Source organism: Streptomyces sp. CNT360, from assembly GCF_000424785.1.
The window spans coordinates 403,701-461,371 of record NZ_AUKO01000004.1 but is presented as its reverse complement, the minus strand read 5'-3'; the positions used below and the strand labels follow the sequence as shown (position 1 = coordinate 461,371).

The window sequence follows — 57,671 nt, the reverse complement described above, 5'->3', positions numbered from 1 at the left end:
AGCGCCGTCAACTGGCGGGACCGCAACAGCCCCAAGCCGCCCGGAACGATGCGGCTGTGGAGTTGGCAGGCCGTGGCCCAGGGCGCCGATGCGGTGCTGTACTTCCAGTGGCGCCAGTCCCTGGGCGGCGCCGAGAAGTTCCACTCCGCGATCGTGCCGCACGCCGGCCCGGACACCCGGATCTTCCGCGAGGTCGCCGCGCTGGGCCGGGAGCTGGCCGCCGCCGGGCAGCTCGCGGGCAGCCGCTCCGCGCCCGAGGTGGCGCTGCTGGTGGACTGGAACAGCTGGTGGGCCATGGAGCAGGGCTCGCACCCCTCCTCGGCACTCGGCCACCGCGAGACGCTGCTGCACCACTACGCACCGTTCTTCGACGCCGCCGTGCCCTGCGACATCGTGCCGCCGGACCGCGACCTGGGCGCCTACAAGCTGGTGGTCGTGCCCAACCTGTACCTGATGAGCCGGGAGACGGCCGAGCGGCTCACCGCGTACGTCCATGAGGGCGGCCACCTGTTCGTCTCGTACTTCACCGGGATCGCCGACGAGAACGACCGCGTCCACCCGGGCGGCTACCCGGCGCCGCTGCGGCAGGTGCTCGGCGTGCGAGTGGAGGAGTTCTGGCCGCTGGAGGAGAACGCGGGCGTCACCCTGCGCGGCGAACTGAGCGGGCAGGCGGACCTGTGGTCGGAGGCCGTCGACCTGGAAGGCGCCCGTGCCGTCGCCGAGTTCGCCGACGGGGAGCTGGCCGGCCGCCCCGCCGTCACCCGGCACGGCTTCGGCAACGGCCTCGCCTGGTACGCGGGCACCCGGCCCGCGCCGGCGGTGATGCGCGCGCTGCTGGACCGGGTGCGCGGCGAGGCCGGGGTCGCGCCCGTGCTGGCGGGGCTGCCCGCCGGAGTGCAGGCCACTGTCCGGGAGGGGGCGGGCGGCCGTTTCCTCTTCCTGCTCAACCACGGCCGTGCGTCCGCCGCCGTCACGCTGCCGCGCCCGGCGCGCGACCTGCTGACCCCCGACGCCGGGCCCACCACGGGCCTCACCCTGCCCGCCCGCGGGGTGGCGGTGCTCCGGGAGGCGGACTGACCCGCACCAGCGTCACCCCCGTGCTCTGACAAGGAGGTCAGATGCCCACCCGACGCACACTCCTGGCGGGCGCGGCGGCCGCAGCGGCCGCACCCGCCCTCGCCGCCTGCGGTGAACAGGCGGGCGCCGCCCGGATGACCCAGCAGGCGCCGCGCACCTCCGGGCACCGCATCGAACTGGTCCTGTGGACCTGGGTGCCGCTCCAGAAAGCCGTCGCCCTGTGGAACCGGAAGCACCCCGACATCCATGTCACCGTGCAGACGGTGCCCGCCAACACCTCCGGCGGCTACCAGAAGATGCACTCCTCCCTCACGGCGGGCGACCCGCCCGACCTGGCGCAGATCGAGTACTACGCGCTGCCCGAGTTCATGCTGGTCGGCGGCCTGACCGACCTGAGCCGGTACGGGGCCGACAAGCTCCAGGAGCACTACGTCGACTGGCAGTGGCAGCAGGGCGTCTTCGCGGGCCGTACCTACGCCCTGCCCCAGGCCTCGGGCCCGATGGGCTTCTTCTACCGCGAGGACCTGCTGCACAAGTGGGACGTGGAGGTGCCCCGCACCTGGGACGCCTTCCGGCGGGCTGCGCAGCAGGTCCGCAGACGCAGCGGCGGTGACGCCTACCTCGGCGCCTTCCCGCCCGCCAACGCCCAGTGGTTCTCCGCCTTCCCCTGGCAGCGCGGCGCCCACTGGGTGCGCACCGAGGGCGACACCTGGATCGTGGACCTCACCAGCCGCGAGTCGCTCGAAGTCGCGGACTTCTGGGACGGGCTGCTGCGCGACAAGCTCGTCGTCCCCATGCAGGACTCGCAGAGCGCGTTCTTCAAGGCGCTGCAGACCGGCCGGCTCGCGGGGTGGCCCGGCGCCCAGTGGTACGACGCCCTCATCCGCGGCAACGCGCCCGGCACCAGAGGGAAGTGGCGGGTGGCGGAGCTGCCCCGGTGGGAGACGGGCGCGCGCGCCTCGTCCAACTGGGGCGGCTCGGCCACCGCGATCCTCCAGGGCACCCGCCACCCGCACGAGGCCCTCCGGTTCGCGCACTGGCTCAACACCGATCCCGGCAGCATCGAACTGCTCGTCGAGGCCGGGTACGGCTGGCCGGCCGCCGAGATCGACCTCGCCCACTCGCCGCTGGGCACGCCCGACCCCTTCTTCGGCGGTCAGGTCTACAACGAGGTCTTCCAACGCTCCGACCGCAACGTCGACACCAGTTGGCGCTTCGCCCCCACCACCATCCAGTCCTACGCGCACGTCCAGGACAACATCGGCGGCGTCCTCGCCGGTCACGGCACCGTGCGGGAGGCCCTCGCGGACGCCGAGACGAAGTTCGTCGACGACCTGCGGGCCAAGGGCCTCAGAGCGAGGAGCGCGCGATGACGGCACTGCACCGCAACCGGAGCTCCGCCCCCCGCCGCGCCCGGCCCGACCGCAAGGCCTGGCGGTTCCTGGCACCCTTCCTGGCGGTCTACCTCTTCGCGATGATCCTGCCGATCCTCTACGCGCTCTACCAGAGCCTGCTGACCGTGCGCAGATCGGGGCCGCTGGGCCTGGGCCGGCCGTCCGTCGGCTTCGCCGGGCTGGACAACTACGTGCTCGCCCTCCAGCAGTCCGCCTTCCTGGAGGGCTTCGGACGCGTGCTGCTCTTCGGCGCCGTGCAGGTACCGGTGATGCTGGCGCTGGCGTTCGCCCTGGCCCTTCTGCTGGACCAGGTGCCCGACCGCTGGGCCGGAGTGATGCGGGCCGCCTACTTCCTCCCGTACGGCATCCCCGGCGTCATCGCGACGCTGCTGTGGGGCTTCCTCTACGTGCCCGGCATCAGCCCGGTCGTCGATCTGCTGGGCCACCTCGGGCTCCAGCCCGACTTCCTCGGCTACGACAGCGTGCTGTGGTCCATCGCCAACATCGTGGTGTGGGAGTTCGCGGGCTACAACATGCTCGTGATCGTCGCCCAGCTCAAGGCGGTCCCGCAGGAGCTGTACGAGGCGGCCCGGATCGACGGGGCCGGGCCGTGGCAGACAGCGCTGCGGATCAAGCTCCCACTGGTGCGCCCGGCTCTCGTGCTGACCAGCGTCTTCTCCATCATCGGGACCTTGCAGCTCTTCGCGGAGCCGCTGGTGCTCAAGAAGCTGGCGCCCGCCGTCACCACCGACTTCACACCGAACCTGAGTGCCTACTTCGACGCCTTCGCCAACGCCAACGTCCACCTGGCCGCCGCCAAGTCGGTGCTGCTGGCGGTCGTGGCCATGGTCCTCTCGTTCGGATTCCTCAGCCTGGTGAACCGCAAGCGGAAGGGGGAGAGGAGATGACAGCCGCACCGCCACCACGGCCGCCCCGCGGGCTGCGCCCCGGCCGGATCGTGCTCGTCGCCGTCCTCGCGCTGGCCGCGGGCTACTTCCTGCTGCCCGTGTACTGGCTGGCCGTCGCCGCCACCAAGTCCAACGACAGCCTGTACGGCAGCTTCGGCCTGTGGTTCGACGAGCCGCGGCTGTGGCACAACCTGGGCAAGGTCTTCAGCTACAACGGCCACATCTTCCCCCGCTGGATGCTCAACTCCCTGCTGTACGCGGGAGTCGGCGCCGTGACGGCCACGCTGCTGTCGGCCGCCGCCGGGTACGCGCTGGCCAAGTACCGCTTCCGGGGCCGGGAAGCCGTCTTCAAGTGCGTCCTGGCGGGAGTGCTGCTGCCCTCCACGGCACTGGCGCTGCCGCTGTACCTGATGTTCAGCAGAATCGGGCTCAGCAACTCCTACTGGGGCGTCCTCGTCCCCAGCATCGTCAGTCCCTTCGGCGTCTACCTGTGCCGTATCTACGCCGAGTCCGCCGTGCCCGACACCGTGCTGGAGGCCGCCCGGGTGGACGGCGCGGGTGAGGAGCGGATCTTCTGCACGCTGGTGCTGCGCATCATGTCGCCCGCACTGGTCACCGTCTTCCTCTTCCAGTTCGTGCACATCTGGAACAACTACTTCCTGCCGCTGGTGATGCTCTCCGACGACCGGAAGTACCCGATCACCCTGGGGCTGGTCACCTGGGAACAGGCCGCCGACCGGTTCCCCGAACTCACCCAGTACACCGTCGGGGGCGCGTTCGTCTCCGTCCTCCCCCTCGCCGTCGCGATGCTCGTCCTCCAGCGTTTCTGGCGGACCGGGCTGACCGAGGGCAGCGTGAAGGAGTAGCCCGTGAGGATCACCCGCTTCGAGACCTTCGCCGTGCCGCCGCGCTGGCTCTTCTGCCGGATCGAGACCGACGACGGACTCGTCGGCTGGGGCGAGCCGGTGGTCGAGGGCCGCGCCGCAACCGTCCGTACCGCCGTCGAGGAACTGGCCGGGCAGTTCCTCCTCGGCGCCGACCCGCTGCGGATCGAGGACCTGTGGCAGCACATGACCAAGGGCTCCTTCTACCGCGGCGGCCCCGTCCTCTCCTCCGCCGTGGCCGGCCTGGACCAGGCGCTGTGGGACCTCGCGGGCAAGGCGTACGGGGCGCCCGTGCACCAGCTCCTGGGCGGGCCCGTCCGGGAGCGGGCCCGAGCCTACTGCTGGGTGGGCGGTGACGAACCCGCCGCCGTCCGCGACCAGGTGACCGCCCAGGTGGAGGCGGGCTTCACCGCGGTGAAGATGAACGCCTGCGGCCGCACGGACCGGCTGCCCACCCCGGCGGCCCTCGACGCGATGGCTGCCCGCGCCGGCGCGGCCCGCGACGTGCTCGGCCCCGACGGCGACTTCGCCGTCGACTTCCACGGCCGCCTGACCACCGCGGCCGCCCGCAGCGCCCTGGCCGTCCTGGAGCCGTACGGGCCGCTGTTCGCCGAGGAACCCGTACTGCCCGAGTACACCCACCTGCTGCGGCGGGTGACCGACTCCACCACCGTCCCCGTCGCCACCGGCGAGCGGCTCTACTCCCGTACGGACGTGCTGCCCGCGCTGCAGGCCGGGATCGCCGTCCTGCAGCCGGACCTCTCCCATGCAGGCGGCATCTCCGAGGCCCGGCGGATCGCCTCGCTCGCCGAGGTGTGGGACGTGGCCGTGGCGCCGCACTGCCCGCTGGGCCCGCTCGCGCTGGCCGCCAGCCTGCAACTGGCCTTCTGCATCCCGAACTTCCTCATCCAGGAACAGTCCGTCGGCATCCACTACCACGCGGGCGCCGAACTCCTCGACTACGTCGTCGACCCGGAGGTCTTCCGCTTCCACGAGGGGCACCTGCTCCGTCCCACCGGCCCCGGACTGGGCGTCACCGTCGACGAGCGGGCCGTCCGCGCCGCCGACGGCTCGGCCCCGCACTGGCACAACCCCACCTGGCGGCACCCGGACGGCTCGTTCGCCGAGTGGTGACTCACTCGCCAGGGTGGCACCGCCTCTGAGCTGCGGCCGATAACCTTCCAGCATCGCACCCGAGCATCCAGCGGGGTACCTGACAGACGTCAGGACCGATATAGGATGCCCGCGGCCGAAGGGGGAGGCTGAACCATGGACACCGTCATCGTTCAACTGCCGGACCAGCGAGGACGTTCCACCGGCGAGCGGGGCCGGCGGCCGCGGCTGCTGCACCTCGGCCCGGGGGAGAGCGCCGACTTCGGCCGCGGCGAGCCGGACAACCCCGTCCAGGTCGCGCTGCCCGACCCCGGCGTTTCCCGGCACGCGGGAGCGATCACCGCCGCCGAGGACTACTGGCGGCTGTCCAACTACAGCGGGCACGTGACCTACGTGGTGGAGAACATGGAGGGCGCGGGGGAGCACATCAAGGTTCCGCCCGGCAGGCTGGGCGCCCCCGTGCCGTTCGAGTTCTCCCGCGTCGTCCTGCCCTCCCGCGACGGCGAAGTGTGCTTCAAGGTGTTCGCGCCCGAGCACATGTATCTGCACGCGGGCGTCGGCGTCCGGGCCGGCGAGCCGACCCAGAGCCCCTTCGCGCTCGACCAGACCGCCAAGTACTTCCTCGTCCTCCTCGCCCTGTGCGAGCCGCGGCTGCGGGACCCCTCCAGCGGCGCCATCCCCGGGGTCGGCGAGATCCTGGAGACGCTGCGTACGCTGCCGGGCTGCCACGACCTGACCCGCTCGGCCGTCAACTACCACATCGAATACCTCGCCTCGGTCAAACTGCGGCTGCGCAGCGACGACGAACGGTCCGCCGGCAGCGGGCGCAAACGCGCCGAACTCGTCGCCCTCGCCCTCCGTTTCGACCTGGTGCGGGAGGAACATCTGACACTTCTGCGCCCGGACCGCCCGAGCCCCGCCGAAAGCCCCGCGGATGTCTGAGCCCGGCCGCTCCCGCCTCGACCTGCCCGCCGGCTACCGGGTGGGCCCGTGGGTGCTGTCCGACCGGATCGGCACCGGCAGCTGGGGCGTGGTCTACGCCGCCGAGCACGCCGAGGACGGCTCCGAGGCGGCGGTGAAGTTCCTGCCCACCCACCTGCTGCCGCCCGGCCAGCGCGAGGCCATGGAGGAACTCGTACGGCAGGAGGTGCGCTTCAGCCTGGAGACCGACCACCCGCACGTGGTGCGCACCCGTGAGGTGCTGACCGTCCACGACCCCGAGCGCCCCGCCGCCGACGGCGTCACGGCACTGGTCATGGACCGCGCCGCCCACAGCCTCCAGGACCTGCTGGCCGCCCGCACCGACACCGGCGAGGGGCCTGCCCCGCTGCCGGACGCCGCCCGCGTGCTGGCCGGAGTCGCCGCCGGGCTGGCCCACATCCACCGGCGCAACTGGGTGCACGGTGACCTGAAACCCGGCAATGTGCTCCTCGCCCCCGACGGCGAGGTCTGGCTCGGCGACTTCGGCCTCACCGCCGAACTCGACGGCACCCACGCCTACGTGCCGCCCCTCGGCTCCCTCGACCACGTGCCGCCCGAGTGGTGGTCCGACCGGGAGGGCGGCCGCAGCGTGGTGCGCCCCACCGCCGACATCTGGGCCTTCGGCGTGCTGGCGCACCAGGTGCTCACCGGCGGCCTCCACCCCTTTCCCGGCTCCACCGCCCGGGCCCGCGCACTGGGCGCCCAGGCCTGGGCCCGGGGCAGCGCCGAACTGCGGCTCGACAACGCCGTTCCGGAGGGCTGGCGCGAGCTGATCGCCGACTGCCTGCGCCCCGACCACGCCTCCCGCGCCACCCTGGACGCCGCCGAGCTCGCCGCCAGAGCCCGGCAGTTGGCGGACCCCGACGCCGAAGGCGGCCCGCTCGCGCACCGCCGCTCCCGCGCCCCGCGCGGACCGGCCGCCCGCCGGCGCCGCAGCCGTGGCATCGTGGCCGCCGCCGTCACCGTGCCGCTGGTGGCCGTCGCCGCCTCGGCCGTGCTGCTGCTCGTCGACGACGACCGGGCGGGCACCGACGAGGGCAACCCCCTGCCTACCCCGTCGGTCTCCGGCGCCATCCCCGCCGGCTCCGACGTGCCCCGCAACCTGCGCTCCACCATCGAGGACGCCGCCCGGCAGTGCGCCGAGGAGGAGGTCACCCCGGCCTTCCTCGCCGCGATGCTGAAGGCGGAGAGCGGTTTCGACGCGGACGCCCGGCGCCCCGAGACAGGCGAGTACGGCATCGCCATGTGGACCCCTTCGGTCTTCAAGGGCTGGGCCCAGGACGGCGACAAGGACGGCGACAAGAGCTACATGTCGCCGCCCGACGCGATCGCGGCCATGTCCAACTTCGTGTGCTGGCTCGACCAGAAGTACAAGGAGAAGGGCATGCGCAAGGACCTGCCCGCCCTCATGGCCGCGGGCTACCGCACCAGCTCCCGCACCGTCATCGAAGCCGGCGGCGTGCCCGAACGGGTCCGCCCCCATGTGGCACGCGTCGAGCGGTACCTGCGCGAGTACACCCGCTGAGCCACGCTGCCCGCCGCCCGCGGGAGAGAGCACGCCCCTGTGCGGGGTCGCACGGGGGCGGGACGCGCGGGGCATCGCCGTGCGGTCCCGTCCCCGTCCCCCCGTACGGCCCGCCCGCCGGCGGCACGCGTCCGCGGGTCGGCGGCGGACGCGTGCGGGGTGTCCGGCTCGGCGGGGCCGGGCCGGGGCCGCTCGTCAGCGGCCCCGGCCTCGGCGACCACGAGCGTAGAAGGCGGCGTCGGCGACCGGTACCTGACGGATGTCAGGGCAACGGCCTGGCCGCCGGGACGTCGGGGCCCAGCAGCGCCACCGAGCCCCACGTGAGACCGCCGCCGAACGCCGTCGTCAGCACGCGCGCTCCGGGGCGCAGCCGCCCGGCCGCCTGCGCGTCGGCCAGCGCCAGCGGGATGGAGGCAGCACCTGTGTTGCCCACCTCCCGCAGGTGCAGCGCGCACCGTTCGGCGGGGATGCCCAGCCGCTTGCCGACGGCGCTCAGGATCCGCGCGTTCGCCTGGTGCGGGACGAAGTGGTCGACCTGCCCGGCTCGCCACCCGACGCGCTCCAGCACCGCCTCGCACGAGGCGGTCATCCGCTCGATGGCCTGCTGGAAGACGGCGCGGCCCCGCATCCGGAAGTAGCGGTCGCCCGGTTCGTCCGGCCGGTCTCCGGAGCGGGACCGCGCCCCGCCGCCGGGCACGGTGATCAGGTCGTAGCCCTCCCCGTCGCTGCCCAGGTCGAAGCCGAGCAGCGTTCCGGGGGCGTCGCCTCGGCTCCCGCACCCGAGAAGCGCGGCGCCCGCGCCGTCACCGAAGACGACGCCCGTGGACCGGTCGGCGGGATCGAGCCAGTGCGAGTAGATGTCGGCCCCGACCAGCAGGACCCGGTCGAACAGGCCCGCGCCCACCATGCCGTGGCACAGCGCCAGACCGTAGACGAAGCCGCTGCACACGGCGGCGACGTCGAGGGCGGGGACGGTACCCAGCCCCAGCCGGGCCGCCACCGCCGGCGCGGTGGCCGGACACAGGTGGTCGGGGGTGGCGGTGGCCAGTACCAGGGCGTCCACGCGTGGCCACCCCTGCCCGTCGAGCAGGCGCCGGGCTGCGTGCTCGGCCGCGTCGCCTGTCGAGGTGGACCGGTCGGCGAGGTGGCGGCGCTCGATGCCGGTACGGGTGCGTACCCACCTGTCGTCCACACCCCACTGCTGTGGCAGCAGCGCATTGGGCACCACCCGCGGAGGCACCCAGCCGCCGACCGCCTCCAGGACCACCGGCCGCACCGGGGCGGCGCTGCTCACGGCCGCTGCGGTGGACGTGCCGGCGGCCGGGGCCGCGTGCGGGAACGGCCGGCTCAGCACGCGGCGGCCCGAGGTGTGCCGTGGACGACGGACAGGTTCCTGTGGCGCACGAGCACCGAAGCCCCCTGGGACGGTCGGGCCGGACCGGGGGACGCCCCTCCGGCCCGGACCCGGAAGCGGATCTTGGAAGAGGTCTTTCTACCCCAGGCTCCACCGGGTGGGCGCCCCGCCGGACCACGTGACCGACCCGGTGCCGCCCGCCTTCCGCGCCCGTGAGCTGGCCGTTCGACGCGTGCGGCGGCACCCGGGACAGCCCGTGGCCGTCCCCCGGGTGAGGGACGCGACGCGTGCGCCGAACGTATGACGCGCGCGGCCGGGAACCCTGGAGGCGGACGGAGTACGAGGCCGGTAGGGGCCCCGCTGACGCCGCAGGAGGAGACGGGACACTCGATGAGCTTTCCGCACAGGCAGGCACCGCGGGCCGGGGACCTGCACACCCTCGACCGGACGCTGAGTACGTGCCGGGCCTGTCCGCGACTGGTGGAGTGGCGCGAGGAGACCGCCCGCGTCAAACGCCCGGCCTTCCGCGGCCAGGAGTACTGGGCGCGGCCCGTGCCCGGGTTCGGCCCCGCCGACGCCAGGATGCTGCTCGTCGGCCTGGCGCCGGCCGCGCACGGCGGGAACCGCACCGGCCGCATGTTCACCGGTGACCGCGCCGGTGACGTGCTGGTCGCCGCTCTGCACGACCTCGGTCTGGCCTCGCAGCCGACCTCCACCCACAGCGGTGACGGCCTGGAACTGCACGGGGTGCGCTTCACCTCACCTGTGCACTGCGCACCGCCCGCCAACAAACCCACTCCCGGGGAGCGCGACACCTGCCGCCCCTGGCTCGTCCGCGAACTCGAACTGCTGCACCCCACCGTACGGACCGTCGTGGCTCTCGGTGCCTTCGGCTGGCAGACCGTGCTGCCGGTGCTCGCCGAAGGCGGCTGGCGGGTGCCGCGGCCCCGCCCCGCCTTCGGCCACGGCATCCGCGTCGCGCTGCAGCCCGACGAGGGCGATGCCGCGCCGCTGGCCGTGTACGGCTGCTACCACGTCACCCAGCGCAACACCTTCACCGGCAGGCTGACCCCTGCCATGCTCCGCGACGTCCTGCGGGCCGCAGCCGAGGAGGCCGGGCTGTCCCTCTGCGGGTGAGCCCCGCGGAGGGGTTCCAGCAGGGCACCGAGGTCTGCCTCCCGGATCACTCCTCGTCGCCCTCGCCCGGGTCCCAGGCGTAGGCGCCCCCGCCGCGCCAGTCGATCAGGGGCCCGTCCAGGTCGATCGCGTCCGGGTCGAACCCGGCGTCGGCGAGCAGCGACAGGACCTCGTTGACGTCCGCCGCCCGGCCCAGGACGGTCCCGTCGGCCTGTACCCGGCGTGTGCCGTGCGCGTCGGGCGGATGGACGATGATCGGTGCGTCGGCCATACCCCTACCCTGCGCCCGGCTCCGCCTGTCCGCATCCCGATCACGCCGGTCGCCGTCCCATCACCGTCCTCCTCCTGCGGTCCGTACCGCGCCGCCTCTCGTCCGTGCCCGGCGGCGCGCAGCACAACGGCCCGTCAAACACCGGCGGCATCGGGAGAGTTGTCCTGCCTTCTTGCCGACGCGGGGGCAGCGCGTGGGAAGGGGGGCCATGCGAGGACAGGACTCGGTCGGACGACGCATACCGGGGGGGACCGCACCTTTTCGGTACCGAACGCTGTTGTGTGTACACATAGCGTCGCTGGCGGCACTGGAGTTGACCATCGGCACAGCACCGAGGGCAAGCCGTCCCCCGTGCCGCCGCTCACCACCGTGGTGGGTGGTCGCGGTACGGGTAAGACGTCCGCGACGGCGGAGTCGCGGCAGCACTGTCTGCACCGAGTCCCGCTCTTCTCACTGGACTTCGCCTACGAGCCCGGCACCAAGGCCGGAGCCAGCAGCTCACCCCCGCCTGGAGCTGATGCTGCTCACCGTCGTCCGCCGGCGGCCCAGCAGCCTGGACGCCGGTCTCGACGCCGCCGAGGCCCGAGTTGGAGCTCGAACCGCACGGGGACGAGGTGCGCGGGGCTCAGCTCGACCGGCCCCGCTGCCGCTCGGTGGCCTCGGGGCGGCGGTAGGTCTCGCCGGTCATCTCCTCCAGCTCCCGCTGCTTGGTCTCCGGCAGCTTGCCGCGGACGAAGAAGAAGGAGAGCAGGGCGAAGAAGGCGAACGCGCCGTACAGCCAGGTCAGCCCGACCTTCCGGGTCATCGGCTCGAAGGAGAAGGTGACGATGAAGTTGAAGATCCAGTTGGAGGCGGTGCCGATGGCCAGCGCCATGGCCCGCATCCGGTTGGGGAACATCTCCGCCAGCATGACCCACATGATCGGGCCCCAGGACAGGGCGAAGAAGATGACGAAGGCGTTGGCGCCGACCAGCGCCATCGGCCCGTACGGGTCGGGCAGCTTGACGTCTGTGCCGCTGCCTCGCTGGTGCGAGAAGGCGACGGCGGTCAGTGCCAGCGCGCAGAACATGCCGACCGAGCCGATCGACAGCAGCCGGCGGCGGCCGACGCGGTCCACGAACAGCATGGAGACCACGGTCATGACCACGTTGATGCCCGCGGTGATGACGGAGGTCGTGAACGACTGGGACTCGCTGAAGCCGACCGACTTCCACAGCGTCGTCGAGTAGTAGAAGATCGCGTTGATGCCGACCAGTTGCTGGAAGGCGGCCATGATGATGCCCGCCCACACCAGGGGGTGCAGCCCGAAGCGCTCGCCGCGGATGTCGCGGAAGCTGCTCCTGTGCTCCTTGCGCAGCGTCTCGCGGATCTGGGCGACCTTGCCCTGGGGATCGGGTTCACCGGTGATCCGGCCCAGTACGCCGGCCGCCTCGTCGCCCTTGCCCTTGAGCACCAGGTAGCGCGGCGACTCGGGGATCAGCAGAGCCAGGATCCCGTAGACCGCGGCCGGGATGACGCCGACGAGGAACATCCACCGCCAGGCGGGCATGCCGAACCACAGGTCCTGCGAGGCGCCGCCGGCCGCGCCGGCCAGGCCCTTGTTGGAGCTGAGGACGACGAGCTGGCCGATGGTGATGGCGAGTTGCTGGAGGGAGCCGAGGGCGCCGCGGCCGGAGGCGGGGGCCACCTCGGAGATGTAGGCGGGTGCGATCACCGAGGCGATGCCGATGCCCAGTCCGCCGATGACGCGCCACAGCAGCAGGTCCGGGACGGAGAAGGCGAAGGCCGAGCCCGCGGAGCTGATGACGAACATGCCCGAGCCCAGCAGCATCACGTTGCGGCGGCCCCAGCCGTCGGCCAGCCGGCCGGCGTACCAGGCGCCGACCGCACAGCCCAGCAGGGCGATCGAGACGACGAACCCGGACAGGAACGCGCCGAGGTGGAAGTGGCCCGACAGCGCGTCGACCGCGCCGTTGATCACGGAGGAGTCGAAGCCGAAGAGGAACCCGCCGACCGCGGCAGCGATCGAGATGCCGACCGCTTTGCCGTGGCGGCCGGGGGACGGGGAGGCCGACGCGTTGGAGGCCGTCTCAACCATGCGATGTGTCACCCGATTCGTACGTATTCGCACATATTCGTACAGATAGACCCGTATCGTCGCGTACTCCAGCGGGGGAGGCAACATCCGTCAGGCTGGAGTCGGAGATCCGCATACCACTCGTGAGCGGGGTCATTCATCGCAAAAGGGCGAACGGGCCGCCGTGCGCCGGTGAAGAACGCGTCCGCGCCGGTGAAGAAGGCGTTGGCGCCGGTGAAGAACGCGTCCGCGCGGGGGCTAACGGGCCGCCGACGTCAGCGCTTCCAGCACCGGGCTGATCAGCGGATGCTTCTCCGCGCCCCGCCGTACCGCGGCGAAGACCCGGCGGGTGGGGGCGACGCCCTCGACCGGGTGGACCGCGACCCCCGCGCCCCCCTCGGCGTCCGTGCCCAGCAGCGCCGAACTCGGCACCAGGGCGACCCCCGCCCCCGCGGAGGCGAGTGCGACGACCGCGCGGAAGTCGTCGGAGAAGTGCTCCATACGCGGCTCGAACCCGGCGTGTTCGCAGGCCAGGACCACCACGTCGTGGCACGGGTTGCCGGGGAAGGGGCCGATCCAGGTGTCCTCGGCCAGCCGGTCCAGCGGCACCCGCTCCGCCCCGGCCAGCCGGTGCCCCTTCGGCAGCACCGCGTCGAACGGTTCCGCGTACAGCGGCACCCGGGTCAGCCGCGGGTCGTCCGCACCGGGCGCGCCCCGGTACTCCACGGCCACCGCCACATCCGTCTCCCGGTCCAGCAGCATGGGGAGGCTGGCGTCGCCCTCCGCGTCCTTGACCCGCACCCGGATGCCGGGCGCGGTGCGGCCCAGCTCGGCGAGCGCGGGAGCCACCACCAGTCCGATACCGGTGGCGAACGAGGCGAGGTCGACCTGGCCCGCGGCCCCCGACCCGTAGGCGGCCAGCTCTGCCTCGGCCCGCTCCAACTGGGCGAGCACCCGGTGGGTGTGCGCGAGCAGGATCTCCCCGGCCGGGGTGAGCCGCACCCCCCTGGTGCCGCGCTCCACCAGGCGGTGGCCGGTCTCCTGCTCCAGCGCGGTGAGCTGCTGGGAGACGGCGGAGGGGGTGAGGTAGAGCGCGGCGGCAGCGGCGGTCACCGTGCGGTGGTCCGCCACCGCACGGAGGATGTGCAGCCGCCGCGCTTCGATCACGTGACCGATTCTCCCGCAGTCACTTCGCGAGCTGGGCCCGGGATGCGGCAAACGCGTCGACCGCCCGGTTCACGTCCTGTGTCGAGTGCGCCGCCGAGAGCTGCACCCGGATCCGGGCCTGTCCCTGCGGAACCACCGGATAGGAGAACCCGATCACGTACACCCCGCGCTCCAGCAGCAGCTCCGCCATGCGGCCCGCCTCCGCTGCGTCCCCGATCATCACGGGCACGATGGCGTGCTCGCCCGGCAGGACATCGAAGCCGGCCTCGGCCATCCGGCGGCGGAACAGCTCGGTGTTGGCCGCCAGCTTCTTCCGCAGGTCCGCGGCGGTCTCCAGCAGGTCGAGCACCTTCAACGAGGCCGCCGCGATCACCGGCGCCAGGCTGTTGGAGAACAGGTACGGACGCGAGCGCTGCCGCAGCAGGGCGACGATCTCCGCACGGGCGGCCACATAGCCGCCGGACGCCCCGCCCAGCGCCTTGCCGAGGGTGCCGGTGAGGATGTCCACCCGGTCCATGACCCCGTGCAGCTCCGGCGTGCCGCGCCCGCCCTCGCCGACGAAGCCCACCGCGTGCGAGTCGTCGACCATCACCATCGCGCCGTACCGCTCCGCCAGGTCGCAGATCTCGGGCAGCGGTGCCAGGTAGCCGTCCATCGAGAAGACGCCGTCGGTGACGATCAGCCGGCGCCTGGCGTCCTGCGCCTGCTTGAGCTGCTGCTCCAGGTCGGCCATGTCGCGGTTGGCGTAGCGCAGCCTGCGGGCCTTCGACAGCCGGATGCCGTCGATGATCGAGGCGTGGTTGAGGGCGTCGGAGATCACGGCGTCCTGCGCGCCCAGCAGCGTCTCGAACACGCCGCCGTTCGCGTCGAAGCAGGAGGAGTACAAGATCGTGTCCTCCTGGCCGAGGAACGCCGAGAGCCGCCCCTCCAGTTCCTTGTGCACCTCTTGGGTGCCGCAGATGAAGCGGACCGAGGCCATGCCGTAGCCCCAGCGGTCCAGCGCCTGGTGGGCCGCCGCGATCACCTCGGGGTGGTCGGCCAGGCCCAGGTAGTTGTTGGCGCAGAAGTTGAGGACCGGCTGGCCCGGCCCCTGCGGGCGGCCGTCGCCGGTCACCTCCACCGACGCGGACTGCGGGGTGGCGATGATCCGTTCGGGCTTGTGCAGCCCGGCTTCGGCGATCTCGTCCAGGGTGGCGCGCAGCTCGTCGCGTACGGAGTCGAACATCTTGCGGTCTCCAGAGGTCGGCGGGGAGGGGCGGTCAGTGAGTGGGGGGGGAGTGGGGGAGCGGGAGGCTCAGCGGGTCCAGTCGAGGACGACCTTGCCGCCGTGACCGCCTGCCGCGTCGTCGAAGGCGGCCGCGAAGTCGCGGTAGCCGTAGCGGCCGGTGACCACCGGGGCGAGGTCGAGACCGCCCTCCAGCAGTACCGACATCGCGTACCAGGTCTCGAACATTTCCCGCCCGTAGATGCCCTTGAGGGTGATCATCGAGGTGACGATCCGGGCCCAGTCCACGGCGAACTCCTCGGCGGGCAGCCCGAGCATCGCGATCTTCCCGCCGTGTGTCATGTTCGCGAGCATGTCGCGCAGCGCGGCCGGGTTGCCGGACATCTCCAGGCCCACGTCGAAGCCCTCACGGAGCCCCAGCGCCCGCTGTCCGTCGGCGACGGTCGCGCCGGAGACGTCGAGGGCGAGCGAGGCGCCGAGCTTGCGGGCCAGCTCCAGCCGCTCCTCGCTGACGTCGGTGACCACGACGTTGCGGGCACCGGCGTGCTTGGCCACCGCCACCGCCATCAGTCCGATCGGCCCCGCGCCCGTGATCAGCACGTCCTCGCCGACCAGCGGGAAGGACAGCGCGGTGTGCACGGCGTTGCCGAACGGGTCGAAGATCGCCGCGATGTCGGGGTCCACCGGGGTGCGGTGCACCCACACGTTCTCCGCGGGCAGTGCCACGTACTCGGCGAACGCGCCGTCCCGCCCCACGCCCAGCCCCACCGTGGCGCGGCACAGATGGCGCCGGCCGGCCAGGCAGTTGCGGCACTTGCCGCACACCAGATGGCCCTCGCCGCTGACCCGGTCACCCGTGCGGATGTCGGCCACGTCCCGGCCGGTGGCCACCACCTCACCGGTGAACTCGTGCCCCACCACCAAAGGCGCGGCCACCGCCTGCTGCGCCCAGCTGTCCCAGGAGCGGATGTGCAGATCGGTGCCGCAGATGCCCGTGCGCTCGACCTTGATCAGCACATCGCCGTGTCCCATCGCGGGTTCGGGCACGTCGGCCAGCCACAGTCCTGGTTCGGCCTTCTGTTTGACCAGCGCCTTCACGCCACGGCTCCTGTCGTCGTCTCGCGCCACGGCAGGGCGGAGCCGGGCCGCGACGACGCGGCCCGGGGCTTCGGCCCTGTGCGGGGAATGGGAGGCGGCGCCCCGGCAGGGGCCGCCGGCACGAATCTGCCGCACAGCGGCCGCGGGGTCCATCGAGGATTTCTTAACCGCACCTCCAGGTCCCCTTCACACGCTTGCGGCAGCCCCGTATGCGGAGGCGTCGCCCGTCGCTGCGCCCCCGTACGCGCCGCTGCGTCCCGCACAGGGGTGCCCTGCCGCGTCCCACGCCCCAGGGCTCCTGCGCCACCCGCATCCGGGCGCCTGCACGCCGCCGCGGTCGCGGAACCCCGCCCGGGGCGCTATATGTGGCACATGGGCGCGCATGACAAGCGGCTCGTCCCGCCCATCCCCCCGATGACGGCCCGCACGGTCGACGCGACGCCCCGTGCGGCCGGGCTGGCGTACGAGGCGAAGTGGGACGGCTACCGCGTGCTGTTGTACGCGCGCCCCGACGCGCCCCACCTCCAGTCCCGCCGCGGCACCGACCTGTCGCCCGGCTTCCCCGACATCGTGCAGGCCGCCGCCGCACTCGGTGAGGAAGCCGTCTTCGACGGGGAACTGGTCGTCATCGAGGAGGGCGCCGTCAGCTTCAGCCGGCTCCAGTCGCGGGCGCAGCGCGCCGGGGCCCGCGCCCGGGCGGCGGCCGCCGCCCACCCCGCGCACTTCATCGCCTTCGACCTTCTCCAACTCGGCGACGAGGACGCCCGTACGACCATGAACCGCCCCTACCGGGAGCGCCGCGCCCTGCTGGAGGAGGTCTTCACCCGCCGCGACCTCCAGCCGCCGTGGGCGCTCTGCCCCATGACGACCGACCCGGACCGGGCGAACGAGTGGCTCGACCCGGCCTGGGGCGCGGTCGGCATCGAGGGCATGGTCGTCAAGGGGCTCGGCCAGCCCTACCGGCCCGGCGAACGGGGCTGGCGCAAGCTGCGCGCCCGTGCCACGGCGGAGGCCGTCGTCGGAGCCGTCACCGGACCCCTCACGGCCCCCGACGTGCTGCTGCTCGGCCGCTACGACGACGAGGGCGAGCTGCGCATGGTGGCGCAGAGCGCGCCGGTCACCCGCACCCTGCGCCGCGAACTCGGCGCTCTCCTCGTGCCCGCCGGGCCGGAACACACCTGGACCGACGTTCGCTTCCGCTCCGGCTGGGGCAGCCGCGACATCCTGGCGCACCGCTGCGTCGTCCCCGAGCACGTGGTCGAGTTCGAGGCGGATGTCGCCTACGGCGAGGGCTGCTGGCGCCACCCCGTCCAGGCCCGCCGGCTCCGCACGGATCTGCGCCCGGCGCAGGTACCGCACCTCGGGGAGACGGACGAGCCACCAGGTACCCGTGCCGCATGACGCCGCCCCTCACCGCGTCCACGGAAACCGGCGGTACCTGCGTCCACACTCCCGGACAGGACGCCACCCCGCCGGGCCCGGACGCCCACGGCACCGACCGCGTGTGCCGGCCCGCCTGGGCTGACCGGACCGGGACCGGACCCGGAGCCGGCCGACACAGGAAAGCGGCTGCGGTGACGGCTCGCCGACCGGCCCGCCGCCACCGTCGGCCGTCCCCCCGGCCTTCCCGCGTCACCCCGGCCGGACGGCCGCCGCCCGCCGGTGACCTGTCCGGCCCATCACCGCGCGCACCCGGCCGTGACGCGGGGCAACGTGGGAGCAGCGTCCCCACGGGTCGGCAGCCGGCAAAGGCCGCACGCGGCATCCACGCGCCCGCGCATGCCCGTGCGCCACGGCCGGACCCGGCCTACCGACACCATCGACATGAAGACAAGACGACAAGGAGTCCCCATGCGTCGCCTTCCCCGCTCGGCCCGCATCGCCACCGGCATCGCCGCCCTCGCGGTGACCGCGCTCGTCCCGCTCTGCGGCGTCGCCCAGGCAGCCGCCCCGACGCCCACCTCAGCGTCCACCGAGACCTCGGCCCCCACGCCCTCCGGCGAGGACCAGCAGGGGCGTACCCAGAACGACAACCGCCTGGTCAAGCTCGGCGACCGCGAGGGCGCCCTGGGCCTGGGCGTCCTGGGCATCCTCTGACGGACGGCCCCGACGGGCCCGTGGACCGACGGGTTCACGGGCCCGTCGCCGTCCCGGCCCTTCCCTCCCCCTGCGGCCCGGACGCAGGCGAGGCTCAGGAGAGCTGGTCGGCGACGACGGAGGCGGCCTCGGCGACCAGGGCGTCGTCGTAGTCGGCGTCCTCCTTCGCCCGCTTCGACATGACCGTCACGACCAACGGCGCCCTGCCGGGCGGGCGGACGACCGCGATGTCGTTGCGCGTGCCGTACCGGGCCGCGCCGCTCTTGTCGCCGACGCGCCACCTGTCGGGCATCCCCGCCTTGATCAGCGTCGTGCCGAAGGGGTTGTCGCGCAGCCAGTCGCCCAGCAGACTGCGCTCCGGCCGGTCGAGGGCGTCCGCGAGGGCGACGGTGCGCAGGTCCTCGGTGAAGGCACGGGGCGTGGTGGTGTCCCGCGGGTCACCCGGTGCGGCCTCGGTGAGTGCGGTCTCGTAGCGGTTCATCTGCGTGACGTCGTCGCCGAGCCCCGCCAGGTAGGCGTCCAGCTTCTTCGGGCCGCCCAAGTCGCGGACGAGCAGGTTGTCCGCGCCGTTGTCGCTCTGCCGGACGGCTGCCGCGCACAGCTCGCGCAGGGTCATCTTCTCGCCGACGTGCGTGCTGGTGACGGGGGAGTGGCCGACGGGTACGTCCTTGCCGACGGTGATCTGCTTCCCGAGGCCGTTGAGGGAGTACTTGTGCAGCACGGCGGCGGCCGTGAACGCCTTGTGGGTGGAGGCGTAGGCGAACCGCTCGTCCGCGTGGTAGGAGACCTTCCGCCCCGTACCGGTGTCGAGCGCGTACACCCCGAGCCGCGCCCCGTACGTGCTCTCCAGCTTCTTGAACCCGGCCGCGCTCCGGCCACCGGTGCGCTCCGCGCCGTCCGCGCCGTCCGCGCCGTCCGCGCCGTCGGTTCCGGACGCGTGGTGCGAGCCGTTTCCGGGGGAGCCGTGCGTGCCGGGGGAGCCGGTGGCGTACGCGGCCGGGGCGGCGGAGGTGTCCGGGGACTCCTGGCCGCACGCCGCGAGCGGCAGGGTGAGGGCGAGTGCGCCGAGCGCCGCGAGGGCGGTGCGTCCTGCTGTGGTCGTGCCCATGGGTGGCGGTGCCTCCTGGGAGTGCGATGGCTGACGGGGCCCGGCCAGCCTCACCCGGCCGCGGTCATGCCGTCCAAGACGGAACCGCGCCGACCCATGCCGGATCGGTATGGGTCGCGGTGCGCATAGAGTGGCGGACGTGGATCTTGTCGGTGCGTGCCGCGCCTTCGTCCAGGTGGGCGAGCGCGGCAGCTTCACGGCCGGGGCGGCGGCCGCCCGTATGGCGCAGTCGGTCGCCAGCCGCCGGGTGGCCGCGCTGGAGCGGCATGTCGGAGAGCGCCTGTTCGAGCGGGGTTCGCGCAGGGCGCGCCTCACCCCGTTCGGCCGCTCCCTGCTGCCCGCCGCCCGGCGTCTCGTGCTCGCCGCCGAGGAACTGGAGCACGAGGCGGCCACCGCCCGGCACCGGCCCATGTCCCTGGCCGTCCCCGACACCTGCCCCACGCCTGGCCTGGCCCGCCTCGCGGCGGAGGCCCGCCGGTACGGCATCGTCCTCGACCCGCGGACCGCCGCCCCTGCGGAACGCCCCCACCTGGTCCGCTCCCAGCAGGTGCGGGCGGCCCTCGTCGCGGTCCCGCCCGACCAGGCGCGCTGGTCCGTGCCGCTCGGGCTCGCCCAGGCCGCCGAGCCCCCGACGCGGCGCCTGTTCGTGGAGTCCCTCCGCCCCGGGCGCACCGAAAGGAAGCCCCCGCGCCGGGTGTGGCTGCAACCCGAGGACGACGTTCCGCACGTGCGGGACCGCCTCGTCCGCCTGGGGGACGCCGTGGGCCTGCTGCCCGCGCAGGTGTCCGTCGCCGCGAGCCTCACCCAGGCCGCGGCGCACGTGCTCGGCTCCGACGATCTGCTGCTCTGCTCGCCCGTGCAGGCCCGCGAGTTCGCCTTCCACTGGCGGCCCCTGGGCGAGCTCGACCTGGAGCGGACGTTCGGTCTCCTCGCGGCGGAGGAGGGGGACGCCGAGCAGTTGGGCCGCCGTCTCGGCGACGCCCTGGCCCACTGCCTGGGCGCCGGAGCCGATCCCGCGACGGACAGCGCCGCCCCGGGGACAGGATCCGGCACGGGCCGGTCCGCCCCGGGCACGGTCCGCGCCGCCTCCGAGGCGGATCGGGCCCTCGGCGCGTCCGGCGTCTCCGGCGCGTCCGGCGTCGCAGAGGAGTCCGGCGCAGCCGGGGGCGGCGGAGTACGCGGCGGGGGGCCGGAGTTGCCGGGGGCCGAAGGGAGAGCGTCGTCATGACGGCGGACCGACTGCTGCGCACCCTGCGTCAGGACCTGCAAGACGGCGGGCTCTTCGGCTCGTTCCTGGTCCGGGACCTGCACACCGGCGAGGAGGTCGGTATCGAGCCGGACACCGAACTGCCGGTCGCCTCCCTCGTCAAGCTGCCTCTCGCGGTGGCCACCGCCGAACGCGTCCGGCTCGGCGAGCTGGCCGGGGACGAGCCCCTCCTGGTGCAGCCCGGGCGGATCACCCGGCCCGGCCCCACCGGGCTGACCCGGTTCCGGCATCCGGCCCGCATCGCGGTCGACGACCTGCTCTATCTGAGCACCTCGCTGAGCGACAACACCGCCGCCGACGCCCTGTTCGGCCTCACACCGCCGGACCGGGTGGACGTCCTGCTGCGGCGGCTCGGCATCCGGGGCATGGCCGTACGCCACACCATGGACGAGCTGACCGACACCCCCGCCGAGCGGCTCCGCGCCCACGAGGTGCACCTGGCGCAGTCCCTCGCCGTCGACGCGGGCACCGGCGGGCGCGGCCACCGGCTGCCGCAGCTGGACATCAGCCGGGCCAACACCGCGACCGCGCGGGCCTGCACCGATCTGCTCCAGGCCCTGTGGACCCCGTCGGACGTGCACCCCGAGGTGGCCGCGCGGATACGCACCCTGATGGGGGACAACGTGATGCGTCACCGGCTCGCCCCCGACTTCACCTCCGACGCCTCCACCTGGTCGTCCAAGACGGCCACGCTCCTCAACCTCCGCCACGAGGTGGGCGTCGTGCAGCACGCCGACGGGGCCGTCTACGCCGTCGCCGCCCTCACCGAGTCCCGGGTCCCGGCCGCCAACCAGCCGGTGGCCGAGGCCCTCATGGCGCAGGTCGCCCGCGCGCTGCGTGACCACCTCCGCCACGGCTGACTCGGCGCCGCGGCGGTCGGCCCACCGGCGCCCGGCAGGACCACCCGAGGGCGGTCACCGTGCGGCGTCCGTCCGCGGTGCGCCGACGACCGGCAGCAGGTGTCGCGGCCGGGGTCAGCCGGCCCGCCACTGGTCGTAGGCGAGCTTGCCGACGAGGCCGGCGACCGTGACCAGCAGCACGCCACGGACGAAGCCGCTGCCGCGCTTGAGCGCCATGTGGGCGCCCGCGAACGCCCCGGCCATGTTGCACACGGCCAGCACCGGAGCGAGGGCCCACAGCACGGTGCCGTGCCAGGTGAACATGGCCAGGGCGCCCAGGTTGGTGCAGACGTTGACGACCTTGGTGGTGGCCGAGGCGGTGACCATGTCCATGTGGAGGAGCGCCACCAGGGCGATGACCAGGAAGGTGCCGGTGCCGGGCCCCAGCAGCCCGTCGTAGAACCCGATGCCGACCCCGGCGACCCCGCACGCCGCCAGCACCCGCCCGCGGCCGGCGGCACCGCCCGGCGCGTGCCCGAACTGCGGGCGCAGCAGCACCAATGCGGCAACCACCAGCAGCAGCACGATGATCAGCGGGCGGAGCACCCCGCTGTCGACACCGGCGGCGAAGAAGGCCCCGCCCAGCGAGGCCAGCGCCGCGATCACGCCGAGCCGGCAGGCCAGCCGCACGTCCAGCGGGGTCTTGCGGGCATACGTGACCGCGGCAGCCGAGGTGCCCACGATGGCTGCCGCCTTGTTGGTGCCCAGCACGTAGGCGGGAGCCAGGTGGGGGAAGGCGATCAGCAGGGCGGGCAGTTGGAGCAGCCCGCCGCCACCGACCACGGCGTCGATCCAGCCCGCCAGGGCGGCGGCCACACACAGCACGGCGACCGCCGTGATCGATATGTCGTACACGGAAGTGTTCTGTCCTCGCTGCTCTCGCGGGCCTCACCGCCCGTCGTACGCGGCGGCCGGCACGGGCCCCAGCATCGTAGACCCCCCAACCGGACCCGGTCGGCGCGCACCTCCGCACGCTCCTGGGCAGGTGCGGCCCGCCCGCCGGGTCAGCCGGCGGCGCGCAGGTGGGCGACGACAGCGGTGGCGGCACGCTCCGCCGAGTCCAGGGTGCCCTGGATGGAGCTGGTGGTGCGGTGGTCCCCGCACACGACGACGCCGTCGACCGTGGCCGGGCGGCGGAAGCGGTGCGGCGCCGTCATGGCCGGCAGGGCGCGGGGCACGTCGTAGGTGGCGACATGGTCCAACTCGCCGCTGTCGATGCCGTACAGGCGGGCGAGACGGTCGCGGACCCGCCCCTCCTCGACCCGGAGGCTGTCGCGCTCGTCCGGGTGGACGGCGGTGGTGGCCAGCAGGGTCACCCCCGGCGGGGCGTAGGACGGGGCGGCCGCGCTGACGGGGATCGTGTTGGTCACCGGGGACGGCTCGGCGTCGACGAGGAGGGTGGGCCCCGCGTCCAACTGCCCGGCCAGCCGGTGGTAGTAGGTGGTCAGGCCCCGCCAGCGCGGCGGGGAGAGGGAGGGAAGCAGCCGTGCGGCGGTCCCGGCGTCGGTGGCCAGCACGACGGCGCGCGCGGTCACCGGGCCGTGCTCGGTCACCACCCGCTCCGGGCCCACCTCGCGCACCCGGGTGTGCAGCCGTACCGTGCCGGCGGGCAGCCGCCGGGCCAACTGGTCGGGGATCTGCTGCATCCCCGCGTCCGGTACCGCGGCCTGACCGCGGACGAACATCCGCAGCATGAGATCGGTGAAGCGGCTGGAGGTCACCTGCGCGGGGTCGCAGGTCAGCCCGGCGAAGAACGGCCGCAGCAGCGTGTCGGTGACCGGGCCGCCCATGCCCCGCCGCCGCCAGGCCGCCACGGAGGGACGGTCCTGGCGGCGCAGCAGCACCCGGGCGGGCAGGTAGCCCACAACGGCCGCGTGCACGGCCAGGGCCAGCTTGGACGGCAGCGCGCCGATGGGTGCGGCCAGCGCTCGCGGCACCGCGCGCGGGTCCTGCCGCGGGTCGTCGAGCTCCACGAGGCGGCCGCCGGTCCGCAGTTTCAGGGCCCGGGCGAAGGGCCGCAGGTCCAGCTTCCCCACGTCCAGGTGGCGGGGCAACTGAGGGTAGGCACTGTTGAGGACCTGGAAGCCGCGGTCGAGCAGGAATCCGTCGACCGCGTCGGTGCGTATCCGCCCGCCGACCCCGTCCCCGGCCTCCAGCACCAGGACGTCCACCCCGCCGTCCGCGAGCCGGCGGGCCACCGCCAGCCCGGCCAGCCCCGCACCGACCACCACGACGTCGCTGTGCGCGGGCAGCGGCGCCTGACCGCCCGAGGGCTGCGCGGTGTCGTCCTGTGCGCAGAACCCGTCGTCGCCCGTGTGTGCCTGGTGCTCCTCGCCCACACCGTCCTCCGACCTCCCCCGCGCTTCCCGGTCTCCCCGTGGTCCTTGCCACCGAGGAGTTACCTGCACGAATGTGGCGAAACGTGTACGGAACGTGAGTACGCACTGCCGGTCGCCCCCTCCAGGCTTCCTGCCGCCCTGGCCGCCCCCTGCCCCCGGCCCGGCCGTACACCGGAACGGCCCCGTTGCAGGAGCGGAATCAGGCCAGGCCGTGACTGCCCACGGGGCTTGTTGTCCGCGCGCAACACACGGAAGATGCTGACCGCCGATCCTGTCCGAATCCTGAACGCCCGCACCGGTCCGCGTGTTTTATCGCGTGTGCCCGGGCCCGGGGCTGTGGAGGTGGCGCACGTGCCGTACGCGGTTCTCAGATCCCCGCAGGCCAACCGGTTCGTCGGCCGCGGGGACGAACTCGGCGCACTCCGCGGCGCGTTGGCCGCCGCACCCGCCGTCGCCTTCGTCGAGGGCGAGGCCGGCATCGGCAAGACCCGCCTCGTCCACGAGGCCCTTCGGGAGATGGTCGCCCACCCCGGCACGGCCCGGCAGCAGCGGGTGCTGGTCGGCAGCTGCCTCCCGCTTCGCGAGCCGTTCCCCTACGGACCCGTCGTGGACCTCTTCCGGAACCTGGGCGAGCACGGGCAGAGCCTCCCGAGCCGCCTCAACCCCGTCTGCGGCGCGCTGCGCGGATACGTGCCCGAACTCGCCGCGGCCCTCCCGCCGGCGCCCGAACCCACCGCCGACCACCGGGCCACCCGGCACCGGCTCTTCCGCGCCGTACGGGCACTGCTGGCGGCGCTCGGCGACACCGTCGTCGTGGTCGAGGACCTCCACTGGGCCGACGACGGCACCCGCGACCTGCTGCGCTTCCTCGTCGACGCCCCGCCCCCGCAGCTCGCCCTGGTACTCAGCTACCGGCGCGAGGACCTGCCGGACGGCGGTCTGCCCCTGGGGCGGGCGCACCGCTGCCCGCCGGGCACCACCGAACTCCGCATCCCCCTGCACCCCCTCGACCAGGACGCCGTGTGCGACCTGACGGCGGACATGACCGGCGGGGGACCCGTCACCGACGAGCTGGCCGCCGAACTGCACCGCAGGACCGCGGGGATCCCCTTCGTGCTGGAGGAGACCGTACGGGTGCTGTCCGCCGGGGCCCGCGGCCACCAGGCGCTCGACCTGGAGGCCATCGCCACCATGCGGGTCCCCGCGCTCCTCCAGGAGGCCACCGCCGACCGCATGGCACAGCTGACCCCCGCCGCGCAGGACGCCGTACGCGCCGCCGCTGTCCTGCGCGTCCCGGCCGAGGAGGAGCTGATCGGTGCCGTCATGACCGACCCCGCGGCAGCCGGTGCGGGGCCGGACCGCGACGCCCACGGCACCGCGGGCGCCGTCCGCGAGGCCCTGCTGGCCGGCGTGCTCCACGAGGAGGACGCCGGCCGCTACGGCTTCCGCCACACCCTCGCCCAGCAGGCCGTCTACTCCATGCTGCCGGGGCCCGACCGTCACGAACTGCACCGGCGGGCCCGAGCCGCGCTCGCCCGCCGCGACCCGCCGCCGCTGGTACGGCTCGCCTACCACGCCCGGCTCTCCGGCGACTGGACGGCCTGGTACCGGCACTGCGAACAGGCCGTCGACGCCGCCCACGCCATGGGCGACACCGCGCTGGTCGTCGAGCTGCTCGAAGAGCTGCTGTGCGACGACCGGATGCCGACCGGGGAACGCGGCCGGCTGGCGGCCCGGCTCAGCACGGAGGCGGCCGTCGGCCTCGCCCACCGCCGCGCGACCGGACTGCTGCGCCGGGTGCTGCGCGACACCAGCCTCCCCGAAGGTCTCCGCGGCGAGATCCGGCTCAACCTCGGCCTGCTGCTCAACAATCAGGCGGGCCGCTACCAGGAAGGGCGCGCCGACACCGCCACCGCCGTGGCGGAGCTGCACGAGCGGCCCGCGCTGGCCGCCCGGGGCATGGCGGCACTGGCCATGCCGAGCTGGGGCGACCAGCCCCTCCAGGTGCACGAGCGGTGGATCGAACGGGCCGAGGACCTGGTCGCCGGCCAGACGGACGGCGCGCTGCGGATCGCCGTCCGCGGCAACCACCTCGCCCTGCTGCTGTCCACCGGGTCCCCCACCGCATGGCGCCAGGTCGAGCAGCTGCTGGGCCAGGGCAGCACGGTCGCCGAACGCCGCGAGGTCGCCCGCGCCTGCGGCAACATCGCCGACGCGGCCACCTGCCTCGGCCACTACGAGGCGGCCCGCCGCTTCCGCCTGGAGGGCCGCCGGCTGGCCGCCGAATGCGGAGCCCCGTACCTGGAGAGCATCGTCGAGGGCACCGCCCTGCGCCTGGCCTGGTACACCGGCCACTGGGACGGGCTGGCCGAACGGGCCCGCTACGCGCTGGGCCTGGTCGGCGGGGTGTCCGGCATCGCCGCCGACGCCCACCTCGTGCTGGGCCTGCTCGCGTCGGCGCGCGGCGAATGGGAGGAGGCCCGCGCCCGGTTGCGGGACGCGGGCCCTGCCGACCCCGCCAACGCGCCCGCCACCATCCTGGCCGCCGCCTCCGCCGCCCTGGTCCGGTCCGAGATGGCCTGCGGAGACGCGGACGCGAGCGGTGCGGAGGCGCTGCGCGCCGTGGCACGGATCCGTACGAAGGGCATCTGGACCTGGGCGGCCGACCTGGCACCGATGGCGGTCGCCTCGCTGGCCCGGCGGTCGCGGCAGGAGGAGGCCGCCGCGCTCACCGCGGAGTTCGGTGCGCGGCTGGCCGGCCTGGACGCCCCGCTGGCCGCCGCGGCGCACCTGGCCTGCCAGGGCATCCTCGCCACCGCGGGGCGCCGTCCGGCCCAGGCCGCCGAGGTGTTCACGGCCGCTCGCGCCGCCTACACCGCGCTGCCCCAGCCCTACTCGGCAGCCCGTACCGGAGAGGCGGCCGCCCGCAACCGGCTCGCCCTCGGCGATACCGCGGCCGGCGCACAACTGACCGAGGCGGCGGAGGAGTTCGCCGCCCTCGGTGCGGTGCGGGACGCGGCACGCTGCCGCCGCGCGCTGCGCCGCAGCGGCACGGTGGTGCCCTCCCGGCGCGGACGGCGCGGTTACGGCGGTGAGCTGTCGCCCCGCGAGGAGGAGGTGGCGCAACTGGTCGCGCTCGGCCGCACCAACCGGGAGATCGCCGACGTGCTGTTCCTCTCGCCACGCACCGTCGAGCAGCACGTCGCCCGTGTGCTGCGCAAGTTGCGGGTCACCTCGCGGTCCCAGGTCGCCACGTTGCGCCGCGCCGTCCCGCAGCACGGTGCGGCACCCGGGACCGCCCGGGCGCCGGCGCGGCCCGCCGGGAGGCAGGAGCCCCGTCCGGGAGGGGGAGCCGGCGTGGCGTGAAGTCGCCTGCGTCCGTGCCGGATTCGCCGGACGAATACGTACCGCTACCTATGACGTTCCGGATTGTTTTGCTCCGGCTCCGGCCCAAGGGTGTGTGCCAGCCGGCCGGGCGAGAACCGCCCGGCCGCCCCCACGACGAGGAGCAGCATCCATGGGTACTCGTACGCGCACCAGACGCTTCACCGCCCTGGGTATCGGCGCGCTGACCGCGACGGTACTGGGGCTCAGCGGCGCTGCCACCGCCGGCGCCTCCACCCCCGACGCGCCGCACGGCACCATCCGCAACGCCTCCGCACCCGGCGCGACACCGGGCCGGTACATCGTGGCGCTGGACGGCCGGGCCTCGGTGTCCGCCACCGCCCGGACCCAGGCCCGCACCACCGCCGAGCGGCTCGCCGACGCCTACGGCGGAAAGGTGGGCCAGGTGTACTCCGCGGCCTTCCGCGGGTTCTCCCTCCAGGCCACCCGGGCGCAGGCCGAGAAGCTGGCGGCGGCACCGGGCGTCCGCTATGTCGAGGCGGACGCCGACGCCCGGGCCAGCGGCACCCAGACCAACCCGCCCTCCTGGGGCATCGACCGGATCGACGGCTCGCTCGACAGTTCCTACACCTACCCGAACGACGGCTCGGGCGCGACCGCCTACATCGTCGACACCGGCATCGACATGACGCACTCCGACTTCGGCGGACGTGCACGCAGCGGCTACGACTTCATCGACAACGACAACGACGCCAGCGACTGCGCGGGCCACGGCACCCACGTGGCCGGGACGGTCGGCAGCCGCACCTACGGCGTGGCGAAGAACGTGAAGCTGGTCTCCGTCCGGGTGCTCGACTGCCAGGGCTCCGGCCAGTGGTCGCAGGTGATCGGCGGCATCGACTGGGTGGCGCGCAACCACAGCGGCCCGTCCGTGGCCAACATGAGCCTGGGCGGCGGCGCCAGCACCTCCGTCGACAACGCCGTCCAGGGCGCCATCGACAGCGGCGTCACCTTCGCGGTGGCCGCGGGCAACGACTCGGCCGACGCCTGCAACACCAGCCCGGCCAGGGTGCCGGCCGCCCTCACGCTCGGTTCGACGGACCGCGGGGACGGCAGGTCGTACTTCTCCAACTACGGCCGCTGCCTCGACCTGTTCGCGCCCGGCGGCAGCATCGTCTCCACCCGGAACGGCGGGGGCTCCACGACCATGAGCGGCACGTCCATGGCCACCCCGCACGCCGCGGGTGCCGCGGCGCTCTACCTGTCCGCGCACTCCGGTGCCTCCCCGAGCCAGGTGCGCGACGCACTGGTGAACAACGCGGAGAGCGGCGTGGTCGGCAGCCCCGGCTCCGGCTCGCCCAACGCCCTGCTGAACGTCGCCCGACTCGGCTGACGCACCCGCCGGCCCGTGCCGCCGTCCCCGGGACGGCGGCACGGGCCGGACGCATGGCCGGGCTGTGCCCTACGGCCTCGAACACCCCCGCTATACCCCACACCTCTCGTATCACGGAAGTCTTGTTCCGCCACGTGAGCTGCTCTAGGGTCGGGCCTTCCTGGCGGACGAGCGGCCCAAGGGGGCGTGCGGTGGCGGACGAGGCGATACCGGACGGACAGGCGGGAGCGGACCGGAATGCGGACCCCACCCAGGCGCCGGACCTGGACACCGACGACGACCTCGGGCGGCGCCGCTTCCTCGCGGGCGCCGGAGCGACCGGCGCGGCGGGACTCCTCGCGGGCCTGTCCGCGACACCGACGCAGGCGCAGGCCGGGGCCCGGGCGCACGCCCGGACGCAGGCGCGCGATGCGGAGGCGGACGGCAAGCACTCCGGCCCCGGTCCCCAGTCGTTCGACGCCGACACCCTGCTGCTCGTACCCGACCGGGTGCTGCTGCCCAAGGGCGTCGCCGAGGACCACGCCGTACTCGTCAAGAAGGGCGTCTTCCACGAGGTCGGGCCCGCCGGCAAGCTCACCGCCGCGCACCCGCACCTCAAGCCGCTGCGGCTGCCGGGGCACCTGCTCATGCCCGGCTTCGTGGACGCCCACCACCACCTGACCCAGAGCTTCGGCAAGGCGCAGGCGTTCGGCCAGCCGTCCGAGATCTTCAAGACGGTCTGGGAACCGCTGGAGCGCGCCCTGGACGAGGAGAGCGCCTACCTGGCGGCGAAGCTGTCGGCCCTGGAGTGGCTGCGCGGCGGGTTCACCACCGTCGCCGACGCCGGCACCCGGGCGCCCGTCGACGTCGAGGTGCTCGCCAAGGGGACCGAGGAGGCCGGGCTCAGGTGCGTGCTGAGCAAGGTCGTCTCCGACGGCAAGGGCGGCAGGGAGCACCTGGAGCGGTGGGACGGCCACCAGCTCATCCACCCCTCGCTGGCCGTTCCGGTCCCCGAGGACGCCACCGCGAAGGTGCTGCGGCAGACCGCGAAGATGTGCGAGGAGGCCGGTGCCGTCTTCCAGACCCACGTCAACGAGCACCTGGCCGCCGTCGAACGCTCCCTCAAGTCCGTGGGCCGCCGCCCCCTCGCCCACCTGCACCATGTCGGTGCCCTCGGCCCGGCCACGCTCGGCGCCCACGCCACCCTGCTCAGCCCGGACGAGATCAAGATGGTCGCCGACACCGGCGCGGCCATCAGCTACAACCCGGTCGCCAGCGCCTGGAAGGGCAACGGCGTCGCGCAGGCCACCACGATGGCCGCCTGGGGCGCGCGGTTCGGCACCGGCACCGACGGCACCCGCGGCGACGGCTTCCGCGTGGTCGATGCCGCCGAGACCGCGCAGCGCCTCACCTCCGGCCTGGACACCGGCGACTCCGCCTGCGGAGCCGGACGGCTCTGGCTCCGGCACGCCACCGCGGGCAGCGCCGACGCCGTGGGGCTGAAGAAGATCACCGGCGAGATCGCCGTCGGCAAGGCCGCCGACTTCCTCCTCGTCGACCTCGACGTCCCCGAGCTGACCCCCTCCTGGGACCTGGAGTGGGAACTGGTCCGGCTCGCCAACCGCGACCAGATCACCGCCGTCGTCGTCGCGGGCCGCCTCCGGCTGTGGCGCGGCCGGCCCCCGCACTGGGACGGCCCCGCGCTGGTCCGCCGCGCGCGCGATGTCGGCCGCGACGTCGTCCGCCGGGCCGGCATCGACCGCGTCGACCCGGCCCCCCGCGCCTGACGCCTCCCGATGCCTGACGACGCCTGACGCCGGGCGTCCGAGGTGCCGAGCGCGGGAAGGGCGGCGGTGCCATCCTGGGGGCCGTTCAGGACGTACCACCGCTGCTGACCCTGGGGCACGGCACCGCCGACCGCACGGAGCTGGGCCGTCTGCTGCGCGGCGCCGGGGTCCGCTCCCTCGTGGACGTACGCACCGTACCGGGCAGCCGCCGCAACCCCGACGTGCACCGCGACGCGCTGAGCGGGTGGCTGCCCGCCGAGGGGATCGGCTACCGCTGGGACAAGCGGCTGGGCGGCTTCCGCCGTGCGGCACCCGACTCCCCCGACACCTTCTGGCGCAACGCCTCCTTCCGCGGCTACGCCGGCCACACCCGTGACCCGCACTTCGTCGCCGCCATGGACGAACTGCTCGACGAGGCCGCCGCCGCGCCCACCGCCGTCATGTGCAGCGAGTCGGTGTGGTGGCGCTGCCACCGCCGCCTCGTCGCCGACTTCGCCGTCCTCGCCCGCGGCCGGCCCGTCCGCCACCTCGCCCACGACGGCCGCCTCACCCCGCACCCGCCCACCCCGGGCGCCCGGCTGCGCGCAGACGGGCTGCTGGTGTACGACCGCGAGTGACACGGAACTCACCGGCCGCGAGCCGGAGACCACCCAGTACATCGCCCGCGGCCTGGGCACGGCCGAGATCGCCGGGAAACTCTTCCTGTCCCCGCACACCGTCCGGAACCACATCGAGGCCGCCTTCGAGAAGGTCCGGGCCTCCAGCCGGGGCGAGCTCGTCGCCGAGCTCTTCACCGAGCAGTACGCGCCCACGGGCGAGACGCCCGAGCACCGCCTCCGGGACCGACACCTTCCGCCTGGCGTGGGCGCGAAGGGCGTCTGCCGGGTAGGGCCGTTCGCCGGCCACCACGCGCCGCTGCTCGCCCTCGACGTGCTGCTGCCACAGCGACAGCAACTCTTCGACGCGGGCGGCGTCGGGGGACGCGTCGAGTCGGACGGTGGGGTCGATGAGGCAGTCGGGACAGGCACGGAGGACGGCGGCCCGCCTGCGTGAGGGGTGGAGCGACCAGTTGCCGAAGTAGTGGGAGGCCGGGCCTGCCGGGGGTCCGCACCTGACGGTCTATCGTGTACGCCATGTCCGCCCCAGAGCTGATCCGCATCGTCTCCCGCGACTCCCCCATGGCGCTCGCCCAAGTGGAACGTGTGCGTGCCGAGCTCGGTACGCGTCACCCGGGCGTGCGTACCGAGGTGGTCCCGGTGAAGACGACCGGCGACCGGTGGATGGGGGACCTGTCCCAGGTCGAGGGCAAGGGCGCGTTCACCAAGGAGGTCGATGCCGCCCTGCTCGCCGGCGAGGCGGACCTCGCGGTGCACTGCGTCAAGGACATCCCCGCCGACCGGCCACTCCCGGCCGGTACGACCTTCGCCGCCTACCTGCAACGGGACGACATCCGGGACGCACTGGTCCACCCCGGTGGGCTCACCCTTGACGAGCTGCCCGCAGGGACCCGGATCGGGACCTCCTCGGTGCGACGCGTCGCCCAGCTCGCCGCGTCCTACCCGCACCTGGAGTGCGTGCCCTTCCGCGGCAACGCCAACCGCCGACTGAAGAAGCTCGGCGCGGGCGAGGTCGATGCGCTGCTGCTCGCGGTCTCGGGACTGGAACGGATCGGACGTCCCGACGTGATCACCGAGATCCTGTCGGTCGAGACGATGTGCCCACCGATCGGTGCCGGAGTGCTGGCCCTGCAGTGCCGGCAGGACGACACCGCCACCATCGACACCGTCAGCGACCTGAACCACGCCGACACCTTCCGCGAGACCGAGGCGGAGCGGATGTTCCTGCATGTGCTGCAGGGCCACTGCAACAGCCCGATCGCCGGGTACGCCAGGGCCGCACGCGGTGACCTGTCCCTGCGGGCCTGCGTGTTCAGCCCCGACGGCAAGGTCATCCTCAACGCACACGAGTGGGCCGGCCGGCTGAACCCCTCCGACCTCGGCGCCTCCGTCGCCCTGGCCCTGCTACGCCAAGGCGCCCGCGAACTGATCGACAACATCGCCCACTGACCCGGTCGCCGGGCAACCGGGCGCGTCCCGCACGGTGCCACTGGGTGCCTGCACACCCCGAGCCGCCCGTTGCCCAGCGACGAGGTTTCGGCAATGCGCCTCATCGGCAGCCCGTGCCCTCCGCGGCAACTGCGCTGACCGGTGCGCCTTGACGAGGGTTCCGCCGTACGGGGTTCCCCTCTTGTGCCGTCCCAGCAATCCCGTGAGGTGGTAGGGGCCGGGGTGTGAGGCCAGGAGCGGCCGGGCGAGCTGGACAGGTCCCTGCACGTGGTGCCCGTCCACGCCGCTGAACAGGTCCCCTCACCCGGTGGTGACGGAGTCGCGGGCAAGCGAGGTGTCCTCCGTGACGTGCCGGTTGCGGGCGGCGCCCATGCCGAACAGGAGCTGGGGCACCAGCATCACGAGGAGGACGACCAGTGGCAGCGTCCAGGTGCCGGACGCGTCGTGGAGCGTCCCCAGGGCCACCGGACCTGACGCGGCGAGGACGTAGCCGAAGCCCTGGGCCATGCTGGACAGCTGAGCGGCATGCCGGGCGTCCGGGGCACGCTGGACGATGAACAGCAGCGCCAGGCTGATCGCTCCGCCCTGCCCCAGACCGAGCAGCACCATCCACAGATACGCCAGGCCGACCGGCATGAGGAGCATTCCGAGCAGACCGGCTGCGCACAGCGCTGTCGAGAGCACGGTCACCATCGCCGGCCGCATGCGCCTCTCTGCGAAGACGGGAGCGAGGAAGGATCCGGCGATGCCCAGCAAGGAGGAGAAGGACAGCATCCAGCCGGCGCTTCCGGCGTCCATGCCGGCGTGCTCCAGCACGGCCGGCAGCCAGGCGGTGGCCGCGTAGTAGGTGAGCGACTGCAGCCCCATGAAGGCCGCCACCTGCCAGGCGAGCGCCTGCCGCCACAGCCCCTTCACGGGGTGGGCGGCCTCCCGCGCCTCACGTGCGGAGACCCGCGTGTGGTTCCGGAGCTGCGGCAGCCAGACCACAGCGGCGACGACAGGGAGGATGCCCCAGCCGGCCAGCACCGTCCGCCAGTCCGCACCGGACGCCTGCTGGATGGGCACGCTGAGCCCGGCAGCCGCGGCAGCGCCGGTGAAAAGGGTCATCGAGAAGACGCCCATCATCGGGCCGACACGGTCCGGGAAATCCCGCTTGATCAGGCCCGGCAGCAGGACGTTGCCGATCGCGATGCCCGCACCGATGACGACGGTGCCGCCGAACAGCGCAACCTGGCTGGGCGCGAGGCGCACCAGCGTACCGGCGACGACCAGGGCCATCGCGACCAGCAGCGCACACTCCATGCCGAGCCGGCGGCCCAGACGCGGGGAGATCGGCGCCAGCAGCCCGAAGCAGAGCAGGGGCAGCGACGTGAGCAGGCTGATCGCCGAGGACGACATCCCGCTGCTCTCCCCGATCGACGGGGCGAGAGGAGAGACCGCGACCAGTGCGGGCCGCAGGTTCAGTGCGAGCAGCACGATGCCGGCCACCAGCAGCCCCGCCTTACGAGTCGCGGTCTTCGGTGCCCTGTGCGCGGGGTGCCGACGTGCGCGTGCCTGCGCAGGGGGCTGGGCGTCCACGGGGGACAGGGCCGTGGGGGCCTCCGTCCCGGTGGTGTCGTTGTTCATCCGCTTTCCTTGTCCGGTCCTGAGCTGTCGGGGGCCGCGAGCCCGCGCAGGGCCTCCATGGCCGCCGACAGGTGAGCGAGCGCGGCCTCTTCCGCCGCGTCGGGGTCGCGGGCCTCGACCGCGTCGACGATGGCCGTGTGCTCGGCCACCTGCCGCCGCACCGTCTCCGGCAGCGGGGCACTGGTGACGGAACACAGCGTGGCGCGCAGCGAGTCACTGAACTGGTCGTAGAGCTCCGCGAGTACGGAATTGCCGCCCGCCGCGGCCACGGCACGGTGGAAGGCCATATCGGCCTCCACGAAGGCCGCGTTGTCCCCGTCGGCATTCCACGCGTCGTCCCTCAGCGCGAGAGCGGCGCGCAGTGCGGCCACGTCCCGTGGGGTGCGTCGCCGGGCGGCGTAGCGGGCCGCGTCCCGCTCCAGGCTGGCGCGTACCTCGTACGCTTCCAGCGCGGTGCTGCGGTGCAGCCGGCGCTGGACGGCGGCGCCGAACCCGCTGTCCGCGCGCACGTACGTGCCGTCGCCGGGGCGGGGCTCCAGCATCCCGGTGTGGGACAGGGCACGCACCGCCTCGCGCACGGTGTTCCGGCCGACGCCGAGCTCCTCCACGAGGACGGGCTCCGGCGGGATCCGGGTACCGACAGGCCACTCACCCTCGGCGATGAGCGCCTCGATCTGCTCGATGACGGCCTCCACGAGGCTGGTGCGCGCGGTGCTCCGCAGCGGCATGTGCGGCTCCTTCACGGTCCTGGATCCGGTCCCTGCTCCAGTGCAGTCGCGGCCGATGCCCGGCCATGGATCGAACTCAACATCCCATGTTTGGAGGTTTTGCTGCGCGACAGCGTGAGCCGGCCCACGCCCGGACCGCTCTCTCTCCCCCTTCCGGGAAGGCCGGCCACGCCCGCGTGTGCGGTCTGCGACTCCGGGTGCAGGAAGCCGCAGGTCGGCGGGTGGCCTCGGTCGTGGAGGGCTTCTCGTCAGGGACCCGTAAAGCTGAGGTTCGCGGGCGTCAGGGAGATGTCAACGAAGTCCAGCCGGCCCGTCCCAGGGGCTTTGCTGTGACCGTTCAATCATCCCCGAACGTCCTGGGAGCTCGTGATGGCCGACGTGGCCTTCGTCGTCACCACGGTCGCGGTTTTCGCGCTGGTGGCGCTTGTCGCCAAGGGGGTGGCGAAGCTGTGACCGCCGAGAACATCGTCGGGCTGGTCGTGGCCGTCGCCCTGCTGGGCTACCTGGTTCTCGCCCTCGTCAAGCCGGAGAGGTTCTGAGCACCGCCATGAGGCCCGAATACGCTGCTCCGCTGCAGCTGCTTGCTCTGTGCGGAGCGCTCGCCCTCGTCCACCGCCCGCTCGGCGCCTGCATGGCCCGCGTCTACAACTCGCGGAAACATCTGCGGGTCGAGAGATGGATCTACGCCTCCATCGGCGCAGACCCGGACGCCGAGATGCGCTGGTCCGCCTACCTGCGCGGGATCCTGGTCTTCTCGGCGGCGGGCGTGCTCTTCCTCTACGCCCTCCAGCGGCTCCAGGGAAGCCTGCCGGGCTCACTGGGGTTCTCCTCGATCGACCCGGACCAGGCGTTCAACACGGCCGCGTCCTTCGTCACCAACACCAACTGGCAGTCGTACTACGGCGAGCAGGCGATGGGGCACGTCGTGCAGACCGGCGGTCTGGCGGTGCAGAACTTCGTCTCGGCCGCCGTGGGCATCGCGGTGGCGGTCGCCCTGATGCGCGGCTTCGCCCGCAGCCGTACGGGAGGCGAGCTGGGCAACTTCTGGGCGGACCTGGTCCGTGGCACCGTCCGCATCCTGCTGCCGCTCTCGATGGTCGCGGCCGTGGTGCTGGTGGCCTGCGGGGCGATCCAGAACTTCAGCGGCGTGCACGAGGTGGGTCAGTTCGGGGGCGGCACCCAGGAGTGGCGCGGTGGTGCGGTCGCCTCCCAGGAGGCGATCAAGGAGTTGGGCACGAACGGCGGCGGCTACTTCAACGCCAACTCGGCCCACCCGTTCGAGAATCCGGACGGCTTCAGCAATCTCTTCGAGGTCTTCTTGATCCTGGCCATCCCCTTCGCGCTGACCCGCACCTTCGGCGAGATGGTGGGCGATGTGCGGCAGGGTTACGCCGTGCTCGGCGCGATGGCCGTGATCTGGCTCGGTTTCGTCGCGCTGATGTGGTGGACGGAGTACGCGGGACACGGCCCGGCCTTCGAGGCGGCCGGCGGGGCGTTGGAGGGCAAGGAGACCAGGTTCGGGATCGGCGGCTCGTCGATCTTCGCGGTCTCCACGACGCTGACCTCGACCGGCGCGGTCGACGGCTTCCATTCGTCCCTCACCGGTTTCGGCGGCGGACTCACGCTGCTGGGCATGATGCTGGGCGAGATCGCACCCGGCGGTGTGGGCTCCGGCCTGTACGGCATGCTGAGCATGGCGATCATTGCGGTGTTCCTCGCCGGCCTGATGGTGGGACGTACGCCGGAGTACCTGGGAAAGAAGATCGGTACCCGGCAGATCAAGCCGGCCGCCCTTTTCATCCTGGTGACACCGGCGTTGGTGCTGTCCTTCACCGCGGTGTCGCTGGTGCTGGACACACCGGCGCACTCCATGACGAACTCCGGGGCGCACGGTTTCTCCGAGATCCTGTACGCCTACACCTCGGCAGCCAACAACAACGGTTCGGCCTTCGCGGGTCTGAACGCCGACACACAGTGGTTCAACACCACCATCGGGCTGGCCATGCTGCTGGGCAGGTTCGTCCCCCTCGTCTTCGTCCTGGCCCTCGCGGGCTCGCTCGCCGAGCAGACACCGGTGCCGGCCACCACGGGAACGTTGCGCACCGACAAGCTGCTGTTCTCGGGCCTGCTGGTCGGCACGATCCTCGTCGTCACCGGGCTGACCTACTTCCCGGCGCTGGCTCTGGGGCCGGTCGCCGAAGGGCTGGCCACGTGAACTCCGCCCAGCACACCCCGAGCCACCGCGAAAAGGGACAGGAAACCGTGCCCACCACAACCACGACCACGACCATGGGCCGGGCGTCGCACGGCGACGTCTCCACAGGCCACCGGCCGCCGGAGACGGGCGGCCGGGTAGGCCCAGGGGTCTTCGACCCGAGGCAGCTTCTCGCGTCGGTGCCGGACGCGTTCCGCAAGCTCGACCCCCGGACGATGGTCAGGACGCCGGTGATGTTCGTGGTGCTGGTCGGTTCCCTTCTCACCACCGCACTGGCCGCCACGGACCCTGCCGACTGGTTCGCCTGGACGATCGCCGCATGGCTGTGGGTGACCGTACTGTCGGCCAACCTCGCGGAGGCTGTTGCCGAGGGACGAGGCAAGGCGCAGGCCGCCACCCTGCGCAGGGCCAAGACGGACACCGTCGCGCGTCGGCTGGGTCCGGACGGCCACACCGAGGAACAGGTGCCCGGCACCGACTTGCGGGTCGGCGACCGTGTGGTCTGCGAGGCGAGCGACGTCATCCCCGGAGACGGCGACGTGGTCGAGGGCATCGCCTCGGTCGACGAGTCGGCGATCACCGGTGAGTCGGCGCCCGTGATCCGGGAGTCCGGGGGCGACCGCAGCGCCGTCACGGGCGGTACGACAGTACTCTCCGACCGCATCGTCGTCCGGATCACGACCAGGCCGGGGGAGACCTTCATCGACCGGATGATCGATCTGGTGGAGGGCGCGGCCCGGCAGAAGACGCCGAACGAGATCGCGCTGAACATCCTTCTCGCCTCGCTCACCGTCGTCTTCCTGCTCGCCGTGGTCACCCTGAAGCCCTTCGCAAGCTACGCCGGGGCTGATGCACAGACCCCTCTGGTCGTACTGGCCGCGCTGCTGGTGTGTCTCATCCCGACCACCATCGGAGCGCTGCTGTCGGCCATCGGCATCGCCGGAATGGACCGCCTGGTCCAGCGCAACGTTCTGGCGATGTCCGGGCGGGCGGTGGAGGCGGCAGGTGACGTCTCGACGCTGCTGCTGGACAAGACCGGAACCATCACCCTCGGCAACCGTCAGGCCGCGGACTTCGTACCGGTCGGAGGGGTCGCTCCGGCGGAGGCCGCCGACGCGGCGCAGCTCTCGTCCCTGGCGGACGAGACCCCCGAGGGGCGTTCCGTCGTCGTGCTGGCCAAGGGACGCCACGGGCTGCGCGAGCGTGAGCAGGGTGAGTTGGCGCACGCGGAGTGGGTGCCCTTCACCGCGCAGACGCGGATGTCCGGCGTCGACATCACCGAGGACGGCGCGGTACGCCGAGTCCGCAAGGGCGCGGCAGCCGCGGTTACCGCCTGGGTCCGCGAGCGGGGCGGGAGCGTCCCGGTCGGGGCCGAGGAGATCGCTCGCCGCATCTCGGAGGAGGGCGGCACGCCGCTGGTCGTCGCAGTCCAGGACACCGACGGTGCCCGGGTGCTGGGGGTGATCCACCTCAAGGACGTCGTCAAGGAGGGCATGCGTGAGCGCTTCGCCGAGTTGCGCCGCATGGGCATAAAGACCGTCATGATCACCGGCGACAACCCGTTGACGGCGAAGGCCATCGCCGACGAGGCCGGAGTGGACGACTTCCTGGCCGAGGCGACGCCCGAGGACAAGATGGCGCTGATCCGCAGCGAGCAGGCCGGCGGTCGCCTTGTGGCCATGACGGGGGACGGCACCAACGACGCCCCGGCGCTGGCGCAGGCCGATGTGGGCGTGGCCATGAACACCGGAACCGCGGCCGCCAAGGAGGCCGGGAACATGGTGGATCTGGACTCCGACCCCACCAAGCTCATCGACATCGTGGAGATCGGCAAGCAGCTCCTGATCACCCGGGGCGCGCTGACCACGTTCTCCCTCGCCAACGACGTGGCGAAGTACTTCGCGATCATCCCGGCGATGTTCGCGGTGGCCTATCCGAGCCTGGACAAGCTCAACATCATGCACCTGGCCACGCCCCAGTCGGCGATCCTGTCCGCGGTGATCTTCAACGCGCTGATCATCGTTGCCCTGGTACCGCTCGCCCTCAGGGGGGTGCGCTACCGGCCGATGAGCGCCGACCGGCTGCTCGGCCGCAACCTCGGCGTCTACGGCCTCGGCGGGCTCGTCGCCCCCTTCATCGGCATCAAGACCATCGACCTTCTCCTCTCGCTCGTCCCCGGGCTGAGCTGATCGGAAAGCGTGCTGACCGCGATGAACAACTCCGTACGCAGCCTCGCACGCCTGGCGGGAGCGGGCTTGCGGGCCCTGCTGGTCCTCAGCCTGGTGACCGGGGTCGGCTACCCCCTGGTCGTCACGGGCATCGCCCAAGGGCTCTTCCCGCACCAGGCCAACGGCTCCGAGATCAAGGAGGACGGCAAGGCCGTCGGCTCCGAACTCATCGGCCAGACCTACACCTTGTCCCCGAAGAAGGGGCAGGGGACCTCCGAGCCCGATCTGAGGTGGTTTCAGCCCAGACCGTCCAACGGGCTGGGCACCAACACCGTCAACACCCGGTACGAGCTGCAACTCTCGGGCGCGACCAACCTGTCCGGCGACAGCAGGAAACTGGTCGCACAGGTCAGGGACGCCAAGAAGGCCGTCATCGAGGACAACTCCACACCCGGACACGCCATCGCACCGGAGGACGTACCGGCCGATGCCGTCACCTCCTCCGGTTCCGGCCTCGACCCGGACATCTCCCCGGCCTACGCACACCTCCAGGCTCACCGTGTCGCCCAGCGCAACCACCTGCCCGCCACCCAGGTGGACAAGCTGATCGACAAGCACACCGAGGGCCGGATCGCCGGCTTCGTGGGCGAGCCGCGGGTGAACGTCCTCGAACTCAACATCGCGCTGCGGGACGTGACCGAGCGGCACTGAGGGGGAGGTGCATCCGGGAGCTGAACGGTTTCCCGGACGGGGGAGGGAAACGCTCAGCGCCGGGCCGGTCTCGCGGATGCCGGCTTCACGCGGACGCCTGCCCTTCCCCTGCAGCCGGGGCACTCCCGGTCTGCTCGCGCAGTGCGAGCCACTCCTGCAGTTCGATCAGGTTTGCTTCCGGGTCCTCCAGGCAGGCGACCCGTATCCGGTCCCTCATCGGGCCGGGTCCCGCATGAACTCCGCTCCGCGTGCGGTGAGTTCGGCATGGGCGGCGTCCAGGTCATCCACCCGCAGCACCACCAGCCCGCGCCATCCCCGCGGGCGTAGGGGCCGTTCTCGGCCCCGAACTGCGGCCTGAGTTCGAGCACGTCCCGGTAGAAGCGGTAGACGGCAGGGAAGTCGGACACCAACAGGCGCGTCCGGGTGGGTTCCATGCCGGTCCTTCTATCCCGGACCGAGGCCCGACTGCGACGTCACGCCGCGCCGTCGGGTGAGATGTCACGGTCCGCAGCATGCACGCGGAGTCGGCAGGAGCCGCCGCCGTACGGAGTCGGCAGCGGTGTCGGACCGAGCCGGGCGGCCACGTCCTTGTCGGACGGGCTGGTCGTGCGGGCCGCCATGTTCCGGCACCGCAGAGCCCACACCTGTGGCGTGGAACCGCGGGCCCCGTTGCCGAGTGTGCTGGAGGAGCAAAGGTCGCGCACGGTGCGGCTCGCTGTCCGCGCCGCGCGAGGGCCGGGTCATCGCCTGCTGCCGTCGGGGGTGGCGTGCGGGACGGCGGAGGCTCGTGTCGTCGGGGCGAGCATGTGCTTACGGACCACGAAGAAGGCGCCGGCCAGCGAGATCAGGGCGGAGGCCGTCAGCCATGCTCCGGGCATGGCCCGGTTGTTGCCCGTGGCGTTGATGAGGGCTGTGCAGAGAGTCGGGGTGAAGCCGCCGAAGACGGCCTGGGCGAGGCTGTAGGCGACGGCGAATCCGGTGGCCCGAACGCTCTCCGGCATCAACTCGGTCAGGGTGACGACCATGGCGCCCTGGTAGGCCCCGTAGAGCACCGAGAAGAGCAGCAGGACCGTGAGCATACGGGGGAAGGAGGGCGCGGCGACCAGCCACCGCATCAGAGGGTAGGCCGTCACCGCGACGAGGAGGGCGGAGCCGATGAGCAGCGGAGTGCGCCCGATGCGGTCGGAGAGCAGCCCCGCCAGCGGTATCCACACGAAGTTCGACAGCCCGACCAGACCTGCTACCACGAACGAGCTGAGCGTGCTCAGGCCCAGTTCCCTTTCCCCGAACGTGGGCGTGTAGGCGGTGATCAGGTAGAACATGACGCTCGTCAGCGTCACCAGGGAGACGGCTGTCAGTACCAGTTGCCATGAGGCCAGGAGGGACCGGTACACGGTGCGCAGCGTCGGGGCCCCGGCGTTGGTGCGGCTGGCGAAGGACTCCGTCTCGGGCAGGGAGCGGCGGATCCAGAACACCACCGGCAGTACGAGGCTGCCCAGCAGGAACGGGATGCGCCAGCCCCAGGTCTCGATCTGGCCCTGATCAAGGGTGGAGGAGAGCACGATGCCCACCGCAGCGGCTGCGCAGACGCTGATCTGCTGGCCGGCGGACTGCCAGCTGACGAAGAAGCCGCGCCGGCCGGGGGTGGCGATCTCGGCGAGGTAGACGGAGACGCCGCTGGATTCCGCGCCTGCCGAGAAGCCTTGGAGCAGCCGGGCGACCACCACGATGATCGGCGCGGCGATGCCGATGCTCGCGTAGGTGGGGACAACGGCGATGAGGACGACGCCGACGGACATGATCGCGAGACTCATCAGCAGGCCGGCGCGGCGCCCCCGGCGGTCCATGTAACCACCCAGGACGATGGCGCCGAGGGGCCGCATCAGGAATCCGACGCCGAAGGTCGCGAACGACAGGATGAGCGACACGAGTTCGTTTCCGGTGGGGAAGACCGCTTCGGCTATGGCCGAGGCGTAGAAGCCGTAGACGGTGAAGTCGTACATCTCCAGGACGTTGCCGGTAGCCGCACGCGCGACGTTGCGACGCACGGACGTCGGGGAGCCGGGCGTTGTGTCGGGCATCGTTGCCTCCTGCCTCGGATGGACCGGTCGGCTGCCGACCGGAGGCGTGGCCCGTCAGGGTGCCGTCGAGGGCACTGTCACGGGCGCCGGCTGTCCTAATATTTAGGACGGCTGCCTAATTTGCGAGACAGTCCAGCACTCGCCCCCTGTCGCGTCAATGGATTGACGCCCGACGCGTCGGCGCTTACGTTCGTTCTGTTATTTAGACATGCGTCCTATATATTGGGACGCATGGACAGTACGCTTCTGAAAGGGCTCAAGGTGCTGGAGGCGGTCGCCCGCAGCGAGCACCCGCGCGGGGCCAGCGAGTTGGCGCGGGAGTTGGAGCTGACGAGGAGCAATGTGCACCGCACGTTGCAGACCCTCACGGCTGCCGGTTACCTGCGCGCCGCGGCGGACGGCTCGGGCTACGAGTGCACGGTCAAGCTCTTCGAGTTGTCGAGTGCCGTGATGGAACGGGTCGACGTGCGCCGCATCGCGCAGCACTCCATCCATCGCCTGGCCGAGCACACGGCCGAGACGGTGCACCTGTCGATACTGGACGGTGCCGAGGTCGTCTACCTGGACAAGGTGGAGAGCCGGCAGCCGGTCCGCGCCTACTCCTCCGTGGGCGGCAGAGCACCGGCACACTGCGTCGCCTCGGGCAAGGCACTGCTTGCCGTGCTGCCCGAAGGCGAGTTGGCTGCCTTCCTCTCCACGGGGCTCACCGCGTGGACCGAACGCACCCTGAGCACAGCCGTGGACCTGGAACGGGACCTCGCGCACGCCCGACGGACGGGGTGCGCCGTCAACCGCGGCGAGTGGCGCATCTCGGTGGCCGGCGTGGCCGCGGTCGTCTTCGACGCCCGTAGCCGGCCGGTCGCCGCCGTGGGTGTCTCCGGTCCGGTCGAGCGGGTGCTGCCACAGGAGTCGCACTACCGCGAGGCCGTGCTGGCCACCTCGCGCGAGATCTCCCGCGAACTGGGCTGCCGCACGTACCCCTCGGGGCCGGCCCCGGCTCCGCCCGATGCAACAGGAAGGTGATGGCTGATGACGCGATTCCTCGAAGGGGTGAAAGTCGTCGAGTTCTGCACCGTGGCGGCCGGCCCGTTCTGCGGGATGATCCTCGCCGACATGGGCGCGGACGTCATCAAGGTCGAACACCCCGGCTCCGGTGACTCGATGCGTGCCTGGCCCCCTCTCACCTCCGGCTACAGCGAGAACTTCGCCTCGCTCAACCGCAACAAGCGCTCGGTGGCGCTGGACCTCAAAAGTCCCGAGGGCAACGCCGCCGCACTGCGGCTGATCGCCGAGGCCGACGTGGTCGTCGAGAACAACCGGCCCGGAGTGATGGGCAGGCTGGGCCTGGACCACGCCACGGTGCGCACGGACAACCCCGGGCTGGTCTACTGCTCGATATCGGCGTTCGGGCAGACGGGACCGCGCGCTGCTGAGGGAGGATTCGATCTCACGCTGCAGGCCATGGCCGGGATCATGAGCGTCACCGGGGAGCCCGACGGTGCTCCGGTGAAGTGCGGAGTGCCGATCGCGGACTTCACCACCGGCCTCTACGCGGGCTTCGCCATTGCCGCCGCCCTGCGCGACCGCTTCCGCACCGGCCAGGGCGCCCACATCGACGCGTCGATGTTCGGTTGCTCGCTCGCCGTGGCCGCTTTGCAGACCAGCGAGTTCTTCGGCCGAGGCACCGACCCGGTCAAGCTGGGGTCCGCACACCCACGCAACGCCCCCTACCAGGCGTTCGCGGCCGGCGACGGGTACGTCGCCGTCGCGGCCGGCAACAACGCCCTGTTCGTCTCGCTGTGTGCCGCTCTCGGCCGGCCCGGCCTGGCCGAGGACGAACGGTTCGCCACGACGGAACTGCGCTCACGCCACCAAGAAGCACTGCGCGAAATCCTGGAGAACGTCTTCGCCGGCCGAACGGTGGAGGAGCTTTTGGCCACGTTCCGCGCCGCCGGAGTTCCCTGCGCACCGATCAACACCTACTCCCAGGCCCTGGCCGATCCGCAGGTCGCACACATGGGCTGGGTACAGGAACTGACCCTCCCCACCGGCGATGTGACCCGCACATTCGGTCCACCACTGCGTATCGACGGCGACCCGGCCGAGGGCCCGCTGCGGCCACCTCCGGCTCTGGGAGAGCACACCGACGACGTACTCGGCCCGCTCTTCGCCGCCACTTCCGGGGACGCGGCATCATGACGGAGCTGCGCACGGAGCGGCGCGACGGCGTACTGACCCTGACCCTGAACCGTCCCGACAAGCGCAACGCCCTGAACTCCACACTGGTGGAAGCCCTCTTGGAAGAGGTCGGAGCGGCCGTCGCACGGCCGCCCGATCTTCTCGTCCTGCGCGGAGAGGGAGCCGTCTTCAGCGCCGGATTCGACCTCGGGCGGCTGGAGGAGCAGTCCGACGGCGACCTGCTGCACCGCTTCGTCCGTATCGAGCAGTTGCTCCATGCCGTGCACGCGGCGCCCTTCGCCACCCTCGCTCTCGCCCACGGCCGGGTCTTCGGCGCCGGCGCGGACCTGCTGTGCGCGTGCAGTCGGCGCGTCGCCGCTCCCGGTACCCGCTTTCGGCTGCCTGGCCTCGCCTTCGGCATCGTTCTGGGCACCCGGCGGCTCGTCGCTCGCGTCGGTGCCGACACCGCCCGCTCGATCCAGGCCGGCGGACGGACACTGGACGCCGCCGAGGCCGCCCGCTGTGGCCTGTTGACCGATGTCGCCGACAGCGGGGACTGGGCAGAGTTCACCGAGGCGGCCGCCGCGGAGGCCCGCGCCGTACCCGTATCCGCGCGAAGCGCCTTCCAGCGGACTCTCGCCGCCGCCCGCCCCGACCAGGACCTCGCCTGCCTGGTGCGCACCGCCGCAGAACCAGGACTGCGCGAACGGATCAGCCACTACGCCGCAGGAGGCACCCGGTGAGCACGCCACAACAGCCGGAGCGTACGGCGGAAGACAAGGTCGTCCCGCTGAGCGAGCTGGCCTCCCGCATCCACGACGGCGACTCGGTAGCTCTGGGCGGAAGTTTCCTGCACCGGGGCCCGTTCGCCCTGGTGCGGGAGTTGATCAGGGCGGGCAGGACCGGGCTTGAGATCGTCAAACAGTCACCCGGCTACGACATCGATCTGCTGTGCAGGGCCGGCGCGGTGAAACGGGCCCGCACCGGCATCGTGGCGCTGGAAGGCAACTTCGGGCTCGCCCCCTGGTACCGCCAGGCGATCGAGACGGACTCCGTGGAACTGGAGGAGCACGCCTGCGCCACCCTCACGGCCGGCCTGCGCGCCTCGGCCTTCGGGGTCCCGTTCCAGCCGGTAGGCGGTGTGCACGGCTCCGACCTCGCCGAGCTGAACGGCTGGGTGCGCATGGACGACCCCTACGGCCACGGGGCACCCGTGTACGTCATCCCCGCCATCCGCCCCGACGTCGCCGTCATCCACGCCAACGAGGTGACAGCCGAGGGCGACGCCCGCGTCTACGGCACCACGCACTGGGACCGCATCATGACCAGGGCCGCAGGAAAGGTGCTGGTGGTCGCCGAACGCCTCGTCGACGGCGCACGGTTCGAGGAACGGCCGGAGCTGACACTGGTGCCGGGATTCCTCGTCGAGGCCGTCTCAGTGGTGCCGCACGGCGCCTGGCCCGGTTCCTGCTGGCCGGACTACGGCATCGACTACGACGCCGTCTCCGCCTACCTCGACACCTCCGGGCACACCCTTGACGACCACCTCAACTGCGGACCGGAGGCGATCCGATGACCCCGTGGTCCCCCTTCTCCTACCTCGTCACCAACCTGGCCCGCTTCGTCCGCCCGCGGGAGACCACCTTCAGCGGAGTCAACTCGACCCTGCCCATGCTCGCCTGCCTGCTGGCCAAGAAGGCCTACGACTTCCCCTTCACCTACCTCAACGTGGCCGCCGGAGTCGACCCCCGCCCCTCGTCCGTCCCCCTGTCCAGCTCGGACCCCGTCCTCGCCGAGCACAGCCGCGCCCTCTTCGCCAACGAGGACTTCTACGACCTGTGCGCACGCGGCGGTATGGACCTGTGCTTCCTCGGCGCCGCCCAGGTGGACGGCCGGGGCGACACCAACGTGTCCTGCATCGGCGCATGGCACCGTCCCAAGGTCCGGCTGCCGGGCGGTGGCGGCGGTGCGGTGATGCTGCCGACCGCGAAACGCGCCTGCACCTGGCGCACCGAACACTCCCGCCGCACTCTCGTCGACCACCTCGACTTCCGTACCGCGGCCGGCGGGATGCACGGTGTCGTCACACCCGTCGCGGTGTTCGTCCACGACGGAGAACGGCTGCGCCTGTCCTCCTGGCACCCCGAGGTGACCCTCGACGAGGTCCGCGCACGCACCGGCTTCGACGTCGTACTCCACCCCGACGCCGCCCCGACGCCCCCGCCGACCGGCGCAGAGGCCACCGCCCTCGCCGCGCTGGACCCCGACGGCGTCTTCGAGGCCGATGCGGCGGTGACGCTGCGATGAACACCCGGACACCCCTGCAGCCGGAGGCGGGACAGGCCGGAGGCGACCTGACCACCGCGCTGGAAGCAGCCCTGCACCGGCACGCCCACGACGACCGCATCGCGCTCCTGGACGACCACGAGACCGTCGGCTACCGCGACGTAAACCTGCGGACCCGGACAGCAGCGGCCGGAGTGCGCACGCTCGTGCCGACCGGCCGCACCACCGTCGGCATCGTGGCGGACAAAGGCATCCCGTCGGCCGTGGCCGCGCTGGGGGTGCTGCGCGCAGGGCACTGCGTGTGCGTGCTGGACCCGCATCTGTCCGCGGCGTCGGCGGCCGAGCGCGCGACGGAGTTCGGCATCGGCCACCTGCTGGCCGACGCGGCACACCTCCCTGATCCGCGGCCCGCTTCCGGGCCCCCTTGGACCGCGCTGGAGAGCGTCCTCGCTCACGACACCGAGGCCCTCCCGCCGCCACCCGAGCCCGAACCGTCCGCTCCGGCGCTGCTGCTGTTCACCTCGGGCAGCACCGGCGTCCCCAAGGGCATCCGGCTCACGCGTCAAAACCTGCACGTCCACGCGGTGGGAGTGGCGGAGCACACCGGCCTCACCCCGCACGACCGCCTGCTGCATCTGATGCCGATGCACCACACCAACGGCCTCAACAACCAGCTCCTGGCACCTCTGCTGGCAGGGGCGAGCATCGCGCTCGTCCCGAGATTCCGCGCCGAGCAGGTGGAGGAACAGATCCGGCGGTTCCGGCCGACCATCGTCACGGGCGTCCCCACGATGTACCTGCGGATGCTTCCGCACCTGCGTGCCGACCGCTCCCGCGCGCCGCTGCGGATGCTGCGCTGCGGCTCCGCGCCGCTGACCGGGACCCAGCAGGACCAGATCGAGGCCGCCTTCGGCGTACCGCTCGTGCAGTCCTACGGGCTGTCCGAAGCCACCTGCACCACCGCGATGAACCCCCCGCATGCGCCCCGCCGCGGCACCGTCGGCACCGTGCTCCCCCGGCAGGAAGTACGGCTTCTGTCACCTGTCACCGGCCGGGACGTCCCCACCGGCGCGGAGGGAGAGATCTGCATCGGCGGGCCGGCCGTCATGTCGGGCTACGTCGGGGACGACGGCTCCGACGGCCCCGTGCGGGACGGCCTGCTCCGCACCGGGGACCTCGGCACCCTGGACGCCGACGGCTACCTGACAGTGACCGGGCGGCTGAAGGACGTCATCATCCGTGGTGGGGAGAACCTCGCCCCGCAGGACATCGAAAGTGCCCTCACCGCACACCCACTGATCTCCGAGGCTGCCGTCGTCGCAGCCGCACACCACGACCTGGGCGAGGTTCCCGTCGCGTACGTCGTCCCCACCCACCCCGGGTCCCTCCCGGAGGCCGACGAACTGCGTGCGTACGTCACGGAGAGACTGACCCGCATCCATGCCCCCGCCACCATCGACTTCGTCGACACGCTGCCGGTCAACGCGGTGGGGAAGGTCGACAAGAAGACTCTGCGGGAACAGGCCAAGGGCCCAGCAGCAGACTCCCCTTCACCCGGTCCGTCTCCCGCGCCTGCGCACCGCAGGCTTCCGTGAAGCGTGCGACGGCCTGCTCGCATGACCTGCATGCCCACGGCATGGGGCGGTTCCGCCACTCGCGGGGCCGGTGCATTCGGCGCGGGCAGACGTCGGGCAGGCGCAGGGCGTACCCGAGCCACCTGCGCAGATGAGGCGGCCGTGGCAGCGTTCCTACTCGGAATGGGTCTGGTGCCGGGAGTGGTCATCGGTCGAGTGCCGGCGCACGAGGATCAGTGGGATGTGAGCCGTGCCCTTCGGCTCGGGGACGCGCATGAGGCGCGCTTCGAGGAGATCCATCAGTCGGGCTGCCGAGGTGTGGGTGTCGATGCGCAGCCCGGTGATGGGGACGGGAGCGAATTCGGCCAGTGGCCCGTCCGTGGCGGTGGCGATGGCGACCTCGCCGGGCACGCTCAGCCCTGCGCGGGAAGCGGCCTCCAGCGCGCCGCGTGCGAACACGCTCGAAGAGGTGATGATCGCGTCCGGAGGCCGCGGGGTGCGCAGCAGGCCGGCGACGTGCTCCTGGGCGCCTTGCTGCCCGGTGTCGGTGTCGACGACGCGCAGCAGCGGACCCTGCCCCAGCTGTGCGACGGCTGCCCGGTAGGCGGCGATGATCGCGCGACGGTATGCGTTGTCCGTCTGGCCGAGGACGGCGGCGATGCGCCTGCGTCCGCCACCGGTGAGGTGTGCGATGAGTGCCCGGATGGATTCTGCGTAGTCGGCGCCCACCCAGTCCCGGAATCCGGCGGCGCCGGGATCCGGGTCGTAGGAGACCACTGGTGTGTCGCTCGCGAGCACCTGTTTGAGGGTGTCGTCGTGGCTGTTGGGCCAGAGCAGGATGCATCCGTCGAGCCGGGGGACGGCGCCGCGGACTTCGTCGAGACCGTGCGCTGTGAGCACCGAGTATCCGCGGCTGAGGGCGGCCGTGGAGATGGCGCCGGTCATGTCGGCGAACGAGGTCGTCCCGGACGCCCAGGCGCTCATGGCCTCCGGCGGGCGGACCAGGACCGCGACCGCTTTGCGGGCGGACGGCGCCGTGAAACCGAGTTCGAGAGCCGCGCTCCACACACGCCGCTTCGCGTCGGCGGACACGGGACGGCGCCCGCTGAAGCTGTGCGAGGCGGTCGTGAGAGACACTCCTGCCCTGCGAGCGACATGGCTGAGGCCGACCCGCTTGGCCGCAGGCCGGGCAGGGAGCCCGGCCTCAGAGGCGGAGGCGCGGCTCGGGCTCTCCGTTCCTTCGGAGTTGTCTGCTCGGCTCACCGTTGATCTCCTCGACGGACAGGTGCGCGGTCTCCCGCAGCCTGAGCGAGCATGCCACGAGGACGAGCATCGCGAACGCACCGTACCCGGCGACCGCCATGGGGTTCTGGTCCGAGAGGATCATCAGGCCGGTCGCGACGAAGGACGCGGTGCCGCCCCCGATCGCCGCACCGGCCTGGTAGGACGCCGACATTGCGCTGTAGCGGATGCGGGCGGGGAACTGCTCGCCCAAGAAGGCCGGAACGGGACCCTGCGTCATACCGGTCACGAGTCCGACCGCCGCGAAGGCGGCCACGGCGACCCCGGCGTGACCGGTTTCGACGAGCGGGAAGTAGCAGAACATGAAGGCGGCGGTCACCACTCCGCCGAGCACCATGACCGGACGGCGACCGTAGCGGTCTGAGAAGTGTGCGAACAGCGGGGCGGCGGGGATCAGCAGAACGCTGTAGGCGAGCTGCCCGACAAGGGCTTCGGTCGAGCTGTATCCGATCCCTGTCAGGTAGGAGAGAAAGTAGGTGAAGCCGATGTAGGCGACGGTGTTGTACCCGTAGCTGATACCGAGCCCGTACAGGACGGTACGAGGCGCGCGCCGGAGGGCGGTCTTCAGCGGCACCTCGCCGCCGTCCGCACGGCGGTTCGTCTGCTCGGGGGCCGCCTCGCCAGGCATCGACAGTCTCGCGTAGAGCCCCACGAGTACCAGCACACCGCCGAGGAGGAAGGGAATCCGCCAGGCGAACGGCGTCAGCTCGTCGTCGGCGGCGAGGCTGACCAGTGTGAAGACCCCGACACCGAGAAGTGTGCCGAGCCCGATTCCCATGCTGGTGAAGCTTCCCCACAGCCCGCGTCTGCCGCTGGGGGCTCTCTCGATACCGAAGAGAGCAGCGCCGCCCCATTCGCCGCCGGCTGCGAAGCCCTGGACCAGCCGCAGTGCCACCAGCAGGAGGGGCGACCAGATGCCGATCGTCGCGTATCCGGGCAGCAGGCCGACGAGGAACGAGCTGACGCCCATCAGGACGAGGGTGAGTGTCAGCATCTTCTTGCGGCCGACCTTGTCGCCGAAATGCCCGATGACGAGGCCGCCGAGCGGACGGGCGAGGAAGCCTGTTCCGAAGGCTCCGAAGGCGTACAGGGTACCCACGGCCGGATCGGACGAAGGGAAGAAGACCGTGTTGAAGACCAGCCCCGCCGCGAGTCCGTAGATCAGGAAGTCGTAGTACTCCAAAGCTGTTCCCAGGCCGGAGACCAAGAACGTCTTGGAAGCCGACACACGGGGCGCTCGCTGTCGAACAGTCAAGGGACCGGCCTCTCTATACGCCGTAGTTGGTCGCGTGGAGCGCTGATGAGGTCCGGCCGTTGCCATGGAACGCGGCGACGTTCGGGCGCGCGAAGTCCATCTGGTGGGGTTCGCCGGAGGTGGCGACGAGGGTGACGCCGAGGTCGTGCAGGGCGTCGAGATCGCTTTCCCGGTCCTCGTGGAGGAGGAGGCGCGGGCCGCTGCCGTCGAGGCGGGGCAACGCGACCGCGTCGGCGGGCGAGTGCCCTCCGTCCACGAGGTTGATGATCACCTGGGCGACGGCGCTGATGATCCGCCGCCCGCCCGAGGCACCGACGGCAGCGACCGACTCCCCCTGCCGTGTGACAAGTGCCGGGCCCATGTTGGCCAGCGGCCGAGCGCCCGGTGCGATGCTGTTCGCGGCGCCGGGGAGGGCGTTGAACCATGCCATGGACGCGTCGAGGAGGAGCCCCGTACGCGGGCAGACGACGCCGCTGCCGAAGAGGTGGGCGGCGGTGTGTGTCACCGAGACGATGCGGCCCTGCGCGTCTGCCGCCGATATGTGCGTCGTGCCGCTGGTCGGCGGGGTCGCGCTCCGGGGGGTCCACTTCGGACGAGCCGGTGAGCCTGGTTCGTGCCGCCACGGATCATGCACGGCGCGCGCCGCATAGGTGATCCACGGCTCGCCGTCGTGCCAGCCCTCGACGTCCCGGCCGGTCTCGACGAGCCGGGCCAGCGTGGCGGTGTGCTCCGGGCTCAACAGGCCCTGAAGGGGAACCGGCACCACCTTTGGATCTCCGAGCCAGTGGTAGCGGTCGGCGAAAGCGTGCCGCAGCGCGAGGGCGAGCTTGCGGGCTCGGGCACCGCTCTCGTGGGAGGTCGCAGGGCGCGGACCGAGCGCCTCCCAGGTCTGCAGAATCTGCAGTTCGGTGATCCCCCCGCCCGGCGAAGGCGGCACGAAGACCTCCACGTCCCGGTAACGACGGCCGAGGGCCCGGCTGATCGACGGCCCGGACGTGCGCAGATCCTCGATCGCCAGCAGACCGCCGGCCTCCCGGGAGGTCTCCACCAGGTGCTGTGCCAGCCTCCCTTCGGTCATCGACGCCAGCGGGCCATGGGCCGCCTCCTCCAAGGCGGCACCCAGCAGCGGCTGCCGCACACGCGGCCGGGCGCCGAAAGACGGGCCGTAGAACGACGAGGAGGCGTGTCCGCGTGGCAGACCGTCCCCGTCGAGGTAGGTGCGGCGGGCCTGAGCGTCCTGGCGAAGCCGTACGAGGTCGGACAGGGCGTTGGTCATGAACCACATGTCCGCGTCGAAACCGTCGTGCGCAGCCGCGATGGCGGGCCCGCACACCTCGGAGCGCGGCAGCTCGCCCCAGGCGTCCTGCGCGCTGAGCAGGCCCAGCAGCGTTCTCGGCACGCCCCAGGCCCGGGCCCCGTCCACATTGGCCGCGCCGACGACCGGCGCCAGGCCGAGGACGCTCGAACCGGAGCCACCGTGCTCGACCTGGTACATGGTGGGGGAGGCAGCCAACGGGGCACGTGGACCGAAATCCGCGGACCACGCACCGGACCCGGGGTCGTTGAACAGCAGAAAACCGCACCCTGCGAGCGTTGTCTCCGTCGGTTCGACGACCCCCGCGACCAAGGCGCTCGCCACTGCGGCATCGACCGCGTTGCCACCGTGCTCCAGCATCTCCAGCCCCGCACGCGTGCTGCACTCGTGCGGGCTCACGACAGTGCCCCTCGACGCGTCCTGTCGACGGACAGCGTTCGCCCCCGTCATGCGGTGTGTACGCATCCCTCTCCCTGCTCGCCTACTACTGCCTCCTGCGGAAGCAGCAGGCTAGGAAGCGCTGGGAGACGTTGAACACGGAGTTTGCGTTTTTTGCGTGGCCCCACCCGGCGCTGTCCTCGCGTACCGAGTAGCTGACGCACTTGTTGCGCAGGCGCATGCAGGGCCTTCCGCCTCGCGCCGAGCGCGGGATCAGTCCTGTCTGTTCGGGAGCAGCTCGGCTGCTGTCGCGGTGATCGTCTCGACGGCGTGGTCGAGCAGGGGGATCGTGCGGGCGCCGAGGCGGGTGACGGCCATGATGCGGCGCGCCGGGGCCGGCTCGCCGTGCAGCGGGACACGGGTGACGGGCGAGTCGTCGTGCAGCCGCGCCAGGCGGGGTACGAGGATCACGCCGAAGCCGTGCGCCACCAGCGCGGTGCCGGTGTCCCACTCGTCGGCCCAGTGCGCGATGTCCGGGGTGAAACCGGCGCTCATACAGGCCGCGAGCACCAGTTGGTGGTATGTCGAGCCCGGCCTGCCCACGATCCACTGCTCCCTCGCGGCATCGGCGAGCGTGACCCTCTTGCGGCCCGTCAACGGATGATCCCGCGGGAGGACCAGATCCAGCGGGTCGTCCAGGAGGGGCCGCTGGTCGAAGCGCTGGTCCGTCATGGGCGGCGAGTCCGCGGTGACGACGAGCAGCGCAAGGTCGGCTTCCTCGGACAGCAGCAGGTCGAAGCAGCGGTCGGGCTCGGCCTCGATGATCCGCACGGTCAGTCGGGGATGGGCGTCACGCAGGCCGGCGGCGGCCGGGGGCAGCAGACGGCTGGCGGCCGTGGAGAAGCCGCACAGCGTGACCTGTCCCGTGGGCTCACCGCCCAGCGCTCCCAACTCGGCACGGGTGCGCTCCCACTGCTCCTGGAGGCGCTCGGTGTGGCGCAACAGGATGCGGGCCGCCTGGGTCAGCCGGATCCCTCTGCCCTGGGGCACGATCAGCTGCGCGCCCACCTCGGCCGCCAGCTGGCGCAGTTGGTAGGAGACCGCGGAGGGCGTGTAGTGCAGGGCCTGCGCTGCGGCGGTCACGGTGCCGTGTTCGGCGACCATCTGAAGGATCCGGAGCCGGGAGTCGACCATGCAAACAGTTTGCACGGTATTCCGCGGATTCGTTTGATTCCCCTTGCGTTTGCTCTCCCGCACACTGACGGGCGTGACTGATTCGCGTGTTTCTCCAGAGCGAAGCGCGTACCCAGGCCGCCGGACGGTGCGCACTGCCGCACTCCTCGTCGTGGCTCTGACCGCGGGCGCGTATCTGCCCAGCCCGCTCTACCCCGCCTACCAGCAGCTGTTCGGTTACGACGACTTGGTCATGACGCTGCTGTTCGCCACGTTCGCTCTCGTCAGCGGTCCGGCGCTGCTGCTGTGCGGTCCGGCGGCCGACACCGTGGGGCCGCGTCCCGTGCTGCGGCTGAGCGTGCTGCTGGCCGCCGCCGGATCGGGTTGTTTCGCTCTCGCCGTCAGCCCCGCCTGGCTCTTCGCCGGGCGCATCGGACAGGCGCTGGCTTTGGGCGCCGCGACCGGCGCGGCCCAGTCCCTCCTGGCCCGGCACCACAGCCCCGCCTCACGCGTCGGCGCTCCGATGCTCGCCAGCCTGGCGTTCGCGGGAGGCACCGCCGCGGGCCCCGCCGCCTCGGGCCTGCTCGCCACCTACGTCCCGGGGCCGCTGCTGACCCCCTACCTGCTGCATCTGGTGATGCTGGCGTGGATCTGGCACCGGCTGCGCCGGACGGTGCCCGCACCGCCTCCCGCGGCCCCGGCACCATGGCGGGTCCGGCCCGCCCGTCCGCGGATCCCGGCCGCACTCCGCGCGACCTTCGCCGTCGCGGGGCTGAGCGGTTTCCTCGCGTGGGCGGTCGTCGGCGTCCATCTCGCCCTCGTCCCGGCCCTCCTGGCCCACACGCCCCACGGCGGCGGCCCTGCCCTCACCGGTGGCGTGCTGGGAGCAGTGCTGGTCTGGTCCGGGCTCACACAGCTCGCCGCCACCCGCTGCTCGCCGCGCCGTGCCCAATGCATCGGCACTGCAACCCTGTTGGGAAGCCTGTTGCTGCTCGCCGCCACCGGGGCCACCTCGCTCCCGGCCACGCTCTGCTCGGCCCTGCTCGCCGGCGCAGGGCACGGACCGGCCGTCAGCGGCGCTGCCCGCGCGGTGGACGCGCGCACCCCCGTAGGGCAGCGATCCGGCATCGGCGCCGCGCTCTATCTCCTCTTCTACCTGGGATCAGGTACCCCCGCCGTCGCCGTCGGACTGATGTCCCTGCGCATGCCGCTCACTGTGGCGGTGACCGGGTTGAGCTGGGCAGGAGCCGCCCTCGGCGCGGTCTGTCTGCTCGTCCTCCTCACCGTCCCGCAGCGGCGCCGGTGTGTGCAGGTACCGACCTCGCCTCTACGCCACCATCGCAGAGTGGTCCTACCGGGGCGGCGTGCGGCGAGCGCGGTGCCCTCGTCCTCGTACGTCCGGTCGCAGGGCGATGCCATGTGGCAACCCGCCCTTGACCCGGAACCGCCGCACACCCGGCTCTCGAAGCCGTTCACCCCCCTTGCCTCCGGTACACACCGACCGCCCACCCCGGGCCACATGCTGTCGGCGGTGGACGTCGGAGCCGACGCCCCGCAGACCGGCCGACGCGAGTCCACGCAGCAACATGCGCTGGACCTGCTGTGACACCTGCACCGGTATCGGGGGAGTGGACGCCGAGATCGGGGGCGGCCACGGATCCAAGGCCGCTGTGCCCGGTGGCCGTCGCCACCGGCCAGGCCCGTTGACACCTTTGTGAGTGCGGGGGCCGGGGCCAGGGTGTCCAACTGCTGGACCGTGCCGAGGCACAGGCTGGGCACGCGGTCGGGGTGGGGCGCCGACGCGGGCCCGGTGGCCGTCGGTCGGTCCGCGGAGGGCGAAGGCTTCACGGGCGGTGGGTGCCGCAGTGACCGGTCGTCCCACGGCAGTGGCTCACCGCGTCGGTGCCGTGGCGAACGTCCAGCGGTTGACGGCCAGGGCGTCGTGGGGTTCGGGGAGGGGGCCGCGGCCGTAAAGGGCGGTGAAGTCGTAAGGGGTGTGGGTGCGGACGGCCCAGCCGCGGGAGGTGAGGTCGCCGGCCGAGTCGGGGCGGGGGCAGGTGTCGAACAGGGCGGTCAGATCGATGCCGAGCCGTTCGCGGGCGGCGACGTACACGGGGTTGGCGTGGACCCGCGGTGACTCGGTGACCTTCTTGATCTCGTAGGCCAGACTGCTGCCCGGCGCGCTGAGCCGGTCGACGGCGGCGATCAGGCGGCGCTCCGCCCGCGCCGGGAGGTAGAGGAGCAGGCCCTCGGCGAGCCAGGCCGTCGGCGCGGACGGGACGAAGCCGGTGCCCAGCAGGGCGGCGGCCCAGTCCTCGCACAGGTCGGCCGCGAGCGTCCGCCGGTCCGCCGTGGGCACCGCGCCCGCGCGGTCGAGCACCGCCCGCTTGAAGGCGAGGACCCCGGCGGTGTCGATCTCGTACACCGTGACGCCGGGTGGCCACGCGAGGCGGTACGCCCGTGCGTCCAACCCGGCGCCCAGCAGGACCACTTGACGGGCGCCCGCGCCCACCGCGCCGATCAGGTGGTCGTCCAGCGCGCGGGTGCGCAGGGCGAAGTAGCGGCCCAGGCGCCCCCACAGGGGGTCGCTGTCCCCGCCGGGCACCTTGTCCGGGTGGACGGGCCAGTCGGCCGAGTCGGGAGCGGCGCGGACGAAGTGCTCCGCGAGCGGGTCGCGGGCCAGGGCGTCCGGGCGGTGGGTCTCGATGGCGCGGGAGGCGGCCACCAGCAGGGCGGTGCGGCCGACACCCGCCGTCACGCCCGCGGTCGGCTCCGCGGCGGTGCCCATGCCTCCTCCTTCGGTGCGGGTAGCGGAGCGGACGGCTCCGGTCCGGGGGCGGGCACCGGGGTCCGCCACGCCGACGGGTCGTCCGCGATCGTGGTCCGGGCGCCGTACACGGTGCGTATGAAGCGCAGCACCTCCTCGTACGGCAGGTGCAGGGCGGTCGTGCAGTCGGTCAGGACGGTCACGTGGAAGCCCTTCTGGAACGCCGTGCGCACGGTGGAGTCCACGCACACGTCGGCGAACAGCCCCGCGAACACCAGATGGCGCACGCCCCGCGCGGCCAGGTGGTCCTCGAAGCCGTCGGCGAGGAAGGCGTCGAAGCAGGCGCGCTTGGTGAAGACCGCTTCGCCCGGCTCCGGCAGCGGGCCGTGGAACTCGGCGCCCCACGATCCCTCCAGGCACTTGGGGTGCTTGCCGAGCCGCAGGTCGCGCAGCCGCCAACTCTCGCCCTGGTGCCGGGGATCGCCCAGGAAGCGCACGAACACCACCTCCACGCCCGCCCGGCGGGCCGCCCCGGCGGCGCGGACACCGCCGGCGACGACCCCGTCCAGGACGGCGGGACCGCCGCTGAAGCGGGCCCTGGCCACGGGACCGGCGCAGAAGTCGTTCTGCAGGTCCACCACGACCAGGGCCGTGCCCGTCGTGTCCGCGGTCACGATCCGCCCGCCAGCGCGGTCTGGCGCGCCTCCGCGGCGCGGGACGGTGCCAGCGCGTCCAGCAGCGCTTCCACCACCCCGGCGGTGGAGTGCCGCCCGCCGAGGTCGGGGGTGCCCACTCCCTCCGCGGCCAGCGCCGTCAGCGCCGCCTCGGTCCGCTCCACGGCGCCGCCGCACCCGGCGTGCCGCTCCGCGACCAGGGCCGCCGCGCGGATGGTCGCCACCGGGTTGACCAGATCCCGCCCGGCCAGGTCGTCGGCCGAACCGTGCACCGTCTGGTACTCGGTCAGGCCGGCCGCCTCCGGAGCGAGGTACACGTTCTCCGTGCAGCGGTTCTCCTGCCGTTCGGAGCCGAACCGGTCCAGCAGCACGACGTGCATGATGTCGGCCCACTCGTTCCCCGCGATGAGCAGGGCGCGGTCGGGCAGGCCGTGCGCCAGCAGGTTGCGGTTCACCGTGTCCGGCTGGAACACGTCGACGCGCACCCCGTGCCGTGCGGCGATCCCTGCCACCCACGCGTCGAACGCGCCGTCCAGCAGATGGAACTTGTACGCCATCACGATCCGGTCGGGGCCGCCGTCGGGCCAGGCGCGCCGGGCCCGCTCCAGGGCGTGACCGACGACCGCCTCGGTGATCTCCCGGCTGAAGGCGAAAGTGCGGACCACCTCGCCGTCGGTGTGCCGGTTCTCGCCGGTGTAGAAGCCCTGCGCCTGGTCGCGCACCAGGAGCAGCGAGGTGTCGCCGGCCGT

The 57,671-nt window shown here is 72.6% G+C and carries 48 protein-coding genes and 3 pseudogenes (2 of these 51 cut by a window edge); 30 read left to right on the top strand and 21 right to left on the bottom strand.

Going from position 1 to position 57,671, the window contains the following annotated elements:
• The 7 genes from H297_RS0112255 to H297_RS0112225 form a co-directional block, all read left to right on the top strand.
• Nucleotides 1–1,077, top strand: the 3' portion of a protein-coding gene (locus tag H297_RS0112255) for a beta-galactosidase (RefSeq protein ID WP_051351765.1). It extends 951 nt beyond the left edge of the window; 1,077 of the gene's 2,028 nt are visible here — the last part of the coding sequence; the start codon falls outside the window, past its left edge; the stop codon is at nt 1,075–1,077.
• Between the two features lie 41 nt (nt 1,078–1,118).
• Nucleotides 1,119–2,450: an extracellular solute-binding protein gene (locus tag H297_RS0112250; RefSeq protein WP_027737283.1), complete on the top strand. Its 1,332-nt coding sequence runs from the start codon at nt 1,119–1,121 to the stop codon at nt 2,448–2,450.
• Complete coding sequence (locus H297_RS0112245) at nt 2,447–3,379, top strand: carbohydrate ABC transporter permease (protein WP_051351764.1); 933 nt, start codon at nt 2,447–2,449, stop codon at nt 3,377–3,379. Before H297_RS0112250 ends, H297_RS0112245 begins: the two co-directional genes overlap by 4 nt.
• Complete coding sequence (locus H297_RS0112240) at nt 3,376–4,245, top strand: carbohydrate ABC transporter permease (protein WP_051351763.1); 870 nt, start codon at nt 3,376–3,378, stop codon at nt 4,243–4,245. Before H297_RS0112245 ends, H297_RS0112240 begins: the two co-directional genes overlap by 4 nt.
• Nucleotides 4,246–4,248: 3 nt before the next feature.
• Nucleotides 4,249–5,397 carry a galactonate dehydratase gene (dgoD, locus tag H297_RS0112235; protein WP_027737280.1) on the top strand — a complete coding sequence of 383 codons (1,149 nt, stop codon included), beginning with the start codon at nt 4,249–4,251 and terminating at the stop codon, nt 5,395–5,397.
• Between the two features lie 135 nt (nt 5,398–5,532).
• Entirely contained in the window at nt 5,533–6,318 is a 786-nt protein-coding gene (locus H297_RS0112230; RefSeq protein ID WP_027737279.1) for a hypothetical protein, read from the top strand.
• Entirely contained in the window at nt 6,311–7,882 is a 1,572-nt protein-coding gene (locus H297_RS0112225; protein ID WP_027737278.1) for a serine/threonine-protein kinase, read from the top strand. Before H297_RS0112230 ends, H297_RS0112225 begins: the two co-directional genes overlap by 8 nt.
• A gap of 262 nt (nt 7,883–8,144) precedes the next feature.
• Here the strand turns inward: H297_RS0112225 and H297_RS35985 are convergent, their stop codons facing one another.
• Nucleotides 8,145–9,176, bottom strand: a complete 1,032-nt coding sequence (locus H297_RS35985; RefSeq protein ID WP_037793944.1) for a beta-ketoacyl-ACP synthase III — start codon at nt 9,174–9,176, stop codon at nt 8,145–8,147.
• A 450-nt stretch (nt 9,177–9,626) separates the two neighbouring features.
• On the opposite strand from H297_RS35985, the gene H297_RS0112215 reads away from it, so the two are divergent.
• Nucleotides 9,627–10,373: a uracil-DNA glycosylase gene (locus H297_RS0112215; protein WP_027737277.1), complete on the top strand. Its 747-nt coding sequence runs from the start codon at nt 9,627–9,629 to the stop codon at nt 10,371–10,373.
• Nucleotides 10,374–10,419: 46 nt separating this feature from the next.
• On the opposite strand, the gene H297_RS0112210 is transcribed toward H297_RS0112215, so the two are convergent.
• The 5 genes from H297_RS0112210 to tdh all read right to left on the bottom strand — a co-directional run bounded on the left by H297_RS0112210 (nt 10,420) and on the right by tdh (nt 16,211).
• On the bottom strand, nt 10,420–10,644 hold the full coding sequence (locus H297_RS0112210; protein ID WP_027737276.1) for a hypothetical protein: 225 nt from the start codon (nt 10,642–10,644) through the stop codon (nt 10,420–10,422).
• Nucleotides 10,645–11,269: 625 nt separating this feature from the next.
• A complete protein-coding gene (locus H297_RS0112205; RefSeq protein WP_027737275.1) occupies nt 11,270–12,742 on the bottom strand; it encodes a sugar porter family MFS transporter in 1,473 nt (490 codons plus the stop codon).
• A 237-nt stretch (nt 12,743–12,979) separates the two neighbouring features.
• Nucleotides 12,980–13,888, bottom strand: a complete 909-nt coding sequence (locus H297_RS0112200; protein ID WP_027737274.1) for a LysR family transcriptional regulator — start codon at nt 13,886–13,888, stop codon at nt 12,980–12,982.
• 19 nt (nt 13,889–13,907) lie between these two features.
• Entirely contained in the window at nt 13,908–15,113 is a 1,206-nt protein-coding gene (locus H297_RS0112195) for a glycine C-acetyltransferase (protein ID WP_027737273.1), read from the bottom strand.
• Nucleotides 15,114–15,182: 69 nt separating this feature from the next.
• On the bottom strand, nt 15,183–16,211 hold the full coding sequence (gene tdh / locus H297_RS0112190; protein WP_027737272.1) for an L-threonine 3-dehydrogenase: 1,029 nt from the start codon (nt 16,209–16,211) through the stop codon (nt 15,183–15,185).
• A 372-nt stretch (nt 16,212–16,583) separates the two neighbouring features.
• Here tdh and H297_RS0112185 point away from each other — a divergent pair, with 372 nt between their 5' ends.
• Nucleotides 16,584–17,612: an ATP-dependent DNA ligase gene (locus H297_RS0112185; protein WP_486589483.1), complete on the top strand. Its 1,029-nt coding sequence runs from the start codon at nt 16,584–16,586 to the stop codon at nt 17,610–17,612.
• A 450-nt stretch (nt 17,613–18,062) separates the two neighbouring features.
• Nucleotides 18,063–18,308, top strand: a complete 246-nt coding sequence (locus H297_RS0112180) for a hypothetical protein (protein WP_027737270.1) — start codon at nt 18,063–18,065, stop codon at nt 18,306–18,308.
• A gap of 94 nt (nt 18,309–18,402) precedes the next feature.
• Here the strand turns inward: H297_RS0112180 and bla are convergent, their stop codons facing one another.
• Nucleotides 18,403–19,416 carry a class A beta-lactamase gene (bla, locus tag H297_RS0112175; RefSeq protein ID WP_027737269.1) on the bottom strand — a complete coding sequence of 338 codons (1,014 nt, stop codon included), beginning with the start codon at nt 19,414–19,416 and terminating at the stop codon, nt 18,403–18,405.
• 139 nt (nt 19,417–19,555) lie between these two features.
• On the opposite strand from bla, the pseudogene H297_RS35980 reads away from it, so the two are divergent.
• Both H297_RS35980 and H297_RS0112165 read left to right on the top strand, forming a co-directional pair.
• A pseudogene (locus H297_RS35980) lies at nt 19,556–20,440 on the top strand (LysR family transcriptional regulator); the annotation flags it as partial.
• Nucleotides 20,441–20,640: 200 nt separating this feature from the next.
• Nucleotides 20,641–21,543: a serine hydrolase gene (locus H297_RS0112165; protein ID WP_027737268.1), complete on the top strand. Its 903-nt coding sequence runs from the start codon at nt 20,641–20,643 to the stop codon at nt 21,541–21,543.
• A gap of 114 nt (nt 21,544–21,657) precedes the next feature.
• Here H297_RS0112165 and H297_RS0112160 read toward each other — a convergent pair whose 3' ends face one another.
• Complete coding sequence (locus H297_RS0112160; RefSeq protein WP_027737267.1) at nt 21,658–22,437, bottom strand: TSUP family transporter; 780 nt, start codon at nt 22,435–22,437, stop codon at nt 21,658–21,660.
• Between the two features lie 149 nt (nt 22,438–22,586).
• A complete protein-coding gene (locus H297_RS0112155; protein ID WP_078513934.1) occupies nt 22,587–23,921 on the bottom strand; it encodes an NAD(P)/FAD-dependent oxidoreductase in 1,335 nt (444 codons plus the stop codon).
• Between the two features lie 351 nt (nt 23,922–24,272).
• Here H297_RS0112155 and H297_RS35975 point away from each other — a divergent pair, with 351 nt between their 5' ends.
• From H297_RS35975 to hemC, 7 genes and pseudogenes are all read left to right on the top strand, one after another.
• Complete coding sequence (locus H297_RS35975) at nt 24,273–27,287, top strand: helix-turn-helix transcriptional regulator (protein ID WP_078513933.1); 3,015 nt, start codon at nt 24,273–24,275, stop codon at nt 27,285–27,287.
• A 151-nt stretch (nt 27,288–27,438) separates the two neighbouring features.
• Complete coding sequence (locus H297_RS0112145; RefSeq protein WP_027737265.1) at nt 27,439–28,659, top strand: S8 family peptidase; 1,221 nt, start codon at nt 27,439–27,441, stop codon at nt 28,657–28,659.
• 191 nt (nt 28,660–28,850) lie between these two features.
• On the top strand, nt 28,851–30,425 hold the full coding sequence (locus tag H297_RS0112140; RefSeq protein ID WP_027737264.1) for an amidohydrolase family protein: 1,575 nt from the start codon (nt 28,851–28,853) through the stop codon (nt 30,423–30,425).
• A gap of 71 nt (nt 30,426–30,496) precedes the next feature.
• The gene (locus H297_RS0112135; RefSeq protein WP_027737263.1) at nt 30,497–31,042 is read left to right on the top strand and encodes a DUF488 domain-containing protein; all 546 of its coding nucleotides are present in this window, start codon (nt 30,497–30,499) and stop codon (nt 31,040–31,042) included.
• Nucleotides 31,043–31,058: 16 nt separating this feature from the next.
• A pseudogene (locus H297_RS44205) lies at nt 31,059–31,193 on the top strand (response regulator transcription factor); the annotation flags it as partial.
• Nucleotides 31,194–31,286: 93 nt separating this feature from the next.
• Nucleotides 31,287–31,478 carry a hypothetical protein gene (locus H297_RS44200; RefSeq protein ID WP_027737262.1) on the top strand — a complete coding sequence of 64 codons (192 nt, stop codon included), beginning with the start codon at nt 31,287–31,289 and terminating at the stop codon, nt 31,476–31,478.
• 80 nt (nt 31,479–31,558) lie between these two features.
• Nucleotides 31,559–32,491 carry a hydroxymethylbilane synthase gene (hemC, locus tag H297_RS0112125; protein WP_027737261.1) on the top strand — a complete coding sequence of 311 codons (933 nt, stop codon included), beginning with the start codon at nt 31,559–31,561 and terminating at the stop codon, nt 32,489–32,491.
• A gap of 300 nt (nt 32,492–32,791) precedes the next feature.
• Here the strand turns inward: hemC and H297_RS0112120 are convergent, their stop codons facing one another.
• Both H297_RS0112120 and H297_RS35970 read right to left on the bottom strand, forming a co-directional pair.
• Nucleotides 32,792–34,117 carry a CynX/NimT family MFS transporter gene (locus tag H297_RS0112120; protein ID WP_027737260.1) on the bottom strand — a complete coding sequence of 442 codons (1,326 nt, stop codon included), beginning with the start codon at nt 34,115–34,117 and terminating at the stop codon, nt 32,792–32,794.
• Entirely contained in the window at nt 34,114–34,845 is a 732-nt protein-coding gene (locus tag H297_RS35970) for an FCD domain-containing protein (protein ID WP_037793782.1), read from the bottom strand. Before H297_RS35970 ends, H297_RS0112120 begins: the two co-directional genes overlap by 4 nt.
• A gap of 449 nt (nt 34,846–35,294) precedes the next feature.
• Between H297_RS35970 and kdpF the strand changes: the two genes are divergently transcribed.
• The 4 genes from kdpF (at nt 35,295) to H297_RS0112090 (ending at nt 39,939) form a co-directional block, all read left to right on the top strand.
• Nucleotides 35,295–35,384, top strand: coding sequence for a K(+)-transporting ATPase subunit F (gene kdpF / locus H297_RS40745; protein ID WP_018845955.1), 90 nt, complete (start codon nt 35,295–35,297; stop codon nt 35,382–35,384).
• Between the two features lie 8 nt (nt 35,385–35,392).
• A complete protein-coding gene (kdpA, locus tag H297_RS0112100; protein ID WP_027737259.1) occupies nt 35,393–37,060 on the top strand; it encodes a potassium-transporting ATPase subunit KdpA in 1,668 nt (555 codons plus the stop codon).
• Between the two features lie 74 nt (nt 37,061–37,134).
• A complete protein-coding gene (kdpB, locus tag H297_RS0112095) occupies nt 37,135–39,249 on the top strand; it encodes a potassium-transporting ATPase subunit KdpB (RefSeq protein WP_037793780.1) in 2,115 nt (704 codons plus the stop codon).
• A 21-nt stretch (nt 39,250–39,270) separates the two neighbouring features.
• The gene (locus H297_RS0112090) at nt 39,271–39,939 is read left to right on the top strand and encodes a potassium-transporting ATPase subunit C (RefSeq protein ID WP_027737257.1); all 669 of its coding nucleotides are present in this window, start codon (nt 39,271–39,273) and stop codon (nt 39,937–39,939) included.
• Between the two features lie 85 nt (nt 39,940–40,024).
• Here the strand turns inward: H297_RS0112090 and H297_RS35960 are convergent.
• The 3 genes and pseudogenes from H297_RS35960 to tcuC all read right to left on the bottom strand — a co-directional run bounded on the left by H297_RS35960 (nt 40,025) and on the right by tcuC (nt 42,020).
• Nucleotides 40,025–40,373, bottom strand: a pseudogene (locus tag H297_RS35960) (VOC family protein).
• Nucleotides 40,374–40,412: 39 nt separating this feature from the next.
• The gene (locus H297_RS43210) at nt 40,413–40,559 is read right to left on the bottom strand and encodes a hypothetical protein (RefSeq protein WP_158693668.1); all 147 of its coding nucleotides are present in this window, start codon (nt 40,557–40,559) and stop codon (nt 40,413–40,415) included.
• Between the two features lie 120 nt (nt 40,560–40,679).
• Nucleotides 40,680–42,020 (bottom strand): tricarballylate/proton symporter TcuC, encoded by a 1,341-nt coding sequence (tcuC, locus tag H297_RS35955; protein ID WP_051351762.1) that lies wholly within the window; start codon nt 42,018–42,020, stop codon nt 40,680–40,682.
• Between the two features lie 231 nt (nt 42,021–42,251).
• On the opposite strand from tcuC, the gene H297_RS35950 reads away from it, so the two are divergent.
• The 6 genes from H297_RS35950 to H297_RS35945 are packed head-to-tail and all read left to right on the top strand — an operon-like array spanning nt 42,252 to nt 48,079.
• The gene (locus tag H297_RS35950) at nt 42,252–43,043 is read left to right on the top strand and encodes an IclR family transcriptional regulator (protein ID WP_051351761.1); all 792 of its coding nucleotides are present in this window, start codon (nt 42,252–42,254) and stop codon (nt 43,041–43,043) included.
• A 6-nt stretch (nt 43,044–43,049) separates the two neighbouring features.
• Entirely contained in the window at nt 43,050–44,219 is a 1,170-nt protein-coding gene (locus H297_RS0112060) for a CoA transferase (RefSeq protein WP_027737256.1), read from the top strand.
• The gene (locus H297_RS0112055) at nt 44,216–44,941 is read left to right on the top strand and encodes an enoyl-CoA hydratase/isomerase family protein (RefSeq protein WP_027737255.1); all 726 of its coding nucleotides are present in this window, start codon (nt 44,216–44,218) and stop codon (nt 44,939–44,941) included. The genes H297_RS0112060 and H297_RS0112055 overlap by 4 nt, the downstream gene beginning before the upstream one ends.
• Nucleotides 44,938–45,774, top strand: a complete 837-nt coding sequence (locus H297_RS0112050; RefSeq protein ID WP_027737254.1) for a CoA transferase — start codon at nt 44,938–44,940, stop codon at nt 45,772–45,774. Before H297_RS0112055 ends, H297_RS0112050 begins: the two co-directional genes overlap by 4 nt.
• Entirely contained in the window at nt 45,771–46,505 is a 735-nt protein-coding gene (locus H297_RS0112045; protein WP_027737253.1) for a CoA-transferase, read from the top strand. The genes H297_RS0112050 and H297_RS0112045 overlap by 4 nt, the downstream gene beginning before the upstream one ends.
• Nucleotides 46,502–48,079, top strand: a complete 1,578-nt coding sequence (locus H297_RS35945) for a class I adenylate-forming enzyme family protein (RefSeq protein ID WP_051351760.1) — start codon at nt 46,502–46,504, stop codon at nt 48,077–48,079. Before H297_RS0112045 ends, H297_RS35945 begins: the two co-directional genes overlap by 4 nt.
• A gap of 153 nt (nt 48,080–48,232) precedes the next feature.
• On the opposite strand, the gene H297_RS0112035 is transcribed toward H297_RS35945, so the two are convergent.
• From H297_RS0112035 to H297_RS0112015, 4 genes are all read right to left on the bottom strand, one after another.
• A complete protein-coding gene (locus tag H297_RS0112035) occupies nt 48,233–49,321 on the bottom strand; it encodes a LacI family DNA-binding transcriptional regulator (protein WP_027737252.1) in 1,089 nt (362 codons plus the stop codon).
• Nucleotides 49,263–50,588: an MFS transporter gene (locus tag H297_RS35940; RefSeq protein ID WP_051351759.1), complete on the bottom strand. Its 1,326-nt coding sequence runs from the start codon at nt 50,586–50,588 to the stop codon at nt 49,263–49,265. Before H297_RS35940 ends, H297_RS0112035 begins: the two co-directional genes overlap by 59 nt.
• 40 nt (nt 50,589–50,628) lie before the next feature.
• A complete protein-coding gene (locus H297_RS0112025) occupies nt 50,629–52,329 on the bottom strand; it encodes a gamma-glutamyltransferase (protein ID WP_027737251.1) in 1,701 nt (566 codons plus the stop codon).
• Nucleotides 52,330–52,581: 252 nt separating this feature from the next.
• Nucleotides 52,582–53,502: a LysR family transcriptional regulator gene (locus tag H297_RS0112015; protein WP_027737250.1), complete on the bottom strand. Its 921-nt coding sequence runs from the start codon at nt 53,500–53,502 to the stop codon at nt 52,582–52,584.
• 151 nt (nt 53,503–53,653) lie between these two features.
• On the opposite strand from H297_RS0112015, the gene H297_RS35935 reads away from it, so the two are divergent.
• Nucleotides 53,654–55,087 (top strand): MFS transporter, encoded by a 1,434-nt coding sequence (locus tag H297_RS35935; RefSeq protein ID WP_486589482.1) that lies wholly within the window; start codon nt 53,654–53,656, stop codon nt 55,085–55,087.
• A 285-nt stretch (nt 55,088–55,372) separates the two neighbouring features.
• Here the strand turns inward: H297_RS35935 and H297_RS0112005 are convergent, their stop codons facing one another.
• The 3 genes in view from H297_RS0112005 to H297_RS44195 are tightly spaced (each overlapping or abutting the next) and all read right to left on the bottom strand, a layout consistent with a single transcriptional unit that may run on beyond the window.
• Nucleotides 55,373–56,269: a class I SAM-dependent methyltransferase gene (locus tag H297_RS0112005; RefSeq protein WP_037793773.1), complete on the bottom strand. Its 897-nt coding sequence runs from the start codon at nt 56,267–56,269 to the stop codon at nt 55,373–55,375.
• Nucleotides 56,236–56,922, bottom strand: a complete 687-nt coding sequence (locus H297_RS35930) for a cysteine hydrolase family protein (protein WP_037793771.1) — start codon at nt 56,920–56,922, stop codon at nt 56,236–56,238. The genes H297_RS0112005 and H297_RS35930 overlap by 34 nt, the downstream gene beginning before the upstream one ends.
• Nucleotides 56,919–57,671, bottom strand: the 3' portion of a protein-coding gene (locus H297_RS44195) for an isocitrate/isopropylmalate family dehydrogenase (RefSeq protein WP_051351758.1). Its footprint extends 366 nt past the window's final position; the window shows 753 of its 1,119 coding nt (coding positions 367–1,119); the start codon falls outside the window, past its right edge; it ends in the stop codon at nt 56,919–56,921. Before H297_RS44195 ends, H297_RS35930 begins: the two co-directional genes overlap by 4 nt.

Excerpts from the sequence above, each read along its gene's own strand:
- H297_RS0112250 (WP_027737283.1), top strand. The coding sequence starts at position 1,119 with ATGCCCACCCGACGCACACTCCTGGCGGGCGCGGCGGCCGCAGCGGCC.
- H297_RS0112245 (WP_051351764.1), top strand. The coding sequence starts at position 2,447 with ATGACGGCACTGCACCGCAACCGGAGCTCCGCCCCCCGCCGCGCCCGG.
- H297_RS0112240 (WP_051351763.1), top strand. The coding sequence starts at position 3,376 with ATGACAGCCGCACCGCCACCACGGCCGCCCCGCGGGCTGCGCCCCGGC.
- H297_RS0112230 (WP_027737279.1), top strand. The coding sequence starts at position 5,533 with ATGGACACCGTCATCGTTCAACTGCCGGACCAGCGAGGACGTTCCACC.
- H297_RS0112225 (WP_027737278.1), top strand. The coding sequence starts at position 6,311 with ATGTCTGAGCCCGGCCGCTCCCGCCTCGACCTGCCCGCCGGCTACCGG.
- H297_RS0112215 (WP_027737277.1), top strand. The coding sequence starts at position 9,627 with ATGAGCTTTCCGCACAGGCAGGCACCGCGGGCCGGGGACCTGCACACC.
- H297_RS0112210 (WP_027737276.1), bottom strand. The coding sequence starts at position 10,644 with ATGGCCGACGCACCGATCATCGTCCATCCGCCCGACGCGCACGGCACA.
- H297_RS0112205 (WP_027737275.1), bottom strand. The coding sequence starts at position 12,742 with ATGGTTGAGACGGCCTCCAACGCGTCGGCCTCCCCGTCCCCCGGCCGC.
- H297_RS0112195 (WP_027737273.1), bottom strand. The coding sequence starts at position 15,113 with ATGTTCGACTCCGTACGCGACGAGCTGCGCGCCACCCTGGACGAGATC.
- H297_RS0112185 (WP_486589483.1), top strand. The coding sequence starts at position 16,584 with ATGGGCGCGCATGACAAGCGGCTCGTCCCGCCCATCCCCCCGATGACG.
- H297_RS0112180 (WP_027737270.1), top strand. The coding sequence starts at position 18,063 with ATGCGTCGCCTTCCCCGCTCGGCCCGCATCGCCACCGGCATCGCCGCC.
- bla (WP_027737269.1), bottom strand. The coding sequence starts at position 19,416 with ATGGGCACGACCACAGCAGGACGCACCGCCCTCGCGGCGCTCGGCGCA.
- H297_RS0112165 (WP_027737268.1), top strand. The coding sequence starts at position 20,641 with ATGACGGCGGACCGACTGCTGCGCACCCTGCGTCAGGACCTGCAAGAC.
- H297_RS0112145 (WP_027737265.1), top strand. The coding sequence starts at position 27,439 with ATGGGTACTCGTACGCGCACCAGACGCTTCACCGCCCTGGGTATCGGC.
- hemC (WP_027737261.1), top strand. The coding sequence starts at position 31,559 with ATGTCCGCCCCAGAGCTGATCCGCATCGTCTCCCGCGACTCCCCCATG.
- H297_RS0112120 (WP_027737260.1), bottom strand. The coding sequence starts at position 34,117 with ATGAACAACGACACCACCGGGACGGAGGCCCCCACGGCCCTGTCCCCC.
- H297_RS35970 (WP_037793782.1), bottom strand. The coding sequence starts at position 34,845 with ATGCCGCTGCGGAGCACCGCGCGCACCAGCCTCGTGGAGGCCGTCATC.
- kdpA (WP_027737259.1), top strand. The coding sequence starts at position 35,393 with ATGAGGCCCGAATACGCTGCTCCGCTGCAGCTGCTTGCTCTGTGCGGA.
- kdpB (WP_037793780.1), top strand. The coding sequence starts at position 37,135 with ATGGGCCGGGCGTCGCACGGCGACGTCTCCACAGGCCACCGGCCGCCG.
- H297_RS0112090 (WP_027737257.1), top strand. The coding sequence starts at position 39,271 with ATGAACAACTCCGTACGCAGCCTCGCACGCCTGGCGGGAGCGGGCTTG.
- H297_RS43210 (WP_158693668.1), bottom strand. The coding sequence starts at position 40,559 with ATGGCGGCCCGCACGACCAGCCCGTCCGACAAGGACGTGGCCGCCCGG.
- tcuC (WP_051351762.1), bottom strand. The coding sequence starts at position 42,020 with ATGCCCGACACAACGCCCGGCTCCCCGACGTCCGTGCGTCGCAACGTC.
- H297_RS35950 (WP_051351761.1), top strand. The coding sequence starts at position 42,252 with ATGGACAGTACGCTTCTGAAAGGGCTCAAGGTGCTGGAGGCGGTCGCC.
- H297_RS0112060 (WP_027737256.1), top strand. The coding sequence starts at position 43,050 with ATGACGCGATTCCTCGAAGGGGTGAAAGTCGTCGAGTTCTGCACCGTG.
- H297_RS0112055 (WP_027737255.1), top strand. The coding sequence starts at position 44,216 with ATGACGGAGCTGCGCACGGAGCGGCGCGACGGCGTACTGACCCTGACC.
- H297_RS0112045 (WP_027737253.1), top strand. The coding sequence starts at position 45,771 with ATGACCCCGTGGTCCCCCTTCTCCTACCTCGTCACCAACCTGGCCCGC.
- H297_RS35945 (WP_051351760.1), top strand. The coding sequence starts at position 46,502 with ATGAACACCCGGACACCCCTGCAGCCGGAGGCGGGACAGGCCGGAGGC.
- H297_RS0112015 (WP_027737250.1), bottom strand. The coding sequence starts at position 53,502 with ATGGTCGACTCCCGGCTCCGGATCCTTCAGATGGTCGCCGAACACGGC.
- H297_RS0112005 (WP_037793773.1), bottom strand. The coding sequence starts at position 56,269 with ATGGGCACCGCCGCGGAGCCGACCGCGGGCGTGACGGCGGGTGTCGGC.